We start from the raw sequence: 51,897 nt of genomic DNA, 5'->3' as shown, positions 1-51,897 counted from the left end.
GAGCCGGATTTGAACCGACGACCTTCGGGTTATGAGCCCGACGAGCTACCATACTGCTCCATCCCGCGACTGTATTTGAATCACTTCGTTTATCGTAATAATTTAACAAGTATCGTATGACACTATTAAATTGGTTGCGGGAGCCGGATTTGAACCGACGACCTTCGGGTTATGAGCCCGACGAGCTACCATACTGCTCCATCCCGCGACTGTATTTGAATCACTTCGTTTATCGTAATAATTTAACAAGTATCGTATGACACTATTAAATTGGTTGCGGGAGCCGGATTTGAACCGACGACCTTCGGGTTATGAGCCCGACGAGCTACCATACTGCTCCATCCCGCGACTGTATTTGAATCACTTCGTTTATCGTAATAATTTAACAAGTATCGTATGACACTATTAAATTGGTTGCGGGAGCCGGATTTGAACCGACGACCTTCGGGTTATGAGCCCGACGAGCTACCATACTGCTCCATCCCGCGTCCGATAAACGCTGCTTTGATGAGTCACATTCTCTTGCAAGTTTGTGGTGCTCTTCGAAGCGGGGCGAACTATAACGACTGACTTGTCGCTTTGCAAGTGTATTTTTGAAATGAAAGCCTGTTTGCTGATAAAGCAGTCTGTTTGCCTGTTTAAGTCGCAATAATTGTTATCAAGAGGTAAATAACAGCCCTAAACATCTTAGACTGAGGCAAATGAAGCATGGGCTTCGTCGATAAGTCGTTGGGGATATCGGTTTGAACAGGTATAATGCGCGTCAGAATTTATTGAGTAAAGATGACTAGCTAACCTATGTTTAATTTTTTTGCAGCCTCCCCGAAAGGGTTTGAATATAGCCTTGCCTGTGAACTGAAAGAGTTTGGCGCTTTTGAAGTAAAGGAAAGCGTTGCGGGCGTTTATTTTTCTGCCCCACTGGAACTTGCCTATAGGATCACTTTGTGGACTAGGCTAGCAAGTCGAATTGTTTTGGTTATCTATAAAGGTGCCTGTGACTCAGCAGAGCAATTATATAATGCTGCATACTGTATTGATTGGCCGTCGCATTTTTCGAATAAAAATACCTTTAGTATCGATTTTCACGGTACGGGCGGCTTTATTAACAACACCCAGTTTGGTGCGTTAAAAATTAAAGATGCTGTTGTAGACCGTTTCCGTGATGATGGTGATAATCGTCCAGATGTTGAACGGGTTAATCCTGATTTTAAAATCGATGCACATTTTCGTAATGGTCAAATCACTATAGCAATGAACTTTTCGGGTTCTTCATTGCATCAGCGTGGCTATCGTTCTACAACGGGTGAAGCGCCGTTAAAAGAAAACTTAGCGGCTAATATGTTGGTTCGTTCTGGTTGGCAACAACAGCCTGTTACATTGCTAGATCCATTTTGTGGTAGTGGTACCGTGCTGATTGAAGCTGCATTGATGGCATCAGATATTGCACCAGGATTAAAACGCGAACGATTTGGCTTTGAGTTTTGGCGTAGTCACAATAAAACAATGTGGACGTCTATTTTAGATGAAGCTAAAGCTCGTGCAACGTTAGGCAAAAGCCGTTGTAATATTAAGTTTTATGGTTCAGATATTGATTCTCGCCTAGTTGCATTAGCAAAGCGCAATGCTGAAAATGCCGGTGTTGACGACCTGATTGAGTTTAATGTCAGCAATGTATTAAACATTGAGCCGCCAGCAGCAGAAGGCTTTTTGATCTCCAACCCACCATATGGTGAGCGACTTGGTAGCGTAACTGAGCTATTACAGCTTTATTACCAACTAGGTGACAAACTTAAAAAAGAGTTTGGAGGCTGGAAAGTGGCGATGTTGTGTAGCGATGTCGAGCTTATCTCGTCATTGAAACTCAAAGCCGATAAGCAAATGAAAATGTTTAACGGCGCACTTGAATGTGTGTTTAACCTCTATACCTTGCATGCTAACAGCACTCGCCGCACCGCGCCTGAGTTACCAGAAGGCGTAGATATTGCTGATATTGCTCCAGCATTTGCTAATCGCATTAAAAAGAATGTGAAGCAATTAGAAAAATGGGCGAAGAAAGAGAATATCGACAGTTATCGTCTTTATGATGCTGATTTACCTGAATATAACGTAGCTATCGACAAATATGTTGATTACGTTGTTATTCAAGAGTATTCGGCACCCGCAACGATCCCTGAAGCGGTTACTAAGCGTCGAGTAAGCGATGTATTGCTGTCTTTACCTAATGCGTTAGGGATCAGCCCAGACAGAATCACCCTTAAAACCCGTGAGCGTCAAAAAGGCACACGCCAATATGAAAAGTTGGACGATAAAAAATTAGAAGTTATCACCAAAGAATATGGCGCACGCTTTAAACTGAACTTAACGGGCTATTTAGACACAGGGCTGTTTTTAGATCACCGAGTGACTCGTAAGTTAGTCGGTGAAAAGTCCCGTGATCGTGATGTGTTGAATTTGTTTTCATATACGGGGTCAGCTTCAGTGCATGCAGCACTGGGCGGGGCAAAGTCAGTCACCACGGTTGATATGTCAAATACCTACATCAGCTGGGCCAAAGAAAACTTCGAGTTAAATCGCTTATCTGGTAAGCAATATCAATTTGTGCAGGCAGATTGCTTACAGTGGATAAAAGAAAACAGCGATAAAAAATACCAATTAATTTTTATCGACCCGCCGACATTCTCTAACTCAAAGCGAATGGAAGACAGTTGGGATGTTCAACGCGATCACGTTAACATGCTAGGTGACTTGATTAAGTTATTGGCCGTAAATGGTGAGATCATCTTCTCCAATAACAAACGTAAATTCAAAATGGATATCGAATTACTGACCAAGATGGGTATGAAGGTGGTTAACATAGATGACCAATGCTTACCGCTTGATTATAAACGTAATCCTCATATTCATAATGTGTGGCTAATTACCCATGCAAAATGAGAGTGAATATGTGTTGTATCATACCGATGGCTGCCATTTATGCGAATTAGCATTGGCCTTGGTTGAACAGTCAAACGTGCAATTTAAGCATGTCGATATTTGTGATTCAGCAGAATTAGCTGCGCGATATGGCACATCAATACCGGTTTTTGCTTGTGGTCAGCGCGAGTTATGCTGGCCGTTTGATGCGTCAGCATTGACGCAATTTTTAGGAGAGTAGTGTGAGTCTTGTTCGAATTAGTAATGGCTCATTAGCCTATGGTTACACGCCGTTATTGCAAAATGCCGACTTTACCATTGAACCTGGTGAACGTGTGTGTATCGTAGGTCGTAACGGCGCAGGTAAATCCAGTTTAATGAAAATTCTGTCGGGTGATGTTTTGCTCGATGACGGTGAATTTAACATTTCAAATGATGTTAATGTCAGTCGTTTACAACAAGATCCACCTAAAGCTGAAACAGGCACTGTTTACGCGTATATTGCCGCTGGTCTTCAAGAAATTGGTGAAGCATTAGAAAAGTATCATCAATTGTCTCACGACATTGCCGATGCATCACCTGAAGAAATGGAACGCATGTTGAAACAAATGCAGCCTCTTCAGGACATTCTCGATCATAACAATGGCTGGCAGTTAGATTCTCGCATCATACAAACATGCGAACTACTGAGCCTTGATGCAGATAAACCGCTAACAGAGTTATCAGGTGGTTGGCAGCGTAAAGTCGCACTTGCGCGAGCGTTAGTGAGCGAGCCAGATTTATTATTACTCGATGAGCCTACCAACCATTTAGACATTGATACCATCGAATGGCTTGAACAATTTTTAATGAGCTTTAAAGGCGCAATTGTGTTTGTTAGTCACGACCGTGGCTTTATTCAACGCATGGCGACTCGCATTGTTGATTTAGATCGTGGTGTGGTTACCTCATGGCCTGGAAACTATCAAGCTTACCTTGACGGCAAACAAGAATGGCTCAGAGTTGAAGCCGAGAAAAATGCTCAATTTGACAAAAAATTAGCCGAAGAAGAAACCTGGATTAGGCAAGGCGTTAAAGCTCGACGTACCCGTAATGAAGGGCGAGTTAGAGCCTTGCAAGCGTTACGTCAAGAGCGTATGGCGCGTTTAAATAGACAAGGCAATGCCAAGATGGTCGTTTCAGATGGCCAACGTTCTGGTAAGTTAGTCTTCGATATTCAGAATGTTGATTACAATATTCCTGAGAAAAACTTGGTTAAAAACTTCAGCTCAACCGTTATGCGTGGCGATAGAATTGCCTTAATTGGCCCTAATGGTTGTGGTAAATCAACATTAATTAAGTTGCTAATTGACCAACTAAAACCGCAAGCCGGTGAGATTAAAGTGGGCACTAAGTTAGAAGTGGCTTATTTTGACCAATATCGAGAAGCGCTTGACCCTGAAAAAACCGTCGAAGAAAACGTGGGTGAAGGTAAAAGCACCGTCACGGTAAACGGCCAAGATCGTCATATTTTGAGCTACCTACAAGACTTTTTGTTTTCACCAATGCGCGCCAGAACCCCAGTTAAAGCTTTATCTGGAGGAGAGAAAAACCGATTATTACTCGCTCGACTATTGTTGCGCCCAGCCAACTTAATCATTCTTGATGAACCAACAAACGATCTTGATATTGAGACACTAGAGTTGTTAGAGTCTCTTCTGACCGATTTTGAAGGCACTTTGCTTATTGTTAGCCATGACAGGGCCTTTATCGATAACACAGTTACAAGTAGTTGGTGGTTTGCGGGTAACGGCCATTGGAGCGAGTATGTTGGTGGTTACCAAGATGCCGTTTCTCAAGGGGCTAAATTTTATTCTGAGGAACCTGCAGCCCAAACTGTTGTCGAAACTCCTGCAGTAAAAGAAGTTAAGCCGATAAAGGTTGCTGAAAAGCCAGCAAAAAAACTGTCTTATAAAATGCAACGTGAATTAGACGACCTGCCTGCTCGTATGGAACAATTAGAGCAAGAGATTGAAGTGTTACAAGCAAAAGTGAGTGAAGGCGATTTTTATAATCAGCCGCAAGAGGCGGTAAACACCACGTTGCAATTATTAGCGTCAACTGAACAAGATTTAGAAAGATGTTTTGAGCGTTGGGAAGAGCTTGAGTCATTAAAATAAAGAATAATAAAACAGGAATAGTTTTCATGAAGTTAAAGTTAGACAAAGCCTTATCACTTGTTGCTATAGGTGTATTAAGCGGCATTGGCAGCGTTCAAGCCGCACCCGTATATGAAATTGTTAATCTAGATGAAGCAACTTATGATCTACTGGGGACGATTGACGGCACCCGCAATGGTTATGCGATGGGCGTTGATGCTAATGACCAATTAGTCGGTATTTCTAAAGGTAAAAAGAAACTTGATGTTGATGATGTAGACGATGGCATCATTGATGTTGAAGATGGTATCGCGCCTGAAGAAAAAATCACCTATTCTATCTTTAAGCCCATTGAGGCGAACAACTTTACCTTTACCGCGGCGGGAAATGCTGCGGAGTCTTGGAAACCTGAATTTTTCAGTATTGCAGGTTCTACAGCGCCGGGCTCTACTGATAGTGAAGGCGAAGTCATTGTTAACTCAATTGACACCTTCTTTTATGGTTTAAATAGTAATAATGTCAAAGTGGGATCGTATACCGCCCCAGAAAAACAGTTACCTTATGTAGGTACTTTAGAAGATCAGGATTTCTGGTATTACCGTGACTTTGAGTTACGTGGTGTTGCTGTCAGTACCGCAACTGAGCCCGCAACCGAATTACCTCTCGTTCCACCATACACCACTTTTACTCGCGAAGCTGTTGGTGACAAACCCGCTGCCACAGTTGAACTTGGTGGTTGGTCAGCTGCTGCCGCTGTGAATGAGAATAATATTGCAGTAGGTTATGGTAGTACTGATTTAGTTTCCTTCAGTAAAGATAGAATCAATCAGTGTATCGATGATTTTAATGCTAAACCAGAATTCCCTGTTCCAATAGATGTCTGTGTTCAGGCTTACCAATACCCTGATGTGAATAACAATCGCCGAAATATTCAATATCAAACCCGCGCGCTAGTATGGGATCTGAATAATATCGATACTGCCGGTAATCCATTAGTGACAGAGTTGCCTTTAGGCCTGACGCCTCCGGATAATTCAACCCTGGTTTTTACCGCACAAGGTTTAGGTATAAACAATAACGATGATGTTGTTGGACGTTCTCACGTATACCGTAACGGTGATACTGATAGATTACGCCAAGATGCGGCATATTGGAAAAAAGATACCAATGGTGATTATCAATATAACTGGGTTAATTTTAATGATGACGAAGTCTATTCATCTATGGCTTACGATATCAACGACAGTGGCATTTTAATTGGTAATTACCGTAAGTATATTGGTGGTTATCTACGTGACAAATTCTTTACCCTAGATACCAATACAGCCGGTGAGAAGCCAGTCACTCCAGAAGATTTTACGCCGGGTATTTCAGACTTAAGCAGTAAAGCCAAAGACATTAATAATAAAGGTCAAGTGGTTGGTTATATTGAAGTCACTTATGACAAAGAACAATCTCGCCCCAAAGCGGGTTTCTTATTCAACTACAACGATAAAGAGTTTTTGAATCTTAACGATCGCTTAGTGTGTGAATCTAAAGGCTACGTTTCAACAGGTGAAACGACTTGGGAACGTAAAAAAATCACTATTCAAGATGGTACGGGCGAAAGTTTAACCTACGAATCTGATATTTATGTTGTTGAAGCTAACAGCATTAATGAAGATGGCACTATTGTTGGTACCGCATTTATTCGTAAACCGCGTTATCAGTTTGATATAAATGGCAACCTTATTTTAGATGAGAATACTAAACAGCCATTATTTGAGTTAAGTGGTAATGGCGATCCTGTTACATCCTATTTACCGCGTATGGTAGTGCTAAAACCAACGTCTGGTGAGGCTTGTACCTACACGGATGTTGTAGAAGAAAAGCCCTATGAACGTAAAGGTGCAGCCAGTTTTGCTTGGTTATTTGCTTTACCATTACTGTGGTTAAGAAGACGTTCATTAAAGTAACTTTTACACATTAGTCTTCGTAATTCGTAGACCATAGCATCTAAAAAATCGAGAAATTTTTCTCGATTTTTTTTTATTTATATTCTCAATAGGTTAATTAAAATTCACTTTAATCGATGTTTTTTTGTGTTGATTTAGTCTAAAAAACGAGCTATTTCTATAGTCCGACTTGGCGTAGTCAAGCCAAGTCTGTTTGATTAACAAACGAGGACGCTTGCATGAAAAGACAAAAAAGAGATCGTTTAGATAGAGCTTTTTCAAAAGGATTCCAAGCTGGAGTAGGAGGGCGCTCTAAGGAATTGTGCCCCTACGCTGGATTAGACTCTCGTTCGCAGTGGCTTGGTGGATGGCGCGAAGGTGTTGATGGAAGAATGAGTGGGCTATTTAATAAATGATCTGAATAATTCGCTCCTTAATAAACAAAAATGCCCTCACAAATGAGGGCATTTTTGTTTAAGTAATCTGTTCATTTAAAATGTTGAAGTATCGCTAAATACACCCACTTTTAAATCAGTCGCCGAGTAAATTTGACGGCCATCAACTTCCATTGTAGCGTCCGCAATACCCATTACCAGTTTACGATGGATAGTACGCTTAATGTTAAGTCTGTAGGTCACCTTTTTGGCGTTAGGTAATACTTGGCCAGTAAACTTTACTTCGCCTACGCCTAGTGCGCGACCTTTGCCCTCAGCGCCTTCCCATCCAAGATAGAAACCGACTAATTGCCACATCGCATCCAAACCTAAACAACCAGGCATAACAGGATCAGTAATAAAGTGGCAATCGAAAAACCATAAATCGGGGTTGATATCGAGTTCAGCAACAATTTCACCTTTACCAAATTCACCGCCATCATCATTAATGGTGACAATTCTATCCATCATTAACATGTTGTCGACGGGTAAGCGTGGGCGGTTTGGCCCTAAAAGATTGCCATGCCCGCAGGCGACGAGTTGTTCTTTGGTGAAACTATTTGCTCTTTCCATTTATCTCAATACCACTAGAATGACTTTTGATGGCAACAAGATAGCGAACACGTGTACGCTAAACAACTCCGATCACTATATAATTCTCAACTTTGCTAATAATCTCGCAATAAAGCCCAGTTCTACGTCATCATCTTGACCAGCTAATCGATCAAGACGTTGCTGAACCATGCCATAAAGTGTTTCTGGAGGAAAATCATTATCTTCATTAGCAACGCCTGCAGGTAATGCCATTAATAGTTCAACGGCTTCATCCATATGCTCTATCGCATAAATGTGGAATTTGCCATCCGATACAGCTGTAATGACTTCTGGTTCAAGGTTTAACTGCAGCACATTGGCTTTAGGGATAATCACCCCTTGATCTCCCGTCAAACCTCGACGAGCACAGAGATTAAAGAAACCTTCAATTTTCTCATTTACGCCACCAATGGCTTGCACATTACCGAATTGATCTAATGCACCGGTTAATGCCAAAGATTGCAAAATGGGTTGCTCAGCAATGGCTGACATTAAGCAGCAATATTCCGCAAGTGATGCACTGTCGCCATCAATTTCTTGATAGGATTGTTCAAATACGATATTGGCATTTAAATGAAGTGGGGCGTCACGTCCGAATATACGATACAAGCAAGCTGATAAAATCATCATGCCTTTAGTATGGATGTTACCACCAAGTTCAGACTTTCTTTCAATATCAGCCACTTCACCATCACCGTAATGTACTGATGTGGTAATACGTGCTGGTTCACCGTAAGAATAATCACTAGAGTCAATGACAGTTAAGCCATTAATTTGACCGACCATAGCACCTTCAGTTGGCAAATTAATAAAGTTGTCATCAAAGCTTTGAGCCGAATAGACTTCAGAACTATTATGTCGATATTTCATCTGAGCAAGAGCATTGGCAACGGCATTGCTATTAATACTATTACTGTTAGGCATTAATGATGATATTGGCGATAGCGCCTTTGCTTGAGTGATTAACAATCGCATATCTAGCATGCTTAAACTCAATCTTTGCTGGTGTTCCGCTAATCTGGCACTGTACCAAAGCAAGGGCAAAATACTTGATGGTTCAAGTTCTATCCCTTGCTTGTTAGCCAGCGTAGCTAACCATTGTACATATTGAGACTCAGAATGTTTGGTTAAGTCTAACTCGTAGCTTATCTCGCCAAGCAATGGAAAATGTTGGCTAAAGAATCTATCTTCATTCTTTAAATGGCTATAAGATAAACCCGACCCCACAAGAATAATTTTGCAATTCAGTGGAATGGGTGCCAGTTCTTGATTTATTCGATATTCACCATCAGATAATATCTGTAACAGCAGCTCCCAAAGTCCCTCGCGTTTCCAGATTGAATGCAAACAAATAAATACAAAATGGTTAGATGCTAATGCACCCGCTTTATATTGGCTGCTTTTATCTGTTTTTTGCATTTTCCCCAGTAAGTCATGCCTTTTAATCTGGCCCTGTAAATAACAAAAAAGCGATTGTTGTTTAGCAATGGTGCCGACATTTTCTGGTGGGCGTTGAGGCTGCCATTTGAAGTTAACAGCAGATTCCTCGCCAGATGATTTAGTGGCGACAAGAAACTGATCGGTTGGCGTATCAACTTGAGAGCATAATGCTTCTATAAAATCGGCTCTATCAATGCCGGGGAAGTCAGCTAGAAAGAAGTGCTGTCCAGTAAGTTTGCTCATTAATTTAAAACTATTAACGACCCTGTCTTGCCCTAATAATAAATGGCTAGGATAAAAAGTGCTTGGCACCTCTTTAGGCACATGGAATTGCGGCGCAAGTTTGGCACTGGGGAGTAATGTTGAATTCATAAAGTGATAAATGGACATATAACCAAAAGATAATGACTCAAATAGTAGCATAATGCGCTGCAAAGTCTTTAAATGAATCAAATCCCCTTTGGTCTATTACGCATTAACCGATTATTGTTTGCATAGTGTTTAAGCGTTTTGAATAAAAACACATCGTTACGGTTAAATGCTGAACATTTAGCATTTATTTTTAAATTTATAGTTTACAAGCACCAGAGATACTTATATTATTTGCCGCGTTCGGAGGGATGGCAGAGTGGTCGAATGCACCGGTCTTGAAAACCGGCAACGGTTTACCCCGTTCTAGGGTTCAAATCCCTATCCCTCCGCCATATTAAATATGAAAAAAGCCGTTGATTATCAACGGCTTTTTTTGTTTTTGGCGTTAGAGAGGCTTTCCAAGAGGATTGACTCAGACAATGTACCTATATCGAGCCCCTAATAACGTGTACTACACACGTATCTGTTTAGCCAAATCGCTACGCGATAAAGGCTTTCCTTTTGATATTAAAGTTTCATTGCTTACTAGCGACAGAGCAGAAGCGGTCATCCGCAATATTGATGTCGCTGGCACACTGAAAAAAATCATCAAGTCTATTGACCATAAAACCCGTATTAACGACTTTATTCGCTATGTAGATGAAGTGATTAACAGCCTCAGAGCGCAGTTTGATGCTGATAATGACACAGATAGCATTATTAACGTCACACAGAAGCGTCATAGCATCCCCATCAGAGACACTAAGCTGTCCGAGCATCGTGAAACCACTGCTGTTGCGCAAGCAAAGCCTGTTATTGGGTTAGACGAAGCATTAAGCGCATTTATTATTTCAAAACAAAAATCTGCCATTCGACCGTTGTCTATCAAGCAACTTGAACAACGCATAGGCCATTTTATTGATACCGTATCATCAAAATCCACATCAAAAGCTGAGAGCAAATGCGTGCACGATATAACCAGCGCTGATGCGATGATCTACCGCGATGCTTTACTGACTCAAGGCCGAAGCTACAAAAGCAATAAAGAATACTTAGCAGCCATATTCCAGTTTTTTAAGTGGTGCAAGTTAATGAACTACTGCAGCCATAACCCTTTTGAAAACGTGACAGTAGGGCAAAAGCCCAAAGTTAAAGCCAACCAAGAAAGAGACCGTTGGGATACGAGTGAACTAAAAAGGCTGATACACTCAGCCGAATTTAAAGATTCAACAGCGGACTTTAAGTGGGTTACCCGATTGATGCTTTATGGCGGCCTAAGGCCATCAGAGGCGTGTCAGTTAACGCCCAGTGACATCGTCGTAATCGAAGGTATTCATTGCATTAACGTTGATGACAGCGGCAAAGGGCAACGTATTAAGAATGCCAATGCAAGACGCAGTATTCCTCTACACCAAAGCTTGATAAAGCAGGGCTTTATTGAATTTGTAAAAACACGTAAACAACAACCCCAACTGTTTAATTACAAACCAGTGGGATTAGTGGAAGATTGGTCAAAAACCTACTGTAAGCACCTATCGATATTACAAACTTGCATTGGCATGAAAGCGAGTCAACGACCAACGGCTTATAGTCTACGACACACTTTTATCGATGAATTTAAGCGACTGGATACCAGCGAGCATATTGTGGCGCAGATAGTTGGCCACGCAAACCCAAACATCACCTACGGCCGCTATGGGAAGGATATTCAGGCTAGGGCATTACTCAAATACATTGAGCGACTTGAATATGATATTTGATGGTCGGGTGGAGTTAAATGCGTGAGCTTCGTATAGAGAAGCTAACATGCTTTCATCTCCAAACCTGTTACTTGGGTTACTTTTATAATGATAAAAATTTCTAGGAAATCTGTGGTGATAAAGCTTTGGGTATACCTTAAGAAAGGCATTAACTATGTTAGATGCTTTTTAGGTAATCGTGCACAGCACTATTTAATGTGTCGACAATGCCAGTTTCATGCTCATTAAAGTATTTCCCTGTCACTTTAAATTTGCACCAACGGTACCGGTAGCTCCAAGTTCCTCGAGGGTATAGCTTTAGCTCTGTCACCTTAATGGTATCTTCTAACGCTAACCTTGCCGTTTTTTGGCTTGTGGCTTTATGTTCTAGTTCGGATAAACGGCTCATTAGTTCTGGAAATGACTTTTGAATATCACGAAGTGAATTTTCTAATTCAATTAGCTTTAGTTTTATACGTTTACTCTTCCAGTGAATATAAACAGGACAAAGTCCTAAGACTGAAAAGATCAAAATCCCTGCCAATACAACTTGGCCTAAAGCCATTCCAAACCCACCAGCAGCAATTGAACCAAAACCAAACCAAGCCAGAGTCGCATTCGTCGCAGCTACACCAGACAATGAAGCAATAGCGGTACCAGTAGAGGCAGCACCAAAAGTAGAAACTAAAGACCATGAACCTAGTGAAACTAAAGCGCCACTTCCGCTACTTTTTGCAATGATAGAAGCTATCTGATTATTAACTGTTTTAAGCGCTTTAAATGTTTTAGGTGAGGCGTCATTAAAGCCATCCGTAGACTCATCTTTAGCTTCTTGCTTGATGGAGTAACCTAAGATCTTTTCAGCTTTGTTTAAAGGTATTGATGCAAGCTTAGTCTCTAATCCTATCGCTTCAATTAAGTTATGACGTTTTGCAAGTGCAGTTTCTTGCTGATTCTTATAAATTTGATATTCATTAAGGCATTGATTAAATTTTTCATTATTTTTTTGAAGCTTATGCAAACCAGAGAATTTATGAAAGATTGAAGTTTGTTTAAGTGTATGTGTCATCGAGAGTGTAAAGAGTAAGCAACCAAGCGGCGTAGTTTACTATACCCCCTGAATTTCCGCTGAACAACGCATCATAACCTTGACCTAGCCCCTATATTTTTATGATGGCTTTAGAAAAATAATTAAGACACCCATAATTATTTCATACCAACTACGACTATGACGCCGCAGGCAATATCCTTGTTAAAGGCGATTACGGCAGTCAATATCGTTACGGTAGTGTAGGCAAAGGTGCTGGCGGTAATGCAGGCCCTAACGCGATTAGGCAGTTTATCCGCAATGGCACCCAAAACTTCACCTATGACAATAACGGTAACAGGCTCACGGGTGATGGTGTAACGTTAACCTATAACGACCAAAATAAGCCGTTAACGGTTGACCGCAATAATGTAAAAAGCATATTCAGTTACGATGCCAATGGAAAATAATTAAGACACCCATAATTATTTCATACCAACTACGACTATGACGCCGCAGGCAATATCCTTGTTAAAGGCGATTACGGCAGTCAATATCCTTACGGTAGTGTAGGCAAAGGTGCTGGCGGTAATGCAGGCCCTAACGCGATTAGGCAGTTTATCCGCAATGGCACCCAAAACTTCACCTATGACAATAACGGTAACAGGCTCACGGGTGATGGTGTAACGTTAACCTATAAAAAATATTAAGACACCCATAATTATTTCATACCAACTACGACTATGACGCCGCAGGCAATATCCTTGTTAAAGGCGATTACGGCAGTCAATATCGCTACGGTAGTGTAGGCAAAGGTGCTGGCGGCAACGCAGGCCCTAACGCCATTAGGCTGTTTATCCGCAATGGCACCCAAAACTTCACCTATGACAATAACGGTAACAGGCTGACGGGTGATGGTGTAACGTTAACCGATAACGACCAAAACAAGCCTCATTAGTCAGATCTGCCATGCGTTTTCGCTGTGGTGTTTTTTATTGACCAGAGCTGTTTTGGCTGCCAATAAAGATGTTATCCATATGGGAAATCCTCGTCGCAAATGGTGTAGAATAGAGGGATTGAATAGCCGTCAGTTGCTTTGTTGAACTTTATCGGCAGTTTTAAATTATTAACTGTAAACGAGAATTGAATGTCAAATGCCATCCCCTCAGAACTTAATAACTTTGTACTCGAATGCACCAATGCATTAATTGATAACACACTGCAGCGTTTAGTGTTCGCAAAATATCGTGGAGATGACACCGAGCTTAAACGCGTGGCATTGCGTCCGATCGAGTTAAAAGGGCAGCGACTTGTTTCTTGTTTATATGAATATAGAACCAATCATATTACTAAAAATATTGAGTTGGACGCTCTCAAAAAACTTTGCCAGCAATGGCTTGAAACTGATTTTCAAAGCGCACATCTAATCACGCTTGAGTGGGAGATTCAATTAAGTATCAGTAAAAAAGGTAAAGTGCTCATTAATAAGTATCGCAATAAAAACGCCCCAAAGAACAAGGGGGGTGATGACCTAAGTGCAACAGAAGCGGTATCTCATAACCGCTCTAAAAAGCGTTTTGTTGAGCAGCATCGCCCATATTTACGTGAACTAGGCATTACTGATGCTAATGGCGAGATTATTCCATCAATGTCACGTAAGTGGAAACAAATAAACAAGTTTATTGAAGTGTTATCTCGTGCAATTGACCAAACTGGTTTGGCTAACAATAATGAGGTTCATATTGCTGATTTTGGTTCGGGTAAGGCTTATTTAACTTTTGCTGTTCATGATTATTTTGTCGATAAACTTCAAGTCAAAACCCAGGTGACAGGCGTTGAGCTTCGTCAGGGCTTAGTGGATTTATGCAACCAAACGGCTAGCAAGTTAGCATTAACGGGCATAAAGTTTGAACAAGGCGATGTACAACACTTTAAGGCTCAGGGGATCAACATCATGATCGCTTTACATGCCTGTGATATTGCTACAGATTATGCATTGCATATGGGGATCCGTACTGGCGCAGATATTATTATGTGTTCGCCTTGTTGTCACAAACAAATTCGCCCTCAAATGAAAAGTCCGCAGTTATTAGCCCCACTATTACAACATGGGATCCACATGGGACAAGAAGCTGAAATGGTGACTGACGGCCTGCGTGCATTATTGCTTGAAGCACATGGATACGATACTCAAGTGTTTGAGTTTATTTCCCTTGAACATACAAGCAAGAATAAAATGATTCTGGCTCAAAAACGAAAACACCCCCGTGATAACCGCGCTATTTTGCAACAAATAGCCTCAATTAAAACCTTTTACGGTATTGAACATCAGTGTTTGGAAACCTTGTTAGGCTAGTTCAGCAAAACGTCTGTATTATCGATTATTAAACATGATTTTGTTGATAATTAAACGGTTTTAATTGGTTTATAGATGATTAACGGTGTAATAGATTGTTCAAACTTGCCAATTGGCAGATTTATCGTTAGTTTACTGGGTTTAAATTTAAGTCATGGAAGGAGTAGTGATGGAAAACATTGTCTGGGTTGCCTCATACCCAAAATCGGGTAACACATGGGTGTGAGCATTTATTGAGAATTACATTCAGGATCTGGATAGTGCTGTAGATATCAATACTATGCATCGTATTTCAACCGCGGAATCAGCAGCTCATCGTTATCAACCATACTTACCAGCTGAAAAATCGGCTACTACTGAGTTATCTTTGGAAGAAATATGTCAGATCCGTCCTTAAGTTCAATCTGATATAGCCCAACAAGCTCATGGTGCGACTTTCGTCAAAACACATAATTATCTAGGCGAATATAATGGTTACCCGCTGCATAATTCTTCAGTAACCGATGGTGCTATTTACGTTGTTAGAAACCCGCTAGATGTGGTGATTTCAATGGCTAATTAATTTGGTTACACGATTGATGAGGCCATTGATTATCTGGCGGAAGACATGACAGGTACTCCGAATGAAAGTTATCATGTACCGCAAATTATCACATCATGGTCAATGCATGTTTCAAGCTGGACGAGTGATCCAGAATCAAAAGTAATATTAAGATATGAAGATATTTTGGATGATCCCAAAAAAGCCTTTAGAAAGATCGAGTCTTTTTTAGGGTTAAAGAAGGATCCCAAAAGGCTTAAAAATGCCATTAAGCACTCCTCTTTTTTACAACTCAAATCTCAAGAAGCTAAATCAGGTTTTGTTGAAAAACATGAAAATGCGAATGCTTTTTTCCGTAAAGGTGGTAAACATCAATGGAAAGAGAAATTAACAGATGAACAAGTTCAAAGAGTGATTAGCAGTCATCATGAACTGATGAAGAAGTTTAAGTATTTGCCCTAGCTAAGTTAGCGATTAACATCATTTTGTTAATGTTAGCTAATGTAGATGAGTTAACTTGATTTAATCGCTATTAATCTCAATTATTTCCCGCATGCAACTTGCAACGGTAAGAGTTACTCATTTTGATATAATTTAATTTTTTCATCAAAATCAATAGGTAACTATTATGTTTCTGTTTAATAATTTAATCGTTAAATACAACACTTGGTTACCTTATTTTAGCTAAAAATTGGTTGAGCATGTAAAGTTGTGGCGATCTCTGAGCTACATTTTCCTGCTATAAAGAATGTAACTCGGTTATTTGAATTCAGTTGACCAGGTTATACCTTGGTAAACATTCATTTTAAAAGTCATAAAATTCTGATTGATCACTTATTCTAATCGTATTCAATATGTCTGAATGAACAAATAAGCCTTTGTGACTCGCAAAAAGCTCAGCCTGTGCAATACTTCTATTTAGTCAATGTGGCTCGTTTTACTCATGCCGTTAAATCTTACCTCCTTTCACACTGACCAAAATATTGGTTCCACCAATGGACTGACTGAACCTCTAGAAGGATAACGTTATCATTTCTAAAGGATGGTTAAGATGAATTTACAAATCAAACAGAAGATGCTTTTAAGTGCAGTAATTCCCCTTGTATTGCTTATTTCTATCTGCGCTATTGCGATTAATATGATGGGAAAAATTGAGCAAGGGGTGATTAGCATATACAACGATAGAGTCGTGCCTTTAGAAGATTTGAAAATTATTGGTGACGATTATGCGGTGTATGTTATTGATGCTGTAAACAAGGCTAACGCTGGTGAATTTAGCGCCCAAGAAGCCTCTGATGCGCTTAAGAATGCGAATAAAAATATTAGTATTCGTTGGTCAAAATACATGGCAACAGAATTAACTACCGAAGAAGCTTTGCTTGCTAAGCAGGCAAATATGATGTTTGCTCCAGCAGACAGTCAAATAGAGAGGCTGATCAACAAGCTAGATAGCATGTCTGGGAGCGTAGAAGGTCGATTGAGTGCAGATATTGTTCCTTTATATCAAGTTATCGACCCGATTAGCGGGAAAATATCTGAGCTAGTTGCACTGCAAATTAAAGTTGCTGGTGATGAAAAACAAGCTGTTATAGATTCTGCGAGTGAGTCTGTTAAATTATTTTTATTTTTAGCTTTTTGCGCCATTATTGCAAGTATTGGTTTAAGTGTTTGGGTAAGACGCAGTGTAATGACTCCCATTATTGATATTTTAGGTAAGCTAAAAATAATTAAAAGAGATTCTGATTTAACATTAGTATTTAAGCCATTGAATAATGATGAGTTAGGTCAAATTTCGGATAATTTAACCGGAGTTATTGAGCATTTAAGAAGCATTTTAGTGTCGATTTCTGATGCGGCTATTACGATAAATAGTTCTGCAGAGAATCTTAATAATTTTACTCGCGAAACCAATACAAGAATGCAAAATCAGCAGTGTGAAACTGAGCAAACGGCTGCTGCAATGAATCAGATGACGGCTACAGTAGCTGAAGTGGCGCAAAGTACTACTGCAGCTGCAGATTCTGCTAAAAATGCTGATATCCATGCCGCTAATGGCGACTTAATTGTGCAGCAATCAATACAAAGTATGTCTCTGCTTTCATTGAAAATCCAAGAAACCTCTGAAGTCATCTCGTTATTAGCAAGTGAGAGTTTGAATATTGGAAAAGTGTTAGATGTGATTAAAAGTATTGCTGAGCAAACCAACCTTTTGGCCTTAAATGCAGCAATTGAAGCTGCAAGGGCCGGAGAGCAAGGTCGAGGCTTTGCTGTTGTGGCTGATGAGGTGCGAACTTTGGCTAAGCGAACTCAAGAGTCTACATTACAAATTGAAACGATGATTGATAGTTTGCAACAAGGTGTTAAGAAGGCGGTGGTTTCTATGGAGTCTGGCATGGCCCAAGTTGATGATGCCAACAAAAATACCAATTTAGCAGGTGATGCTTTGAAAGAAATTGTGGCTACTGTTGATAATATTACTGAATTGAATACCCATATTGCGACAGCAGCAGAAGAGCAATCTAGTGTAGCTGAAAGCATTAACCGTAGCATAATTACCATCAGTGATATTTCGAAACATTCAACTATGGCGGCAGGTGAGTTGAGCCTTTCGGTTGATGAGCTCTCTAAGCTAGCTAACGTGATGCGGACTCAAGTTGCTACCTTTAAATTGCAATAATTAAAGTTGGTTTAACTGACTTAAGCACAATAAAAAAGAGCCATTAGTTTTCTAAGGCTCTTTTTTAGATTAACGAGTGATTAGGCTCGCATACATTTCTCTCCGCGAGACAGACCTACCACACCTGAACGTGATACTTCTATCACTTTAGTGACTTCAGCTAGTGCACCAATAAAGGCATCAATCTTTTCACTTGGGCCAGCCATTTGAATGGTATAAAGGCTTGCCGTTACATCAACAATTTGGCCGCGGAAAATATCAGCGGTGCGTTTGATTTCTTCACGCATATCACCTTGCGCTTTCACTTTGACCAGAGCAAGTTCTCTTTCTATGTGTGCAGCCTCAGTGATATTAGCCACTTTTAAAATATCGATGAGTTTGTGAAGCTGTTTCTCAATTTGTTCTAACACCTTTTCGTCTGCGATCACTGTGATATTTAAACGAGAAAGAGTATTGTCCTCTGTAGGGGCAACCGTCAAACTCTCAATGTTATAACCACGTTGTGAAAACAAGCCGACTACGCGAGAAAGTGCACCGGGTTGGTTTTCAAGTAATACTGAAATAATACGACGCATTAGCTTTTCTCCGTTTTGCTTAACCACATTTCATTCATAGCACCACCACGAATTAGCATTGGGTATACGTGTTCTGTTTCATCAACGCTAATATCGACAAATACTAAGCGGTCTTTCATTGCTAATGCTTCTGCTAATTTCGACTCTAATTCTTTTGGATCGCTAATCGTCATGCCCACATGGCCATACGCTTCAGCAATTTTGGCAAAGTTAGGTACCGAATCCATATAAGAGTGTGAGTGACGACCAGAATAAATCATGTCTTGCCACTGTTTCACCATACCTAAGAAGCGGTTGTTTAAGTTGATGATTTTTACCGGAGTATCATATTGAAGTGCGGTAGACAGTTCTTGAATGTTCATCTGAATTGAACCATCACCAGTAACACAGACAACCGTTTCTTCAGGAAATGCCATCTTAACGCCCATAGCCGCAGGCAAACCAAAGCCCATAGTGCCTAAGCCACCTGAGTTTATCCAACGACGAGGTTTATCAAAGGGGTAATATAACGCGGCAAACATTTGATGTTGGCCTACATCTGAAGCAACATAGGCATCGCCATTGGTCAGCTTGTGTAGCGTTTCAATGACCTGTTGCGGCTTAATACGGTCTGTTGTTCTATCAAACTCTAGGCACTTTTGTGCGCGCCACTCGGTAATGTCCTGCCACCAGGCATCTAATGCTGCGGGATCATTTTTTTCATCAGATTCAGCCAGCAATTCCAGCATGGTATCTAAGATATTGTCAGCTGAACCCACAATAGGAATATCGACTCTGACGGTTTTTGAGATGGAAGCAGGATCAATATCTATGTGTAAAATAGTGGCATTAGGACAATATTTTTCAACATTATTGGTGGTGCGATCATCAAAACGCACACCAATACCAAAAATAAGATCGCAATTATGCATGGCATTGTTGGCTTCAAATGTGCCATGCATACCTAACATGCCTAAGCTTTGCTTATGCGTACCAGGAAATGCGCCTAAGCCCATTAATGTACTAATTACCGGAATGTTAAGCTGTTCTGCAAGTGATAAGATTTGTTGATCACATTCAGAAATAATGGCACCGCCGCCGACATAAAGCACAGGCTTTTTAGCGGTTAATAATGCTTGTAAGCCACGACGAATTTGGCCTTTATGCCCAGTGGTCGTAGGGTTGTAAGAACGCATTTTAACGGTTTCTGGATAAACATAATCATGCAGAATGTCTGGACTTAAACAATCTTTAGGTAAGTCGATAACAACAGGACCTGGACGGCCAGTTGATGCAATGAAGAAAGCTTTTTTGACTATTTCAGGTATTTCAGCAGGATTTTTCACTAAAAAGCTGTGTTTAACGACAGGGCGTGAAATACCAATCATATCGCATTCTTGAAAGGCATCATTACCAATCAATGAACTAGGCACTTGACCAGATAATACCACGAGTGGAATAGAGTCCATGTAGGCGGTTGCAATGCCGGTAATCGCATTGGTGGCACCAGGACCCGAGGTAACTAATACCACTCCAACTTTACCTGTGGCACGAGCATAACCATCGGCCATGTGAACAGCTGCTTGCTCATGGCGAACTAAAATGTGTTCAACACCAGCAATTTTATGGAGGGCATCATAGATATCTAAAACAGAACCACCAGGGTAACCAAAAATGTGGCTAACACCTTCATCTATTAAGGAGCGCACAATCATACTTGCGCCAGAAAGCTTTTCCATGAAATGAATCCTCTTAAGTTACCGTTATGGTAAACAGTATCTTGCATACAACGACGGTAATCGTTCTAAAAAATAAGTTTAAATGGTTATCTAAACTTGTTAAGGGCCTAAGTAATGTCTTAGTGCCATTATCCGCTCAGGCGAACGCGATAGATTCATCATATGTAAATCAATATTTACTGCAAGCCTTTTATTTATTTTTTTAAACTATTTGAGAATAATTCATATTTAAACTAAGAAATTGCCATTTCATGTTAATTAAGCGATCAAAGTGCCCACCTTTGGCGTTTTTTTGTTATAAAAAAGCCATTACGGTTATGTAATGGCTTGAATATTCGCAATAAGCGTTTTCTTCTTGACGTTAGTCAGCGATGGAATATGACTTACTCTGATAATTTTGCAATGTTTGACATAGCGCCACAATAACAATCGCAAAAAGCATTAAACTGGCAAATGGCACTGCTGTCCCAGTATAAAAGTAGGCTAATAATGGGCCTGCTGTTGCACCAAAACCAAATCTAAGAGTCCCTATTACTGCAGTAGCTGTGCCAGTTTCTTGCTTAAACTTCATTAATACAATTGCATCGGCATTCACTGACATTATCCCTAACGCTCCCATGAGCGGAATAAGCATCATCACAGTAAAGTGATAACTTAAATCAAATACATTAACTAATACTAAGCCTATTGCCGCTATAGTGGCAAAAAAAGTGCCTGCATGCAGCATACGCTTTGAACCATAACGACTGACGATACGTGAGTTAACTATGTTGGCGAGCATTAGCGCGCCTACGTTTGAGCTAAATAAAATAGCAAACAGTGATTTATCTAAGCCAAAGACTTCCATATAAACGAATGGCGAGGCAGTGAGGTAACAGAAAAATGCAAACGAGGTTAATACCCCACTGGCAATATGCAGCTTTACTCCCTGACGAGAAAATACCGTGTAGTAAGATCTAAAAAACGATTTTTGACTGCGTTGCAATTTGTCGGTGTCACTAGGCATTTTTAGCTTTAATAGGATAAGAACCAGTAACGCCGCGGCATAAAAGCTCAACATGAAAAAGATTAAATGCCAATCACCAAGCTCTAGTATAAAACTGCCAATAGTAGGCGCAATAAGAGGTGCTAACATCATAATTAAACTGACATAAGACATGCCTTTAGCAGTATTTTCGCCGTATATTTCTTTGATATAACCCGGTACAACAACGGTGGCGGCTGCGCCAATAAATGCTTGTAGAAAACGCAGCACCAGAAATTGTTCAATGGTTTGCGTTAGAGCCAGTAATAAGCTGACCAGACTAAAACCAATTAAGCCAATGATCACTAATGGTCTACGGCCGATTTTGTCGGCAATAGGCCCAAAAGTTAGCATGCCCAATGCATACCCAGCTAAGTAAATACTCAGTGATTGCTGCACCATGGTGACATCAGTACCAAACCCTTTAGCCAGTGTCGACATTGCCGGTAAGTACATATCAATCGCTAAAGGGGTGATGGCAACAATAGCGGCTAACATTGGGATCAACATGGCTAAGTGCGGGAATGCACTTTGTTGCGTTGTATTTTGAGAACGAGACACAAAAACCTCAAAGCTTAAAAATCGGATTATCCGTTGAAGGAAATCAAACGAGAAACGGCCAAACATTTTAGCCGTTCAGTCTAACACGCAATTGGGTTTGTTGATTTGGGATTTTGTAATCAAAAGTATCTATTTCTCTAATTGTTACAAGTCATGAACACACGAGTAAACCTTGTTTAAGCCATTGTTGTATGATTGTTTTGAGTCAATCTTGTTGCTGACTGGTTGTTTTGTTGATGTTATCGCTGTCAGTTATTGCCATGACAGTGCACAGAATGTATTGCAAAAATATTACATTTAAGTAGCTGTAATTAACCTGATAAAAACCTATTATATCTTTTTTGCTATGTTGACAAGGAAAGTGCTGTGTTGTCACGTTTGTATGAGTTCATGCCCGGTTTAAATACGCTAGTTAATTATGAGCGAAAATGGTTTGCTGATGATATGAAAGCGGCGTTATCGGTGGCTGCCGTGGCGCTACCTGTTGCGATTGCCTATGCACAGTTAACAGGGGTTAATGCCGCGGTAGGCTTGTACTCATGCGTACTGCCAATGATGGTGTATGCGTTATTTGGCACGTCTAAGCAGTTGATTGTTGGCCCTGATGCGGCAACATGTGCGGTTATCGCAGCAGTCGTTACACCTCTTGCTGCAGGAGACAGTGTCAAGCATTGGCAGTTAGTCATGACAATGACAGCTATGACAGGCTTTTGGTGTTTAATTGCCAGCCGATTTAAGTTAGGGGTATTAGCTGATTTTTTATCCAAACCAATTTTAATGGGGCTGCTAAACGGTGTGGCGATTACCATTATTGTTGGCCAATTTTCAAAAATCTTTGGATTTACCTTTGATGAGCGTTATCTGCTTGAACGATTAGGCGGCGTGCCGACGTATTTATCAAAAACCCACATTCCAACATTGTTGATGGCGATATTAACCGTAGGGGTTTATTTTGGTATGAAGCGCCTTAAACCTAACTGGCCTTCATCAATGTTTGCCATCGCGTTTGGGGCGATATTAGTTTGGTTGTTTAACCTTGAACAATTTGATGTCAAAACCATAGGTGAAGTAGCAGGCGGATTACCTTTATTTCAGGCGCCAGAATTTAACGTGGGTATTATTCGTGAGCTGGTGATGCCCGCGCTTAACTTAGCTGTTGTGAGTTTTGTAAGTATGATGCTAACCGCTCGAAGTTTTGCGGCTAAAAATGGTTATGACATTGATGCCGATAAAGAGTTTAGGGCATTAGGTATTGCCAACATTGCGTCAGCTTTGTCACAAGGTTTTGCGGTCAGTGGCGCAGATTCTCGTACCGCAGTAAATGATGCTAACGGCGGGAAAACCCAATTAGTTTCAATCGTTGCTGCTGCAATTATTGCGGTGATTGCCATTTTCTTAACCGCGCCACTGGAGTTTATTCCAAGCGCGGCATTAGGTGTGGTGTTAGTGATAGCCTCGGTTCACCTATTAGACTTAAAAGCCGTTTGGCAACTCAGACTTAGAGACAGGCAGGCATTTTATTTAGCGTTAACCACGTTATTTGCGGTGTTGTTTATCGGCGTTATCCCTGGTATTACCTTGGCGGTTTTACTAGGATTATTCCAGTTTATTCGCACAGTTATGCGCCCAACTGATCAGATTTTAGGGGTTGATATAAAAGGGGTGATCAGAAGTTTAGATAGCAGTGACAAAGCTAAACCTGTGGCAGGTATTTTCATCTATCGATTCAATTCACCATTAACTTATTTCAACTCAGGTTATTTTAAACGTCGATTGTTAGAGCAATACGCAAGACAAAAAGGCGATATTAAATGCGTTATTATTGATGCTGTACCGTGTTTTACCCATTTAGATTTAAGTGTAATGGCGATGCTTGCTGATTTAGATGGGTTGTTTAAAAAACGCGGTGTGCGGCTTGAGCTTGCTGGTAGAAAGCGTCAATTACTGTCATGGTTTGAACAGACTGGGATGAAGTCTGGCAATGAAGGTATTTATATCCGTTCAGACTTGTACCTAGCGTTAAAAGTTAATCAAAGTAAACAAGCTGCCGACGATGCCTTACTTGAACAAGCGGAAGAAACCGATGCTGGAAAATTAGCGCAAAAACAGCAGGTATTAACGCATAGTCAGATTTAACCACTAAGGGTACCCGTATTGACATGAACGATCTCCTCTTGCTCTTTTTGGCATTAAGAGGGGATTGCTGTTGAGTGAGTGGCAGCAGATCTTAGCCAATACAAATAAGGCTTTATTTTGTAATATGCTTGGATATTAGCCAGATAGACATCTAACTACATTATCTGAATTCTGGTCGATAAATCGATCTTCAGCGGTTATTTTTAATGTTAACTGCGTTGGATTGAGTTGCAATCGGCTAGCTATTGAGGCGTAAATTCCTCTGTTGTCACTACAAGCTTACGACTGAATAAGTAATATATTCAGAGAATATTAATGAATGAGTAAATATCTTAACCAGAGTGCATCTTTATAATAAATCAGCGTTGTCGCTATAAGTTATTGATTTTGATGGGTTAAATTTATGTTGCCATCAGTGCGTTGTTACACTAATATTCGCTAACTGACTGAGCGTCAAACCTCGTCGGGAAGGTTGAGGAATAATTCTATTCCTCCTGTTAATTTAGCAACACAACGCCTCCTCGAAATTCAGATTCAAACCCTCTTTTTGAATCCTAAAGTAAAGAAAAAAGCGTCGTCTCTTTGGATGTAGCATGTATGGTTTCGCAAGTAAGTGAAGCAGTGCTGGATGTGATCGCAGATGCGTTAGTCGATAAAGGATACATTCTTTTATCAGATATCATTCCTGATTATGTCAGCTTAGCCTTGCTAGAAAAAATGCAGGTTAAGCATGATATTGATTTTAAATCTGCGGCTATTGGCCGTGGAATAGATCAACAAATTAATACCGAAATTCGTTCAGACAAAATTAGTTGGCTTGATAAACAAGACCATACGGATAGGGAATACTTATCGATTATGGAACAACTAAAAGATGGTATTAATCGACGCCTATTTATGGGGTTATTTGACTATGAAAGTCATTATGCGGTTTACGAACCTGGTGCGCATTATAAAAAGCATGTAGATGCATTAAAAGGCAGCCAGAATAGAATCTTAACAACGGTATTCTTTTTAAATCCATTGTGGCAACCAGAAGATGGTGGCCAATTAGTGATTTATGACGAGCATGATGTTGCTTTAGAAACGGTGCAGCCTCAAATGGGGACCTTCGCAATATTTTTAAGTGAACGTTTTCCCCATGAAGTATTACCGACATTAAGAACCCGTAACAGTATTGCGGGGTGGTTTAGGGTAAGTCATGCTAATCATGGTTTTTAGTATTCTCTAAATTACCGCTAATTCAACGCCACATCTTTGTGGCGTTTTTTATATTTTCATTAGTGCTAAATTCGATTAAGGTAATGTAAGTTTTGTGATTAATCATGGCTTTTATTTGGATGATTAGACATTTATGCGTTTGCCTCAATTAAAGCGTTTTTATCGCCAACAAAATGCAATCTGTAAAGATCAACAGGCTAGTCATCATATTGAATTTTAATGTAATACACTAAATAGGACTGGGAATGAGTATAAATAAAAAGTGGATTTTAGCGGCTTCATTAGTGTGTTTAAGCCAAGGTGTTAATGCTCAAGACGCTGCAGAAAAAGCCTTTACAGATGAAGTTATCCAGTGCGCTGCATATTATCAAATTGCATCAGAAGCCATTGGCGCGATGAATGCGCCTCAAATGCAAGCCGTTGGCGAGCGTTTAAAAGTGTCTGCAGTCGACGCGGCAACGTTAGCCGAAAAATATCGCCCAGCAGCGCAAGTCACCACCGATATTGCGGCAGAAAAAGATAAGCAAAAAGCCAAGTTAGGTGGGTCGACGAATTTGGGGTCTTTAATGGGACAGTATAAAGATTTATGTAAAACAGTTGTTTATGAACCTCAAAAACGCCTTGATTATTGGGCAATGGTTACCATGTAATTGCTGTCATGTTTTGCATGAAAAGCGCACTTGTCAGTGCGTTTTTTTATGCTTGCAAATAAGCAATGTCGATCCAATTTAATGAATGTTCAATCATAGCTCGCATTTAACCATCAATAAGCTAAATTTTATTGGTAGTTGTTAACCACAACTCGAGTTAAGAGTGCAATCGCTTAATTTGCAATGATCTCTAAGCCATAATGGGAGGCTAAACGGGTTAATATTTGTTGTTTTTTTAGTAAGTTGACCCATTCGGACAGTTGCTGCTTGCTAATGGGGGCGTTGGGGTTCAATAAAATCCCGTGATTATATTCTTGGTCCCATTTTGTTGACACTAATATTTGCGGTGATACTTCAGGATATTGTGATAAATAAAATTTTAAATAAGACCAGGTTACTGGTGCTATCTCTGCTCTGCCGCGTAATATGCTTACAATTGATGCTTCATTCGAGTTCACAAATTGAATGTTGAATCGAGCTTTTAAATATTGTGGGTCAGCTTGCCAATCTGCGAATTTGTAGTGATATCCTTTTACTAAACTGAGTGTTTTACCGTCAAATTTTTGAAAGTAAGCTTGATCAAGTGCGTTATCTTTTAATGAAATAAATAATTCACCATCGTGAATATCTAATGGCACAAACTCATGTTCTATCTTGTCCCACCCCCACACAGGGCTCTCAAACAACATCATGTCAAACCGATTCATTGCATAAGCTTTATAACGATTAGCAATGCTTGTTGCTACGAATTCAAATTGAACTTGCGATTGAATACCGTTGAGGGCGTTAACGAGATCGACAGATAAACCTGTATAACGTCCATCAATGGATTCAGTGATGTAGGGCGAAAAAGGGTATCCTGCTACTTTTACAATAGGCTTATTTGACTGAGCATTGACAGCAAAAGAGATAAAAAAAAGTAAACATAAAAACAGATGCTTCATAAATGTCGATTTCGGTTAATTAGTATTCATGTGTTAAAAATGTAGCATAAAGGTTGCCGCATAAGTACTGTAAATTGCAGCTCAAAATCATTCTGTATTAATAGATGATGTTGATACCCAGAAAATCCTGCTAGATAATATTGTTATTATTGAACTGAATATTCTTGGTGAGAAAAATATGTGGTTTCAAAAGCGCATTCAACTATCCGCTAAAAAACGAGGTTTTCACCTTATTGATAACGAGTTATTGCAACAGCTACCTGAATTGAAAACGCTTGAAGTTGGTTTGGCGCACTTTTTTATTCAGCATACGTCGGCCTCTATAACCTTGAATGAAAATGCAGATCCCACGGTAAGAGGAGATTTTGAACGGCATTTCAATGTCATAGTGCCTGAAAATGCCCCTTATTATCAGCATACCTATGAGGGCCCAGATGATATGCCTGCACACCTAAAGTCGACATTAATAGGTGCCGAATTAACTATACCAATCAGCCATGGTCGTCTTAACATGGGCACTTGGCAGGGGATTTATTTGTGTGAACATCGCGATGATGCCTTCGAACGCACTATTATTGTGACGTTAAATGGCGAGTGATGTCATTCAGTTTCCAGGAAAGCACGCTTTTTATTTCCACTATCTAGACAGTCTTGCTTGTGTGAGTGAAACGATTAGTGATAAATTTGCTATTTAGACAGAGTAAAAACACTATGTGTTTTTTATGTTGATGATTTAGAAATAAAAAAATGCCTACTTATTCAGGATGAATGGCTAATAATAAAGGGTGGTTGAAGTTGATTTCAGTATATTTAGTAGATGATCATGAATTAGTTCGCACTGGGATCCGTCGCCTGTTAGAAGATGAGCGTGGTATTAAAGTCGTTGGTGAAGCTCACGATGGTGAAACCGCGGTACAGTGGTCTCGTCACAATGAAGCTGATGTGATTTTAATGGACATGAACATGCCTGGTATGGGGGGGTTAGAAGCCACCCGTAAGATTTTACGCTATCAACCCGATGCAAAAATCATTGTACTAACCGTACAAACTGAAGACCCATTTCCAACCAAAGTAATGCAAGCTGGTGCTTCAGGCTACTTAACTAAAGGGTCAACTTCACCAGAAGTTATCCGGGCCATTAGTCAGGTTTCACGCGGGCAACGTTACCTCTCTCCTGAAATAGCTCAGCAAATGGCGCTCAGTCAGTTTACTAATAGTGACGAAAACCCCTTTACCAGTTTGTCTGAACGCGAATTGCAAATCATGATGATGATCACCAATGGTGAAAAGGTGAATGATATTTCAGATAAGCTGAATTTAAGCCCGAAAACTGTCAATAGTTACCGTTACCGTTTATTTGCCAAATTAGGTATTAATGGCGATGTGGAGTTAACTCGTTTAGCGATTCGATACAAAATGCTCGACACTGGTTCGTTCTAATTAACATTTGCCTTATAGTCATTGAACTACGGCAATGTTGGTTTAAGTGTATTTTTCACACTGTAATTCATTATGACTGAAACGTTTCAAGCCAAATCATTTCTAAAAACAGTCACTTCATCACCAGGTGTTTATCGTATGTATGATAAACAAGATGAAGTGATTTATGTGGGCAAAGCAAAAGATCTTAAAAAACGTTTAACGTCCTATTTTCGTTCAAACTTGCCTAATGTAAAAACTCAAGCGCTGGTCAGCAATATTCATCATATCGATGTTACCGTCACCCACAGTGAAACCGATGCGCTTATCCTTGAAAATGACTATATCAAGCAATACATGCCTAAATACAATGTATTGCTGCGTGATGATAAGTCATATCCCTACATATTATTAAGTCAACACCAGCATCCTCGATTAGCATATCATCGCGGCACTAAACGTGAAAAAGGCCATTATTTTGGCCCTTATCCCAATGGCGGTGCTGTGCGTGAAAGTTTGAATTTGATGCAAAAATTATTTCCGATTCGACAATGCGATGATGTGTATTATAAATCTCGCTCTCGCCCTTGTTTACAATATCAATTATCACGCTGCAGCGCTCCCTGTGTTGGGATAGTGTCTGATGAGGATTATCAAGAACAAGTTAAATTAGCCACGCTATTTTTAAGGGGTAAAGATCAACAGGTTATTACTACCTTAGTGGATAAAATGGAGCAAGCAGCCATTAATATGGCCTATGAACAGGCAGCACAATATCGCGATCAAATTAGTGCATTACGTAAAGTTAGCGAGCAACAAGAAGTGTCTAACGCAAAAGGCGATATGGATGTGATAGGTGTTCACTTTGCCTCTGGTATCGCCTGTTTTCATTTGTTGTTTATTCGTGATGGCAAAATTTTTGGTAGTCGTAGTTATTACCCAAGCGTGCCGGTGGCAACTGAGCTTGATGAAGTCTTATCATCATTTTTGGGCCAGTTTTATTTAAATGAAGATGTACAGCGCACCATTCCTAAAGAAGTTATTCTGAGCCACGACTTTGAGGGAATGGACATTACGGCTGCGTCGATAGAGCAAGCGCTGCAAAAAAAGTTTTCCATCAAAACTCAAGTGCGTGGTGAACGGGCCAGCTTTTTACGTTTAGCCTTAACAAATGCTACCAATGCGGTTGTCACTAAGCTGTCGCACAAAAATACTATTGAGCAACGTTTTAGTTTGTTAGAAGAAGCACTCGAGTTATCTTTTTCGATTAAACGTATGGAGTGTTTTGATATTAGTCATACCATGGGAGAAAGCACGGTTGCTTCTTGTGTGGTCTTTAATCGTGAAGGTCCACATAAAGCGGACTATCGTCGTTACAATATTACTGATATCACTGGCGGAGATGACTATGCCGCAATGGAGCAGGCGATAAATCGTCGATTTGATAAGATTGATGACAGCGGCAAAGTGCCAGATATTGTGTTTATTGATGGTGGATTAGGCCAGTTACGCATTGCCCAGAGCATTGTTGATGAAAAGTGTGCCCATTTAATGAAGCCGCCGCTGCTTGTCGGAGTGACAAAAGGTGAAGGACGTAAAGCAGGTCTTGAAACGTTTGTGATTGGCGGCTCAGAAGAAATCATTGATATCGCCAGTGACTCACCAGCATTTCACTTAATTCTGCATATTCGAGACGAGTCCCATCGTTTTGCTATTACTGGTCATCGTAATAAACGTCAAAAAACACGCAATACCTCAACTTTAGAATCTATTGCTGGTGTTGGGCCTAAAAGACGTAAAGCTTTGTTGCAACATTTAGGTGGACTGCAGGAAGTTAAGAATGCCAGTGTTACAGAATTGGCAAAAGTACCCGGAATTAGCTTAGAAATGGCACAAACGATCCATGACTCATTGCGAGGGGGCTAAAATTAAGGCAAGATTGGCGCTGCTTTTGAATAATTGGTCTATTTATGCCGTTTAATTTACCTATCGCATTAACACTATTTCGTTTAGTGCTTCTGCCAGTATTTATATTTTTCTTTTATCTTCCTTACACTTGGGCACCTTTTGCTGCTGCATTTGTATTTTGGTTAGCCGCAGTAACAGATGCATTAGATGGTTACGCTGCAAGAAAGCTTGGCCAATTAACTCGTTTTGGCGCATTTTTAGATCCGGTAGCAGACAAAGTGATGGTGTCTACTGCGTTGGTTTTACTGGTTCAGCAGAATGATAATATTTATTTAACCTTAGCCGCACTCTTTATGATTGGTCGCGAAATTGTGATTTCTGCATTGCGAGAATGGATGGCTGAAATAGGCAAACGCGGTGTGGTTGCCGTGTCGTGGATTGGCAAATATAAAACCGCCGCTCAAATGGTTGCTATTGTCGGCTTAATTTGGCAACCCACGCCATTCTTAACCAATGTGGCTTATGTATTGTTCTATGTGGCAGCTTTGCTGACTTTTTGGTCGATGATAAGTTACATTTCAGCGGCTTGGAAAGATTTAACCGCGGAATAGCACATAAATACTTCAATAAGATTATTAAGTGCGCAAACGATAAGTTTTAATAAAAACAGCAATTGACACGGGGGATGAAATCGGTAAAATGCACCCCCGTAGACAAGAGACTAACAGCCAGACAGCCTTGATGCTTAAAGCGAGTTAATCAGATTTACGCGACATTAGCTCAGTTGGTAGAGCGATACCTTGCCAAGGTATAGGTCATCGGTTCGAACCCGATATGTCGCTCCAAATCCTTATTTACATTGTGGCGCGATGGCAGAATGGCTATGCTGCGGATTGCAAATCCGTCGACCTCGGTTCGACTCCGGGTCGCGCCTCCACTAAATTGCGTTTAATGGCTTTGATGTTAAAGCGGTTAAAACAACACTTTGCCCGAGTGGTGGAATCGGTAGACACAAGGGATTTAAAATCCCTCGCTGAATAAGCGTGCCAGTTCAAGTCTGGCCTCGGGTACCATTATTAGACTCACATTGGTATTTATATCGAAACTGAGTAATGGATAAACAAGCCTCGACATTGCGTCGGGGCTTTTTTATACCTGCAATATTCTTATGCCTGATGTCGACTCTTTGAAAACGCACAATCACTGGCGCACTAAAAAAATAAGCGTGCCACTTTTTGTCTACAAGAGTAAGTCTGGCCTCGGGTACCATTATTATACTCACATTGATATTTATATCGAAACTGAGTAATGGATAAACAAGCCTCGACATTGCGTCGGGGCTTTTTTATGTCTGAAATATTCTTATGCCTGATGTCGACTCTTTGAAAACGCAGAATCGCTGGCGCACTAAAAAAATAAGCGTGCCACTTTTTGTCTACAAGAGTAAGTCTGGCCTCGGGTACCATTATTAGGCTCACATTGATATTTATATCGAAATTGAGTGATGGATAAACAAGCCTCGACATTGCGTCGGGGCTTTTTTATGTCTGCAATATTCTTATGCCTGATGTCGACTCTTTGAAAACGCAGAATCGCTGGCGCTTGATAAATCAGGCGAGAAATTCATTATTAGTACAGGTTATTTTTATAAAAAAAGCCTCAACAATCTGTTGAGGCTTTTAGTTTGCAACAAAAAACTATAGCGCTAATAACTGCGGATAAAACTCATTATCTAATTGGGCTATTTGGGTTTGCTCGGTTAGCACGTCAGCCAAAATATTATGGCTAGTTAATGGATTGGCGAGTACGACTCTAAACACGGTTGTGTGCTGTCTTTGATACCTTGCAGGACGAATACGAGTGCGTGATACGAATGATTTACCTTGCTCGCGCTGATGCTTTTGAATGAATTGCGTTAAACCGTCTAAAAGCTCATTAATTTTGGCAACCATTACAAAGTTGTTGTCAGCAATCGCTTCTGTCAGCTTTAACTGTACGGACTGAGGGACATACCGATATGTCAGTAAGCACAGTTCTGGCTGAGTGACTAATTCAAACTCTGAATGCTGTTCAATGAGCTGAGCAAAATAACGCGCTTTTTCTAAGCTGTTATTAATCAAAATTTCATAACCTTCACGACCAATTATTTGCAGGCAAGCGTGTACAAGCATCGCCATGCCAGGACGTGAACCTTCGAGGGTTTGACTGCCTAAATCTTTTGAGCCGACACGTAAAATATATTCCGCATGGTGCGCTATGGTGTGGGCTAACTCTGGATCTTTAAACAACACCATGCCAGCGCCCATAGGCACATACATTTGCTTATGGGCGTCGATAGTCACCGAGTCGGCTAATTCAATCCCCTTAAGTAAATGACGGTACTTATTTGATAATAAACTCGCTCCGCCCCAAGCGGCATCAACATGAAAATGGCAATCCAGTTCGGCGGCCAGTGCAGCTAATTCACACAGCGGGTCAACACTACCGGTTTCTGTTGTACCTGCTACGCCAACAATTGCCATCACTTTTATATTTTGTTGTTGCAGCGCTAACGCGGCATCACGCATGGCATTCACATCGACTTTATTGTTTTCATCAGTTGGAATACTCACTATATTATCTCGACCAATGCTGAGTAAATCCGCGGCTTTCCCTAACGAGTAGTGACCTCGTTCAGACACTAAAATGGCTAAATCATCATAGCCATAATGACGTAGGGCTTTAAGCATGCCTTCACGCCCAACGCCTTTAAAGTCGCCATCGGCTTGCAGTACACGGTTACGAGCTATCCATAACGCAGTGATGTTTGCAACAGTCCCACCCGAACAAAAAGCCCCTAACGAGTGATTAGCACTGTGCATCCATTGCTGATAGAAATGTTCATTTTGGCCATAGGTTAAATGATGCATCATGCCTAAAACTTGGCGCTCTAGCGGGGTAAAGGCTTTTGATGTTTCTATTTTGACTAAATTTTGATTGAGGCCAACCATCATTTTTGACAACGGCAACACAAAGTAGGGCAGTGCTGATGTCATATGGCCTATAAAGCTTGGCGCTGATGTATGCACTGAGTGAGCCACTAAATTTTGCATGATCTCATCTGTGTAATCAGAGACAAAACGCGGTGCTGCAGGAATTTCAAATGCTTTAAAATCTGTTTCGATTTCAGATAATGGTTTTTCTAATGCGGCAATACTGTTACCTAAAAAACCCGCTAGATCTTGCGAAAGCTTTTGTTCAATGATGCTTAAAGTGGAGTTGGCATCTTCCGGCACGGTAAAAATGCGCAGTAAGCTTTGCTCAGATGCATCTGCTTGACGGGGTGTATTTGAGGTCATTTAGGCTTGCCGTAATAATAAAAAAAGCGCCTCAATGAGTATAAGTGCTTGATGAAATCTCGACTTATACCCATTGACGAAATAAGGGGCTAACTTTACTTTATGGCTTAGTTTGCTTCAAGTTTTTATCGTCAATGCTGGCGAGTTAACTTGGGCGTGAGCGTGACATATTTACGTTAATTAATGCTGCGATATTTGCAGAGGTATTGGTTAAATTGATTGCAGCATCAGCCAACACCTGTTCTAAGGTTGCAATACCAGGAATAATAGGAAATATTGCAGTCATCCCTTGCTTGAGCATCGCATTAGCATTATCACCCAAGCAGCCTGCAATCCCGATTACAGGGACACGGTATTGCTGCGCCGTTTGCAACACGCCCATAGGCGTTTTACCAAAGACGGTTTGACCATCAATTCGGCCTTCGCCAGTAATGACCAGTGCCGCGCCTTTACATGCGTCAGCTAATCCAACCGCATTTGCCACTAGGGCAACCCCAGGGCTGAGTCGCCCTTTCAAAAACGCGACTATAGCAAACCCCATTCCACCTGCGGCGCCAGTTCCCGGCATGTTGTCAATTTGGTTATTGTTCCATTGCGGATAAGCCCGCTGTGCAAAGTGCTTCAGCGCGTCATCAAGTTGTGTGACCATCTGTGCAGTCGCGCCTTTTTGCGGACCAAAAATGGCCGACGCGCCTTTGGCACCGCACAAAGGATTATCGACATCGCAAGCAATATCAAATTGACACTCTTTAAGGTGAGGGTGACATTGAGAATCATCTATTTTCGCTAAATCTATTAACCCCGCGCCACCATCATCAATGGCGATACCTGCATGATTAACCAAAGAAAAACCGAGGGCTTTTAGCATACCTGCGCCGGCATCATTGGTGGCGCTGCCCCCTAATCCTATAATGATGTGCCTGATCCCTCGGTTTAATGCATCTTTAATTAGCTCACCTGTACCATAAGAGCTGGTAATGAGTGGATTGCGCTCATTGCGGGCAACTAAATGCAAACCCGATGCAGCAGCCATTTCGATAACGGCTGTCTTAGGCGTATTGTGTGTTGCCCCTAAAATGCCATAAAAGGCGGGCACGATATTGCCTAAAGGCCCCTGAACATTTAAATGAATGATCTCCCCCGCAGTAGCATCGACCATGGCCTGAACCGTACCTTCACCGCCATCGGCCATGGGAACTTTGTGATACTCGGCATCAGGGAACACCTGTTTAAAGCCTTGCTCAATAGCTTCAGCAACTTCCATTGCCGATAAACTTTCTTTAAAGGAGTCGGGGGCGATAACAATTTTCATATGGGCTCTCTATGCTGTTTTACAATAACACTAGGCTAAGAAGATAAACGACAACCATCGCCGTAACGCCTTGAATTAAGGTCGCCATGGTTTGTGCTCTATATGCCTGTTTAACACTCATTCGGCTAAATTGAGTCACTACCCAGAAGAAGCTGTCATTGGCATGGGAGACAGTCATCGCGCCAGCGCCAATAGCCATCACGGTTAATACTCGTCCCATTTCACTTGCTAAGCCTATATCGCCAAGCAATGGCGCGACTAATGCCGATGTGGCAACTAATGCAACCGTTGATGAACCTTGAGCGGACTTTAGCGCCGCCGCGACAATAAACGGCATGAAAATACCAATGCCTAATGCCGATAAACTGCTGCCCAAATAGGTACCAATCTCAGTCGCTTTAAGTACGGCACCAAATGCACCACCTGCGCCGGTAATGAGTAGAATAGGTGCGGCAACCACTAAGCCTTGGCCGATACGGTCACTGAATTCTTTGACTTTTTCATCTGATTTTAACAGTGGTAATGCTAAGGCTAATCCAATCATCAGCGCGTTAACTGGTTGACCTAAAAACATTAAGATGTCGAATAGAGTCTCTTCTCCAACGGGTTTTGACGGGAAGTTGGCAATTGATCCGAAACAAATCAACAAAATGGGAATAAAAATAGGTGCAAAGGCCTTTATTGGGCTAGGCAGTGTGCCATAACTTTGTTTTAGCTGTTCGTAATCTTGCTGCTTAAGCGTATTGAGTTCTTCGGCACCTTCGCCTTCTGGTTGCTCGTTAGCAAAACGATTTGCCCATAGCATTCCAGCAAACGCCGCTATAGCCGCGACAAATACACCCACAGCGATCACTAATCCAAGCTGTGACTCTAAGCCTAAATTTCCTGCAGCAGCAATGGGACCTGGCGTCGGGGGAACAAAGGTGTGCGTCGCATAAAGACCTGAAGCAAGTGCCACACTCATGGACACGCTCGACACTTTCATTCGATTGGCCATCGATTGTTTTAGTGAATTAAGGATCACAAAACCTGAGTCGCAAAAAACGGGAATAGAAACAATGTAACCAATAATAGACATAGTTAGCGTTGGAAAACGTTGGCCGAGCACTTTAATTACCACATCAGCCATCGTAATAGCCGCGCCACTTTTTTCAAGAATAATACCAATAATGGTGCCTAGTACGATGACCAGTCCAATGTAACCTAATATCCCACCAAATCCTGCGGTGATGGTTTTCGCTATGTCACCACTGGGTAACCCATAAGCAAATGCCGCAATAAATGAGGCGAGAATTAAAGTAAGAAAAGGATGGAGTTTAAATTTAGAGGTCGCAATAACAATAAATGCGATGACTCCGATTAGGATCAATATCATGCTCATAGTGTAGGCTCTTGGTTTTTTTAGTGTCGCTATTGAGGGTGGATTATTATTGTTTAAATATAAGCAGAATACTTTGTGCCTAAGTACAAGATAATTGACTAAATATCATCATTGAATTGTGCAAGTGCACAATTATTGTGTTTTTGAACCTTGATTATCCCGATGAGTGAATTAATTGTCCTAGATACAAGCTAAGTAAGCCCTGAAATTGATGCAATTCAATGCCAGTGATTTGGGTTATTTTGTCTAATCGATATCTTAATGTATTGCGATGAATAAACAGACTTTCAGCGCAGGATTTTTGATTGCCGAGGTGGGTGATATAGGCGGCTAAAGTTTTTTGTAATTGCTGGTTTTTGTCAACTTTCACCAGTTTCAAATAGGGCGCAACTAAAGAGTCTCCGAGCCAGTGGTGGCGAAAATCGGCCATTAAAATCGGGATGCTGTAATTTTCATAAAGGTATTTTGATTTATTGGGATGAATTTTTTTTCCGATAGCAAGGGTTTCTTGGGCGGTACAATAAGAGTGCGCAATGCTTAACTCATCGGTAAAGTAATGACCTAATGCAATGGTAAAATTCAGCTGCATATTGGCGGGTATACGCTGCATTAATTTATCAATACGTTGGTTCTCTAGCTCAGGGTTCCATTGTTTTCCATCCAGAAAAGCAGGTTTTAAAATGACTAATTGCGTTAATGATGTCATCGCAACTAAATTGTCCCTATCTGGATTTTGCAGCAGGTACATGATTTGTTTTAAGGTTTCACTGTGTTGATGTTGTTGCTGATTGGGAGCGATCTCAATAATCGCTACCACTCGCGGCTTATCAAGATTGATATCAAGTTGTAATGCCCATTGCTTCAGGTTTGGAAGACTGGTGGTATCTGCTTTTATCAGCTGTAAGATAAATTCTTCTTTTTGGCGGTTTTGCCATTGCAGTTGTTGTTGCAATGTTGCTTGCTCGACAATCATTTCAGCGGTCATTTTCAGTAACTCACCGAATTGCTTGATACTTTCAGGTTGGCCTGTAATGCCGATAACCCCAATAATTTCACCGTGATAATGCAGTGGTAAATTTAAGCCGGGTTTAACACCATGCAGACTCGAGGCAACATCATGGTTAATGGCCACATCTCTATTTTGGCTTATCGCCAGTAATGCGCCTTCATGTACCGTATCAATGCGGTACTTATCACCAGAACCTAAAATGACGCCCTGTGCGTTCATCACATTGATATTATGCCCAATGATCTTCATGGTGCGGTTAACAATTTTCTGCGCTAGGGCATGATTAAGTTGGAACATAAGAATGCGGTTTGATTGATAGGTTAGATACGCAGTTTATGAGCATTTGCACAAATTGTATATGTTGATGATGTCAAGCGCTTAGTTTGGGTTTAGTGTTGGCCGCGTCAGCCATTGAATATGTTTAAAGACACAAAACATCGAATTTTGATCAAATTAATCGACATACTTTGCCCCTAAGGTTGTAGATTTATGCTAGTATTACACGCTATTTTTTGTGCTTTTTTAATTAATACTACTTATTAAACTTATCGATAAATTTAATAAAACTACTAGTTTGAACAAGTGCACCTCGCTGTTTTTATGGGAGACATTATGTCTATTAAGACAAGTATCAACCCGCCAGTATTTTTCTCTTCAGTTATTCTTATCGCTTCCATGGTTTTGTTATGTGCCATAGTGCCGACAGAAGCTAGCCAATTCTTCAAATCAGTTCAGCACTGGTTAGAAGTGAAAGCGGGCTGGATGTATATATTAGGCGTTGCAATTTTTTTAGTGTTTATCATTTTTGTGATGATGAGCCGCTTTGGCGACATCAAATTGGGGCCTGAACATGCAGTGCCCGATTATAGTTATAAAAGTTGGATAGCCATGCTGTTTTCAGCCGGTATGGGGATTGGACTGATGTTTTTTGGCGTGGCAGAGCCGGTAATGCATTATTTGGCTCCACCGGATGCAACACCAGAATCAATCCAAGCGGCGAAAGATGCGTTAAAAATTACCTTTTTCCACTGGGGGATTCATGCCTGGGCCATTTATGCCGTAGTGGCATTATCATTGGCATATTTTTCTTATCGACATAAGTTACCGTTATTACCGCGTTCAGCGTTATATCCGCTGATCGGTGAGAAAATTTATGGGCCGATTGGCCATGCGGTAGATACGTTTGCAGTATTGGGCACTATGTTTGGTGTGGCAACCTCATTAGGTTTTGGTGTGCTGCAGATCAATTCAGGGCTGAGTTATCTGATCGATGGCCTGCCTAACAACACCACAGTGCAGGTGGTGTTAATTGTGATTATTACCGCTATTGCCACCTTATCGGTTTTTTCAGGTTTAGATAAAGGCGTAAAGCGCTTAAGCGAATTAAACCTCGGCTTGGCATTTTTATTGATGTTATCGGTGCTATTACTTGGGCCGACGGTGATGTTACTGCAATCCTTTGTGCAAAATACCGGTGGATATTTAAGTGATATCGTCGGTAAAACCTTTAATCTTTATGCTTATGAGCAAAAGGATGATTGGATTGGTGGCTGGACCTTGCTTTACTGGGGCTGGTGGATTTCATGGTCACCATTTGTGGGTACCTTTATTGCACGCGTCAGTCGTGGTAGAACGATCCGTGAATTCTTAATCGGGGTATTGTTTGTTCCCTCTGCTATCACTTTTTTATGGATGACGGTATTTGGTAATACGGCAATCGATGCAATCGCGAATCATGGCGCGACTTATTTATCAGAAGCGGTATCGAGTGATGTCTCGGTTGCCTTATTTAAGTTCTTTGAGCACATGCCATTCTCGACCGTGTTGTCGATCATCGCAGTATGTTTGGTGGTGACATTCTTTGTAACTTCATCTGATTCAGGCTCATTGGTTATTGATAACCTCACTTCAGGTGGCGATAACAATGCCCCAGTGTGGCAGCGGATATTTTGGGCGGTATTGCAAGGCGTTGTGGCATCGGTATTATTGGTAGCAGGTGGATTACAGGCACTGCAAACCGCAGCAATAGCCAGTGCGATGCCATTTTTACTTGTGATGTTATTAATGTGCGCCGGCCTGTATAAAGCGTTAAAAGATGACTGGCTGAAAATCAACAGTGTGCAATCACACAATACCAGCGTGCAATATGTTAAAGCCAATATGACCTGGCAAGATAGGCTTGATGTTTTGGTGTCGATGCCTACCCGAGAAGACGCACAAACCTTTATTGATACCATAGCGCAGCCAGCATTAAGAGAGGTGCGGGCGACGCTAATCAAAAAAGGCCAGTTAGCCGATATCATCTTTAAAGATGAACGAGTGCGTTTGGTTATTGGCCCAGACGATCCTTTGTCTTTTGTGTATGGTCTTCGCTTACGTGCGTTTACCGTGACAGGAACAACCGAAGAAAATATCGACTCGGAACAGGCTTATTATCGCGTTGAAGTGTTTTTAGAACACGGCGGTCAACAGTATGATGTGATGGGCTATACCCAAGATCAAATCACCGCGGATATTGTGACCCAATATGAACGCTATCTTCATTATTTGCATTTATCCCATGCGGAACTTGTCGATTAATAGACGATAAATAATGCGCTTTTGTGCATTAGCAAAACAAATTCATTGCCCCAAGCGATAAGCCTTATTATCCTTGGGGTAATTTTTTGGTGGTGAGGTTAAGGCAAACATGGCTGGCGAGAGCAAATTAGATAAAGTATTGGCGGAAGCAAGAGAGTACAAAGCCAAGCGTGAAACGGGATATCGTGAACAGGCGCTCAAGCTTTACCCTTGGGTTTGTGGCCGCTGTACTCGCGAGTTCACCCATAAAAATTTGAGTGAATTAACAGTGCATCACCGAGATCATAATCATGATAATAACCCATCTGATGGCACTAACTGGGAGCTATTGTGTTTATATTGTCATGATAATGAGCATTCGCGTTTTGAAGAGCTTATTCGTTACGGTAGCACGACAGAAACTAAACAAGATGCAGCAACATATAACCCGTTTGCTGATCTGAAAGCGATGATGAAAAAATAGTATTAATTTGTTGCTTTTGCACACTTCAACACAAGTGATTCGTCCGGTTGAAGTGTGTTTACTTACTTTGATTCTTGGTGCAAAATCGGAGGCGGTTCAGGTGAACATCAGGCCTAAAGCGAGTTACTTCCAGCCTTGAATCCACCGCAGGGGATCGGTTAATTCTTGCCAGTTTATTGGTATAACCCGTTTTGACATCACCGCTTCTATCTCGCAGTTCAACACAACACCTTGCTCATCAAACTCAATATCCGTGACCAAAAAATGTTTTTCTTTATTTGTCGGTTTCACAGCTGTCCACTTACTGTTGAGTAACTTAGCCGGATTAATTTTGTTCATCGAGACACCTGATTATTAAACGTGATAACACATGTTTAAATAAGTCTTTTTTCAGCTTCAAGCCATTTAGCTCTAGACAATGTCTGGTTATTTTCGCTATCCGAAAATTGCACTTTTCGGGCTTCAAGCTGATCCAAAATATGTTTTTTTTGCTCGTCACTGGCAGATGACCAAACGACAATCTCATCAATATGACGATAGCAGCCCATGCAATAATCATCTTCATTTAGGCCACATCGGGCAACACAAGGGGAGTGCATTTGCATTTACCTATTTGTGATACGTTTAACTTCGGGTTATTGGCTCAATATTATCATGTTTAAAATTGAGCTGTTACAATTACGCATATTCAATTGAAAGTGTTTTATTTGATCATGGCTGAAAAAAAACGAGTGACGACGCCCAGTACACCTTTAAGTCAATATAATGCGTTAACGCAAACTGGTGATTCAGAACCGCACTCTCAGTCTCATCACCATAACCATAACCAAGCCGCCTATGCGCAGCGTTTGTCGCAATTATCAAATTTACTCACCGCGACTCAAGACTTATGGCAAGTTGTAGCCTTTGATTGTCAGCAACTACCCTGGCAGCAACGCTTCCCTTTATTGGCTGATACAGTGGCTAACATAGCCGATGAAAATATCGATGCACTCGATAATGCCCCGGACACTTTGTTAGCGCTATTACTGCCATCACTTGAGCAAGACATGCAGGCGTCACCTCAAGCTAACATTACTGATTTGTTACCTCTGCTTGGCGCTAAGATGAACCAAAGTCTTGCTACGCAAGCCGACGTATCTTTAGATGATGCTGGATTAAGTCATTTTAGCGCCCACATAAAAGGGCGTAAGTGGCAACAAATTACCGCGTTTACAGCGCAGGTATTTAGCCATGATGATAGCCAGCTACCCATACTTGAGTGGTGCGCAGGCAAAGGGCACTTAGGCAGATTGATTGCCAAAACCCAAGATCGTAAAGTGACAAGTTTAGAGTGGCAGCAAGTGCTGTGTCAGCAAGGTCAAACTTTTGCTGATAAATGGCAGCTGGCCCAAAAATTTGTGTGTGCAGATGCCTTTGCCGATTTAGCCCAAGACCACAACGCTTTGCCAATTAAGCAGCCTCAACATGCTGTAGCCTTGCATGCCTGTGGTGATTTGCATGTTCGATTAATACGTATAGCCAGTGAGGTGGGAACAGAAAAACTATCCATTTCACCCTGTTGTTATCATTTGATCCAAAGTCATGAATATCAACCCCTTTCAGCGAGCGCTAAAGCGGCGCGTTTTCAGTTGTCACGCCATGATCTACAACTACCATTACAACAAAGCGTGATAGCTAACGATAGGCAAAATGCCCTACGTAAACAAGAAGTCATGTGGCGCTTAGGCTTTGATAGTTTGCAGCGGGTGATACGTCAGTGCGACGAATACTTACCCGTACCGACCATAAAGCAAAGCCAATTAAGTGGTAGCTTTGAAGATTTTTGCCGATGGGCTGCGACGCAAAAGCAGCTAGTGTTGCCTGATAATGTGATTTATGACGATTATCTTCAGCAAGGAAAAATACGACAAAAGCTGACCCAACGAATTGATCTAGTCAGGCACCTATTTAGACAAGCAATTGAGCAATGGTTATTACTCGACAGAGTTTGCTACTTAATTGAACATCACTATCACGTAAAGTTGACTGATTTTTGCGCAAGTGAAATCACCCCAAGAAATGCCTTAATCCATGCCGAGAAAATACATTTGGTTTAAATTTTACTATTAAGCTTTTGTTTAGACTGTTTTATTTTAGAAAAATCTGATTGATTCAGTTATCTAGTGAAAACAAAACGCACAACAATCGAATAATTAAATACGAAAACCCGCCGAGTTTTAACGGTTTTTTATTGCAGTTTTAAGCCATTCTTGTTCAAATGTCGGGCTAATAGTGAATTACAATAATCAAACCGCCAAACAGCGATGTCAATGTAACGACATTTAGGTCAAAATGATCCTTTGATTTGGATAATAAATCCAAGTTTGAGTGGTATTGAGTAAAAGTGAACAAATGGTTTAATGAAATACTCTCGTGTGTTTATCAATAGCCTAGCTTATGAGCTAGCACCTCAAGTTGTCTCAAGTCTAGATCTAGAATCTCGTCTTGCGCCTTTATATAAAAAGTTTCGTATTCCTATGGGGCAACTTGCTGCCTTAACGGGGATCACTGAGCGTCGTTGGTGGCCAAAAGGATATCGTTTATCAGACGGTGCTATTGCTGCGGCGACCAAAGCGATGAACGAAACAGGCATTAACGTAAGTGACTTAGGTGCTGTGGTTTACACAGGTGTGTGTCGAGACCAACACGAACCTGCAACCGCGTGTCGAATAGCCGCTGAACTTGGGGTATCAAAAGATACCGCGATTTACGATATCAGTAATGCTTGTCTTGGTGTGTTATCGGGTATTTTAGACATCGCTAATCGTATCGAGCTTGGTCAAATTAAAGCCGGCATGGTGGTGTCATGTGAATCCGCTCGCGATATTGTTGAAGCAACTATTGATCACATGTTAGCTGAACCGACAATGCAAAATTTTGCTCAGTCATTGGCAACCTTAACCGGTGGTTCAGGTGCTATCGCAGTAATTTTAACCGATGGCAGCTTATCGCTTAAAAACACTCGCCAACATCAACTTCTTGGCGCAAGCCATTTATCGGCACCCGAGCATCACAACCTATGTGAATGGGGCTTACAAGAAGCCGGTCATATGCTGTACCGTGAATTTATGCGAACCGATGCCGTGACTTTATTAAAAGAAGGCGTTGATTTAGCCAAGCACACCTGGGACCATTTTTTAGCCCAGCGTGATTGGGTAGTGGAACAAGTTGATAAAGTCATTTGTCATCAGGTTGGCGCGTCAAACCGTAAACAGGTGCTTAGCGCGTTAAATATTCCACAAGAAAAAGAATATCCGACCTACCAAACCCTTGGCAATATGGGCACAGTATCGTTACCCGTAACGGCGGCTATTGCCCACGATGTTGGCTTTTTACGTCAAGGCGATCAGGTCAGCTTTTTAGGAATAGGCAGTGGTTTGAACTGCATGATGTTAGGGCTTAAGTGGTAACACTCCCTTACTAATTGAACAAAAAATAACACATATTCAATAGGACACATCATGACGTCGCACACACAACAGTTACAGTCATTACTGCCATTTGAAAGCCATTTTTTAGATAGAAATGGCCATCAGTTACACTATATTAATGAAGGCCAGGGCGAACCTGTTGTTATGGTTCATGGTAACCCAAGCTGGTGCTATTACTTTCGCAATTTAGTCAGTGCGCTTAGTGTTAACCATCAGTGTATTGTGCCTGATCATATTGGTTGTGGTATATCCGACAAACCCAACGATCCCGATTATGATTACACCCTAAACAATCGTATTGATGATTTAGAAGCCCTATTAGACAATTTAGGCATTACTGAGAACATCACCTTAGTATGTCATGATTGGGGCGGGATGATCGGGACAGGATTTGCTGCACGTCACCCTGAGCGCATTAAGCGCCTAGTGTATTTGAATACCGCAGCGTTTCATTTACCTAAGTCTAAACCGTTTCCTTGGGCCTTATGGATTTGCCGTGAAACCTTGTTAGGCACCTTATTAGTGCGTGGTTTAAATGCATTTTCTTCAGCGGCGTCTTACGTGGGTGTTAAGCGTAAACCCATGGATAAAGCCGTGCGTGAAGCCTATGTTGCGCCATTTAATTCGTGGAAAAATCGTATTTCTACAATCCGTTTTGTGCAGGATATCCCATTAAAGCCAGGTGACCGTAACTTTGATTTAGTCACCGACATTGGTGATAGCCTAGCTAAGTTTGCGGATGTGCCCACCTTGATTTGTTTTGGTTTACAAGATTTTGTGTTTGATAAACATTTTTTAGCAGAGTGGCGAGTGCGTATGCCCCATGCGGAAGTTCATGAGTTTGCAGACTGTGGACATTATATTTTAGAAGATGCCAGTGACGATGTGATTGGGCTGATTCAAGGTTTTATCAAGCAAAACTAAAGGCTCTTCGGAGCCTTTTTTATTAAAGACTGAGGCGTTTTGCCATTTATTACGGCAAATTGATTTAATTGGCATTATTTTTATTCCACTTTGATTAAGTAACTTAGCTATTTATGACTCATTCAACACTTTTACCTGATCCCACTGCTGATCAGCACATGCAAACCCACGCAGTAACTGAATATGCTAATTTGTGTCAGCATCTCGTGAATGCTGCTCTGCATAGCCCTGATTTATTAGCAGTTGCAGTACAACAGGCTAAAGATAACGGACAATATCAGTATCAAGAGCTAACCTTTGCCGAACTCGATAAGCAATCTGATGAGTTGGCTTATAAACTGAATGCCGCAGGTATTAAGCAAGGTATGAAAGCGGTATTAATGGTGACGCCTAGTATCGCTTTTTTTAATCTCACTTTTGCGCTGTTTAAAGCCGGAATCATTCCCATTTTAGTTGATCCAGGCATGGGAGTTAGCAATTTAAAACAATGCTTTATTGAAGCCAAACCCGATGCCTTTATCGGCATCCCCAAAGCTCACATTGCCAGGCGATTGCTTGGCTGGGGCAAGGGTTCTGTTAAGTATTGCATTAATGTCGGCGGTAATCGTATTCAACGCTGGCTGGCGGGGTGCCTTAGTATTGAGTCGTTAAAACAAATTAATGGTACCCAGTACAATCGTTACCCTATGGTGAAATTAGCCGAAGACCAAATGGCCGCCATACTGTTTACCAGCGGCAGTACCGGCACGCCCAAAGGCGTGGTATACAGCCATAAAATGTTTGAAGCGCAAATCAGTGCTTTAAAATACGATTACGGCATTAATGTTGGCGAGCGCGATCTAGCGACTTTTCCGCTGTTTTCGTTATTTGGCCCCGCCTTAGGCATGGCGTCAATTGTGCCAGATATGGATGCCAGCAAACCTATTACCGCGGAGCCTAAACACTTATTTGCCGCAATCTCGCAGTATCAATGCAGTAATATGTTTGTTAACCCTGCACTACTTGAGCGATTAGGGCAGGCGGGAGAGCAAACTCAACATAAGCTGACTTCAGTAAAGCGGGTAATTTCAGCCGGCGCGCCAGCAACCATTTCATCGATTAAACTTTTCAGTAAAATGCTTGAGCCTAACGTCGAAGTGCTTAACTCCTATGGCGCTACCGAGTCGTTACCCATCAGTAAAATTGCCAGTAGCGCATTATTCACCACCACAGATAAAACCGATCAAGGCGCAGGCATTTGTGTTGGGCAGGCCATTGAGGGGGTTGAAATAGCGATAATTGATATCGTTGAGCAACCTATCGCGCACTGGACAGACGATTTAAGCTTACCTGTAAACCATATTGGTGAAATTGTGGTTAAAGGTGCGATGGTCAGCCAAGCTTACTATCAACGCGATAGCGCCACCGCCGGAGCAAAAATACCAGATGGCACGCAAATGCGCCACCGTATGGGCGATGTTGGTTATCTAGATGAGAATAACCACCTGTGGATGTGTGGCCGCAAAGCCCACTGTGTGGATGCAAATGTAAAAGGGCAATTTGAAAAACGTTATTTTTCAATACCCTGTGAACGAGTCTTTAATACCCATGAGCAAGTGAAACGTTCAGCATTAGTGCCAGTGACGATTGATGGCAACGTACTGCCTTTAGTGTGTATCGAACTGCATAAAGGGGTGGTGTGCTCTACCTCAAAAGTGCTTTATCAGGCCTTACTCGAACTTGCTAATGCCCATCCACATACCCAGGGGATAAGCCGCTTTTTAATTCATCCAGAATTTCCGGTTGATGTGCGTCATAATGCTAAAATATTTCGTGAAAAATTAGCCGTTTGGGCTCAAAAGCAATGGAAAGAATAATGGCTGAACAACACACTATGCTGAGTGATTATCCTATTGAAGAACAAGTTGCACTCAATCAACTTAACCAAAAGGTGACTAAGGCTTTTGTTACTGGGGCAGGAGGGTTTTTAGGGTTTGCCATTTGCAAACGACTAATTGCAGCGGGTATTGCCGTAGTCGGCTTTGCAAGAAGTGACTACCCCCAATTAACTCAAATGGGCGTGCAGGTTATTCAAGGTGATATTGCTAACGCTGAGCAAGTCACAGCGGCGATGCAGGGTTGTGATTTGGTTTTTCATGTCGCCTCTAAGGCCGGAGTGTGGGGCAGTAAGCAAAGCTATTTCTCACCTAACGTTGACGGCGCAAATAACATTATTAAGGCTTGTCAGCGTTTAAATATTCAATATTTAATTTATACCAGCACCCCAAGTGTGACGTTTGCTGGCCAAGACGAAAATGGTATCAATGAGCAAGCGCCCTATGCTGGTCAGTATTTGAATTATTATGGCGAGTCAAAAGCGATTGCTGAAAAAAGCATGCTTGCGGCGAACAGCCCAAGTTTAAAAACCACCGCCTTAAGGCCACATCTTATTTGGGGGCCGAATGATCCTCATTTGGTGCCTCGGGTGATTGAGCGAGCCAAAGCAGGGCGATTAAAATTGGTAGGTAAGCAGGATAAGTTAGTCGATACCATTTATGTGGATAATGCGGCCTATGCCCATATTCTTGCGGCGGTTGATTTAACCTCTGTGGCTAAATCTGCAGGTAAAGCATATTTTTTAAGCAATGACCAACCTATTACCATGGCACAAATGCTCAATAAAATATTAGCCTGTGTCGATTTACCGCCGGTAACCAAACGTGTGCCAGCAAGATTAGCTTATGGGGTTGGAGCACTGCTTGAGTCGGTTTATTTGGCATTAAATAAAGCCGAAGAACCCATCATGACAAAGTTTGTGGCTAAGCAGTTATCAACCAGCCACTATTTTGATATTAGTGCCGCGAAACAAGACTTAGGTTATCAGCCATTGGTATCAATCGATGAAGGCATGTTACGCCTAAAGCAATCTTTATAATCGGTAAAACATCCATACTTTAGTGTAATTTACCCAAGCAGGTTTTAAGTTATGATGGCGCAGTTAACATCAGCGTAAGTGTAAAAACTGTGTCAGCGCAAAAAACTGGGTCAGCACAGTCAGCGCAAAAGTCAGTATCAGCTTGTTATTGGGTGATAGCGCGAAATTTTTACCAAAGTGATATAAATCAATAATATTAACAGCAAGTTAAACAATGCTGAGGCTATTTGGGATATTGGCTTGGTACTCATGCTTGTGCTCAAAGCTAAAACTAGCGCTCAAAGCTAAAACCAAAGCTAAAACGAGTGCTCAAAACTATAGGGAAATAGTGTAATGAATATTAAGGCAATGGCAGTAACCAGTTTTAGTACACTCAAGCATTGCAGTGTGATGTTATTGCTAACGAGTGTAGCAATAGTGCAAACAGGCCATGCAATTCCATTAAATGCGCAACTTGAAGCGGCTTATGCCAAGCAAGAACGCCTCCAATCTAATCCGTTAATTGGTACATGGCAGCTAGTCTCAGGTCAATATCTTGATGAAAAGCAGCAATGGGTTGATTACCAACATCTTAATTTACGTTCAATCAAAATCATTTCAGATAGTCATTTTAGCTTCACCACCATTAAAGATGTGCAAGGCAGTAAACAATTTTGGGCCGCTGGTACTGGTACTTATCAATTTAGCGACAAATATTATATTGAAACCCCAGAGCTTAATTCATTTGGGGTAGCAGAAGGCGCGGCGTTTAAATTTGAATACACCCTCAAGCAAGACAAGCTATTCACTAAACGGATTGAAAACGGTGTGTTGAAAGAGCAGGAAGTGTGGCAGCGTATTTAAGTCAAAATGCGTGATGTGGATTTATTAAAGGTGGGCGGAATGGTTAATTTATATAAACTGAGTCTATTAAATCCACCCGAGCAGAAATCGTTACATAAGCGCAACAAATACAATTACTTAAATTTGTCACGTTAAACTGATCGACTTGCCAATATTTTTACGATTTCAGCTTCCACTTTAGGTAACACTTGCTCTAGTTGCTGTAACGCTTGAACTACTTGTGCCTGTTGCCCCTGTTTGGCAACTTGCTCAATATACTGGCATATCTCGCCTACTTTATTCACACCCAACGTCATGGCAGACGATTTTAGTTTATGCGCTAAGTCTTTCATCATGGCCAAGTCAAACGCCTCTTTATGCATTTGCGCCATGGCATTTAATTGCGGCAAGCTCAATTGCATAAAATCATCTAAAGAGTCGCAGTAGTCCTCAATGTCCCCCGCAAAAATATTGTCAATGACCGCATCATCTAGCAAAGTATCTACAGTAATGTCGTTGAGTTCGGTTAATGTTGACGGAGTGGCTTGATTTGAGGCAACTTGATCTGCGTGCCTTATTTTCAACCATTTATAAACCATGCTTTGCAGCTTACCCAACTCAACTGGCTTTGCTAAATAATCATCCATCCCCGCAGCCAAGCACTTCTCCGCTTCGCCTAATAAAGCATTTGCCGTGATCGCGACAACAGGCACGGGTTTATCATCGCGACGCTGTTTAATTTTTAAAATTCGCGCCAGCTCGTAACCATCGCGGTTAGGCATGTGGCAATCCGTCAGCACCAAGCCAAATTGATGCTGGTCATACAAAGCCTCCGCCTCTATCCCATCTTCAGCAATCACACAAGTAAAGCCAATTTTGCGTAATTGTTTTTTAATTACTTGCTGGTTAGTCTGATTGTCTTCCGCCACTAAAATCAACTGACCCGCAGCCTCAGCATCGGCCACCGACAACTCGGTGGTGATAATATCAAAACTGGTATCTTGGAAAGTATCCACTGGGCTTTCTTTACCGATAGCGACATTAAGACCATGAATTAACGTGCTTTGTTTCAGGGGCTGCACGCAAATAGAGAACGCTTGATCTGAGATAATACCCGCGCCGCGAGAGGTTTTTGATAGCACTAAATAGCGTAAACGCAAAGCTAATGAGGCGGGAACGTATTTTTCAACGCGGCGAATACTGTCTTCATAATCGTCTGTGACCACCAAATAAAACTGACTGTTACTGGCGCTTAAATGCGCAGCCATATCACTGTAAACACTGTCGATAAGTACGGCTTGCGTCGCCTGTAAATATTCGGGCACATAACGCGCCAGCCAAGCATCTTTCAAAAAGCTAAACACACAAACATCGTTAAAATCATAACGTAATGCTGCGCTCTGCCCATGGGCTGCAAAACTTAATAACACATGGAACGTCGAGCCCTCTCCCAGCTCACTTTCAACTTGGATGTCACCGCGCATTAACTGCACCAAATTATGGCAAATAGCCAAGCCCAAGCCGGTGCCGCCAAAACGACGAGTGGTGGACGATTCGGCCTGAGTAAAGGGCTGGAATAAGTTCTCAATGTCTTGCGGCTTAATACCTATACCATTGTCTTTAATCGAGATATCAACATTGACGCGGCTCTCATCATAGGTTGGCCGCAGCTTAGCAGTAATATTCACCCGACCCTTGCGATCGGGGCCACTGGAAAATTTAACCGCATTACCCAGTAAGTTGAAGAGCACTTGGCGTAGCCGCACTGGATCACCCATCATGGTGCGTGGAATATGAGGGTCGGTGTACAGTTGTAATGTCACTTTTTTCGCTTCCGCGCCCGGCACTAGCGTATCAACAACGCCATCGAGTACATCGGCGAGGCAAAATTCGATTTCTTCTAGTTCAAGCTTACCGGCTTCTACTTTCGAGAAATCTAAAATGTCATTAATGATATTGAGCAGCGAAAAAGAGGAATCACGAATGGTGACGCCCATGTCTTGCTGCTCACGGCTCATCTGCGTGGTCATTAATAAATCGATCATCCCGATAATGCCATTCATCGGTGTGCGGATCTCATGACTCATGGTAGCTAAGAAGTTCGCTTTGGCTTTTGACGCCGCTTCTGCGTTATCACGTGCATTAACTAATTCTTCTTCTACTCGATCGCGCTCGATAATATTTTGTTTAAACACTTCCAAAGACTTCGCCATGTCGCCCACTTCATCACGGCGATCTTGATAGGTGATCTCGACCGTCGTGTTGCCTTTTGCCAGTTCGCGCATGGTGTGATTAAGGGTGGCAATCGGGCGACTAATGGTGCGATAGGAAAAATAAATAATGGTAAAACAGCACATTAAAACCAAAAATAAGGAAACGGTTAAAAAATATTGATTCGATGCCGTAAGATCTTTTAGGCCAATAAGGGAGGCTCTTGCCTGTGAATCAGCCTCAATCGCTAAGTTATCCAGTATGGTTTCCAAACGTGAAAACACCTGATGCTCAAGCACGTCCGTGGCTTTGATAGCGCTTTGTTTTTGGCTAGAATCATAACGACTAAAAATCTCAAAGCCGCCATCGCGCAACACCAGATAAAGCGCTTTTAACTTAGCAAGGTCTTCTATTTCTCTCGGTTTTTGCTCCAACGGCTGTAGCTTATTGAAAAAGTACTCAAAATTTTGGCTGCTCGATATAAAGCCAGCCTTAGCATTGAGGTTGCCATCGACATAATCATCCAAACTGCCGAGCATATCCCCCGCTTCATCTCGAATTTCTAGGTAATATTGCACGCCGGGTAAATCATCGTTAAGCACTTCGAGATAGCTTTCTAATTCACCCGATCCCGCATCGGCTAACTCACTTTCTTTTAATTGCTCAAGCAAGGCCTCCAGCTCGACGCCAGTAAATTTCACTAGCCCCTGCAAACGTTGCCGCGCCCACGCCTCTTGTTCAGGTTGATAAACATTTAACACTTCGGCGCGGGCTCGCGCATGATATTCACCAAACAAAGATTCAATTTCAGCAATGCGCGGATTAACCGATTCACCCAGCTTCACTTCAACCTGATTGGCAGCAATAAGTTGCCCAAAATAACTACGAAAGGCACGTCGATTTTCTTCAAAATCATCGCGCTCTTCCGGCTCGCCTAAGGTATATTCCAAAATATTGGCGTTCATATCCCCTAATTCATCAAGCATATTGACCGAGGAGAGCGCGATAGGGATATCCGTGCTGCTAACGGAGGTGGTGTCCGCCTGCACTCGCGTATTGAGAAAGTAACTCGAGCCCGCTTGGACGATCACTAACAAACTGATGGCAAACATCCCCATTGCCACCTTGCCGCCAATCGTATTGAGAGAAAAAAAGCTGTTGCTACGCAGT

At 41.5% G+C, this 51,897-nt stretch carries 39 protein-coding genes and 7 tRNA genes (1 of these 46 cut by a window edge); 28 read left to right on the top strand and 18 right to left on the bottom strand.

Going from position 1 to position 51,897, the window contains the following annotated elements:
- Positions 1 to 131 precede the first annotated feature (131 nt).
- The 3 genes from ORI98_RS05720 to ORI98_RS05710 form a co-directional block, all read right to left on the bottom strand.
- Positions 132 to 208: transfer RNA gene (locus ORI98_RS05720), tRNA-Met, on the bottom strand.
- A gap of 63 nt (positions 209 to 271) precedes the next feature.
- Positions 272 to 348, bottom strand: a tRNA-Met gene (locus ORI98_RS05715).
- A gap of 63 nt (positions 349 to 411) precedes the next feature.
- Positions 412 to 488: transfer RNA gene (locus ORI98_RS05710), tRNA-Met, on the bottom strand.
- Between the two features lie 310 nt (positions 489 to 798).
- Between ORI98_RS05710 and rlmKL the strand changes: the two genes are divergently transcribed.
- The 5 genes from rlmKL (at position 799) to rmf (ending at position 7,401) form a co-directional block, all read left to right on the top strand.
- The gene (rlmKL, locus tag ORI98_RS05705) at positions 799 to 2,934 is read left to right on the top strand and encodes a bifunctional 23S rRNA (guanine(2069)-N(7))-methyltransferase RlmK/23S rRNA (guanine(2445)-N(2))-methyltransferase RlmL (protein WP_306134582.1); all 2,136 of its coding nucleotides are present in this window, start codon (positions 799 to 801) and stop codon (positions 2,932 to 2,934) included.
- Positions 2,924 to 3,154, top strand: coding sequence for a glutaredoxin family protein (locus tag ORI98_RS05700; RefSeq protein WP_306134581.1), 231 nt, complete (start codon positions 2,924 to 2,926; stop codon positions 3,152 to 3,154). The genes rlmKL and ORI98_RS05700 overlap by 11 nt, the downstream gene beginning before the upstream one ends.
- 1 nt (position 3,155) lies before the next feature.
- On the top strand, positions 3,156 to 5,072 hold the full coding sequence (locus ORI98_RS05695) for an ABC transporter ATP-binding protein (RefSeq protein WP_306134580.1): 1,917 nt from the start codon (positions 3,156 to 3,158) through the stop codon (positions 5,070 to 5,072).
- Between the two features lie 26 nt (positions 5,073 to 5,098).
- Positions 5,099 to 7,006, top strand: coding sequence for a DUF3466 family protein (locus ORI98_RS05690; RefSeq protein WP_306134579.1), 1,908 nt, complete (start codon positions 5,099 to 5,101; stop codon positions 7,004 to 7,006).
- Between the two features lie 218 nt (positions 7,007 to 7,224).
- The gene (rmf, locus tag ORI98_RS05685) at positions 7,225 to 7,401 is read left to right on the top strand and encodes a ribosome modulation factor (protein WP_188843511.1); all 177 of its coding nucleotides are present in this window, start codon (positions 7,225 to 7,227) and stop codon (positions 7,399 to 7,401) included.
- A gap of 75 nt (positions 7,402 to 7,476) precedes the next feature.
- On the opposite strand, the gene fabA is transcribed toward rmf, so the two are convergent.
- Positions 7,477 to 7,992: a bifunctional 3-hydroxydecanoyl-ACP dehydratase/trans-2-decenoyl-ACP isomerase gene (gene fabA / locus ORI98_RS05680; protein WP_261299465.1), complete on the bottom strand. Its 516-nt coding sequence runs from the start codon at positions 7,990 to 7,992 to the stop codon at positions 7,477 to 7,479.
- Positions 7,993 to 8,067: 75 nt separating this feature from the next.
- A complete protein-coding gene (locus ORI98_RS05675; protein WP_306134685.1) occupies positions 8,068 to 9,825 on the bottom strand; it encodes a S16 family serine protease in 1,758 nt (585 codons plus the stop codon).
- 242 nt (positions 9,826 to 10,067) lie between these two features.
- Between ORI98_RS05675 and ORI98_RS05670 the strand changes: the two genes are divergently transcribed.
- Both ORI98_RS05670 and ORI98_RS05665 read left to right on the top strand, forming a co-directional pair.
- Positions 10,068 to 10,157 (top strand) — tRNA-Ser (locus ORI98_RS05670).
- An 87-nt stretch (positions 10,158 to 10,244) separates the two neighbouring features.
- Entirely contained in the window at positions 10,245 to 11,564 is a 1,320-nt protein-coding gene (locus tag ORI98_RS05665) for a tyrosine-type recombinase/integrase (RefSeq protein ID WP_306134578.1), read from the top strand.
- Between the two features lie 157 nt (positions 11,565 to 11,721).
- Here the strand turns inward: ORI98_RS05665 and ORI98_RS05660 are convergent, their stop codons facing one another.
- Together ORI98_RS05660 and ORI98_RS05655 are read right to left on the bottom strand one after the other, a co-directional pair.
- Positions 11,722 to 12,612 carry a hypothetical protein gene (locus ORI98_RS05660; protein WP_306134577.1) on the bottom strand — a complete coding sequence of 297 codons (891 nt, stop codon included), beginning with the start codon at positions 12,610 to 12,612 and terminating at the stop codon, positions 11,722 to 11,724.
- Positions 12,613 to 13,291: 679 nt separating this feature from the next.
- The gene (locus ORI98_RS05655; RefSeq protein WP_306134576.1) at positions 13,292 to 13,444 is read right to left on the bottom strand and encodes a hypothetical protein; all 153 of its coding nucleotides are present in this window, start codon (positions 13,442 to 13,444) and stop codon (positions 13,292 to 13,294) included.
- Positions 13,445 to 13,717: 273 nt separating this feature from the next.
- Here ORI98_RS05655 and ORI98_RS05650 point away from each other — a divergent pair, with 273 nt between their 5' ends.
- The 3 genes from ORI98_RS05650 (at position 13,718) to ORI98_RS05640 (ending at position 18,144) form a co-directional block, all read left to right on the top strand.
- Positions 13,718 to 14,926, top strand: a complete 1,209-nt coding sequence (locus ORI98_RS05650) for an SAM-dependent methyltransferase (protein WP_306134575.1) — start codon at positions 13,718 to 13,720, stop codon at positions 14,924 to 14,926.
- Positions 14,927 to 15,533: 607 nt separating this feature from the next.
- Entirely contained in the window at positions 15,534 to 15,929 is a 396-nt protein-coding gene (locus tag ORI98_RS05645) for a sulfotransferase domain-containing protein (RefSeq protein ID WP_306134574.1), read from the top strand.
- 589 nt (positions 15,930 to 16,518) lie between these two features.
- Positions 16,519 to 18,144, top strand: coding sequence for a methyl-accepting chemotaxis protein (locus ORI98_RS05640; RefSeq protein WP_261299460.1), 1,626 nt, complete (start codon positions 16,519 to 16,521; stop codon positions 18,142 to 18,144).
- Positions 18,145 to 18,224: 80 nt separating this feature from the next.
- Here ORI98_RS05640 and ilvN read toward each other — a convergent pair whose 3' ends face one another.
- From ilvN to ORI98_RS05625, 3 genes are all read right to left on the bottom strand, one after another.
- Entirely contained in the window at positions 18,225 to 18,719 is a 495-nt protein-coding gene (gene ilvN / locus ORI98_RS05635; protein ID WP_261299459.1) for an acetolactate synthase small subunit, read from the bottom strand.
- Positions 18,719 to 20,437: an acetolactate synthase 3 large subunit gene (locus ORI98_RS05630; protein ID WP_306134573.1), complete on the bottom strand. Its 1,719-nt coding sequence runs from the start codon at positions 20,435 to 20,437 to the stop codon at positions 18,719 to 18,721. The genes ilvN and ORI98_RS05630 overlap by 1 nt, the downstream gene beginning before the upstream one ends.
- Positions 20,438 to 20,798: 361 nt before the next feature.
- Entirely contained in the window at positions 20,799 to 21,959 is a 1,161-nt protein-coding gene (locus ORI98_RS05625) for a multidrug effflux MFS transporter (protein ID WP_306134684.1), read from the bottom strand.
- Between the two features lie 429 nt (positions 21,960 to 22,388).
- Between ORI98_RS05625 and ORI98_RS05620 the strand changes: the two genes are divergently transcribed.
- From ORI98_RS05620 to ORI98_RS05610, 3 genes are all read left to right on the top strand, one after another.
- Positions 22,389 to 24,158, top strand: a complete 1,770-nt coding sequence (locus tag ORI98_RS05620) for a SulP family inorganic anion transporter (protein ID WP_261299457.1) — start codon at positions 22,389 to 22,391, stop codon at positions 24,156 to 24,158.
- A 597-nt stretch (positions 24,159 to 24,755) separates the two neighbouring features.
- On the top strand, positions 24,756 to 25,379 hold the full coding sequence (locus tag ORI98_RS05615) for a 2OG-Fe(II) oxygenase (RefSeq protein WP_306134572.1): 624 nt from the start codon (positions 24,756 to 24,758) through the stop codon (positions 25,377 to 25,379).
- A 245-nt stretch (positions 25,380 to 25,624) separates the two neighbouring features.
- Positions 25,625 to 26,029: a hypothetical protein gene (locus ORI98_RS05610; RefSeq protein WP_280925463.1), complete on the top strand. Its 405-nt coding sequence runs from the start codon at positions 25,625 to 25,627 to the stop codon at positions 26,027 to 26,029.
- Positions 26,030 to 26,202: 173 nt separating this feature from the next.
- On the opposite strand, the gene ORI98_RS05605 is transcribed toward ORI98_RS05610, so the two are convergent.
- Entirely contained in the window at positions 26,203 to 26,973 is a 771-nt protein-coding gene (locus tag ORI98_RS05605) for an ABC transporter substrate-binding protein (RefSeq protein WP_261299455.1), read from the bottom strand.
- 178 nt (positions 26,974 to 27,151) lie between these two features.
- Here ORI98_RS05605 and ORI98_RS05600 point away from each other — a divergent pair, with 178 nt between their 5' ends.
- The 7 genes from ORI98_RS05600 (at position 27,152) to ORI98_RS05570 (ending at position 31,373) form a co-directional block, all read left to right on the top strand.
- On the top strand, positions 27,152 to 27,571 hold the full coding sequence (locus tag ORI98_RS05600; protein WP_306134571.1) for a secondary thiamine-phosphate synthase enzyme YjbQ: 420 nt from the start codon (positions 27,152 to 27,154) through the stop codon (positions 27,569 to 27,571).
- Positions 27,572 to 27,768: 197 nt separating this feature from the next.
- Complete coding sequence (gene uvrY, locus ORI98_RS05595) at positions 27,769 to 28,413, top strand: UvrY/SirA/GacA family response regulator transcription factor (RefSeq protein ID WP_261299480.1); 645 nt, start codon at positions 27,769 to 27,771, stop codon at positions 28,411 to 28,413.
- A 72-nt stretch (positions 28,414 to 28,485) separates the two neighbouring features.
- The gene (uvrC, locus tag ORI98_RS05590) at positions 28,486 to 30,318 is read left to right on the top strand and encodes an excinuclease ABC subunit UvrC (RefSeq protein ID WP_306134570.1); all 1,833 of its coding nucleotides are present in this window, start codon (positions 28,486 to 28,488) and stop codon (positions 30,316 to 30,318) included.
- 44 nt (positions 30,319 to 30,362) lie between these two features.
- Entirely contained in the window at positions 30,363 to 30,911 is a 549-nt protein-coding gene (gene pgsA / locus ORI98_RS05585) for a CDP-diacylglycerol--glycerol-3-phosphate 3-phosphatidyltransferase (RefSeq protein WP_261299452.1), read from the top strand.
- Between the two features lie 158 nt (positions 30,912 to 31,069).
- A tRNA-Gly gene (locus ORI98_RS05580) sits at positions 31,070 to 31,145 on the top strand.
- An 18-nt stretch (positions 31,146 to 31,163) separates the two neighbouring features.
- Positions 31,164 to 31,237, top strand: a tRNA-Cys gene (locus ORI98_RS05575).
- Between the two features lie 50 nt (positions 31,238 to 31,287).
- A tRNA-Leu gene (locus ORI98_RS05570) sits at positions 31,288 to 31,373 on the top strand.
- A 624-nt stretch (positions 31,374 to 31,997) separates the two neighbouring features.
- Here the strand turns inward: ORI98_RS05570 and panP are convergent.
- From panP to ORI98_RS05550, 4 genes are all read right to left on the bottom strand, one after another.
- The gene (gene panP / locus ORI98_RS05565) at positions 31,998 to 33,638 is read right to left on the bottom strand and encodes a pyridoxal-dependent aspartate 1-decarboxylase PanP (RefSeq protein ID WP_306134569.1); all 1,641 of its coding nucleotides are present in this window, start codon (positions 33,636 to 33,638) and stop codon (positions 31,998 to 32,000) included.
- A gap of 145 nt (positions 33,639 to 33,783) precedes the next feature.
- Positions 33,784 to 34,950, bottom strand: a complete 1,167-nt coding sequence (locus ORI98_RS05560; RefSeq protein WP_306134568.1) for a glycerate kinase — start codon at positions 34,948 to 34,950, stop codon at positions 33,784 to 33,786.
- Between the two features lie 19 nt (positions 34,951 to 34,969).
- On the bottom strand, positions 34,970 to 36,331 hold the full coding sequence (locus ORI98_RS05555; protein ID WP_306134567.1) for a GntP family permease: 1,362 nt from the start codon (positions 36,329 to 36,331) through the stop codon (positions 34,970 to 34,972).
- A gap of 154 nt (positions 36,332 to 36,485) precedes the next feature.
- Entirely contained in the window at positions 36,486 to 37,637 is a 1,152-nt protein-coding gene (locus ORI98_RS05550; protein ID WP_306134566.1) for a sugar diacid recognition domain-containing protein, read from the bottom strand.
- 315 nt (positions 37,638 to 37,952) lie between these two features.
- Here ORI98_RS05550 and ORI98_RS05545 point away from each other — a divergent pair, with 315 nt between their 5' ends.
- Together ORI98_RS05545 and ORI98_RS05540 are read left to right on the top strand one after the other, a co-directional pair.
- Positions 37,953 to 39,920 (top strand): BCCT family transporter, encoded by a 1,968-nt coding sequence (locus ORI98_RS05545; protein WP_306134565.1) that lies wholly within the window; start codon positions 37,953 to 37,955, stop codon positions 39,918 to 39,920.
- Between the two features lie 109 nt (positions 39,921 to 40,029).
- Complete coding sequence (locus ORI98_RS05540) at positions 40,030 to 40,383, top strand: YajD family HNH nuclease (protein ID WP_188843541.1); 354 nt, start codon at positions 40,030 to 40,032, stop codon at positions 40,381 to 40,383.
- Positions 40,384 to 40,506: 123 nt separating this feature from the next.
- Here the strand turns inward: ORI98_RS05540 and ORI98_RS05535 are convergent, their stop codons facing one another.
- A complete protein-coding gene (locus ORI98_RS05535) occupies positions 40,507 to 40,722 on the bottom strand; it encodes a TIGR02450 family Trp-rich protein (protein WP_306134564.1) in 216 nt (71 codons plus the stop codon).
- A gap of 35 nt (positions 40,723 to 40,757) precedes the next feature.
- On the bottom strand, positions 40,758 to 40,982 hold the full coding sequence (locus tag ORI98_RS05530; protein ID WP_306134563.1) for a DUF1289 domain-containing protein: 225 nt from the start codon (positions 40,980 to 40,982) through the stop codon (positions 40,758 to 40,760).
- Between the two features lie 114 nt (positions 40,983 to 41,096).
- Here ORI98_RS05530 and ORI98_RS05525 point away from each other — a divergent pair, with 114 nt between their 5' ends.
- The 6 genes from ORI98_RS05525 to ORI98_RS05500 all read left to right on the top strand — a co-directional run bounded on the left by ORI98_RS05525 (position 41,097) and on the right by ORI98_RS05500 (position 48,537).
- Positions 41,097 to 42,482 (top strand): methyltransferase, encoded by a 1,386-nt coding sequence (locus tag ORI98_RS05525; protein ID WP_306134561.1) that lies wholly within the window; start codon positions 41,097 to 41,099, stop codon positions 42,480 to 42,482.
- Between the two features lie 303 nt (positions 42,483 to 42,785).
- Positions 42,786 to 43,835 carry a 3-oxoacyl-ACP synthase III gene (locus ORI98_RS05520; protein WP_261299443.1) on the top strand — a complete coding sequence of 350 codons (1,050 nt, stop codon included), beginning with the start codon at positions 42,786 to 42,788 and terminating at the stop codon, positions 43,833 to 43,835.
- Between the two features lie 51 nt (positions 43,836 to 43,886).
- Positions 43,887 to 44,780, top strand: a complete 894-nt coding sequence (locus ORI98_RS05515; RefSeq protein WP_261299442.1) for an alpha/beta fold hydrolase — start codon at positions 43,887 to 43,889, stop codon at positions 44,778 to 44,780.
- Positions 44,781 to 44,938: 158 nt separating this feature from the next.
- The gene (gene oleC, locus ORI98_RS05510; protein WP_306134683.1) at positions 44,939 to 46,636 is read left to right on the top strand and encodes an olefin beta-lactone synthetase; all 1,698 of its coding nucleotides are present in this window, start codon (positions 44,939 to 44,941) and stop codon (positions 46,634 to 46,636) included.
- Positions 46,636 to 47,694, top strand: coding sequence for a 2-alkyl-3-oxoalkanoate reductase (oleD, locus tag ORI98_RS05505; protein WP_306134560.1), 1,059 nt, complete (start codon positions 46,636 to 46,638; stop codon positions 47,692 to 47,694). The genes oleC and oleD overlap by 1 nt, the downstream gene beginning before the upstream one ends.
- Positions 47,695 to 48,027: 333 nt before the next feature.
- Positions 48,028 to 48,537 carry a hypothetical protein gene (locus ORI98_RS05500; RefSeq protein WP_306134559.1) on the top strand — a complete coding sequence of 170 codons (510 nt, stop codon included), beginning with the start codon at positions 48,028 to 48,030 and terminating at the stop codon, positions 48,535 to 48,537.
- A 131-nt stretch (positions 48,538 to 48,668) separates the two neighbouring features.
- Here the strand turns inward: ORI98_RS05500 and ORI98_RS05495 are convergent, their stop codons facing one another.
- Positions 48,669 to 51,897, bottom strand: partial view of an ATP-binding protein gene (locus ORI98_RS05495; RefSeq protein WP_306134558.1) — the 3' portion only. It continues 5 nt past the right edge of the window; only the last 3,229 of its 3,234 coding nucleotides appear in the window; the start codon falls outside the window, past its right edge; its stop codon occupies positions 48,669 to 48,671.

It is taken from the genome of Shewanella sp. ULN5, assembly GCF_030731885.1.
GTDB classification, from domain to species: Bacteria; Pseudomonadota; Gammaproteobacteria; order Enterobacterales; family Shewanellaceae; genus Shewanella; species Shewanella holmiensis.
This window is presented reverse-complemented; position numbering and strand designations above follow the sequence as displayed.

Bases quoted from the DNA above. Each gene is read 5' to 3' on its own strand.
- rlmKL (WP_306134582.1), top strand. From the start codon at position 799: ATGTTTAATTTTTTTGCAGCCTCCCCGAAAGGGTTTGAATATAGCCTT.
- ORI98_RS05700 (WP_306134581.1), top strand. From the start codon at position 2,924: ATGCAAAATGAGAGTGAATATGTGTTGTATCATACCGATGGCTGCCAT.
- ORI98_RS05690 (WP_306134579.1), top strand. From the start codon at position 5,099: ATGAAGTTAAAGTTAGACAAAGCCTTATCACTTGTTGCTATAGGTGTA.
- rmf (WP_188843511.1), top strand. From the start codon at position 7,225: ATGAAAAGACAAAAAAGAGATCGTTTAGATAGAGCTTTTTCAAAAGGA.
- fabA (WP_261299465.1), bottom strand. From the start codon at position 7,992: ATGGAAAGAGCAAATAGTTTCACCAAAGAACAACTCGTCGCCTGCGGG.
- ORI98_RS05675 (WP_306134685.1), bottom strand. From the start codon at position 9,825: ATGAATTCAACATTACTCCCCAGTGCCAAACTTGCGCCGCAATTCCAT.
- ORI98_RS05665 (WP_306134578.1), top strand. From the start codon at position 10,245: ATGTACCTATATCGAGCCCCTAATAACGTGTACTACACACGTATCTGT.
- ORI98_RS05660 (WP_306134577.1), bottom strand. From the start codon at position 12,612: ATGACACATACACTTAAACAAACTTCAATCTTTCATAAATTCTCTGGT.
- ORI98_RS05650 (WP_306134575.1), top strand. From the start codon at position 13,718: ATGTCAAATGCCATCCCCTCAGAACTTAATAACTTTGTACTCGAATGC.
- ORI98_RS05645 (WP_306134574.1), top strand. From the start codon at position 15,534: ATGACAGGTACTCCGAATGAAAGTTATCATGTACCGCAAATTATCACA.
- ORI98_RS05640 (WP_261299460.1), top strand. From the start codon at position 16,519: ATGAATTTACAAATCAAACAGAAGATGCTTTTAAGTGCAGTAATTCCC.
- ilvN (WP_261299459.1), bottom strand. From the start codon at position 18,719: ATGCGTCGTATTATTTCAGTATTACTTGAAAACCAACCCGGTGCACTT.
- ORI98_RS05630 (WP_306134573.1), bottom strand. From the start codon at position 20,437: ATGGAAAAGCTTTCTGGCGCAAGTATGATTGTGCGCTCCTTAATAGAT.
- ORI98_RS05625 (WP_306134684.1), bottom strand. From the start codon at position 21,959: ATGTTAGCCGCTATTGTTGCCATCACCCCTTTAGCGATTGATATGTAC.
- ORI98_RS05615 (WP_306134572.1), top strand. From the start codon at position 24,756: ATGGTTTCGCAAGTAAGTGAAGCAGTGCTGGATGTGATCGCAGATGCG.
- ORI98_RS05610 (WP_280925463.1), top strand. From the start codon at position 25,625: ATGAGTATAAATAAAAAGTGGATTTTAGCGGCTTCATTAGTGTGTTTA.
- ORI98_RS05605 (WP_261299455.1), bottom strand. From the start codon at position 26,973: ATGAAGCATCTGTTTTTATGTTTACTTTTTTTTATCTCTTTTGCTGTC.
- ORI98_RS05600 (WP_306134571.1), top strand. From the start codon at position 27,152: ATGTGGTTTCAAAAGCGCATTCAACTATCCGCTAAAAAACGAGGTTTT.
- uvrC (WP_306134570.1), top strand. From the start codon at position 28,486: ATGACTGAAACGTTTCAAGCCAAATCATTTCTAAAAACAGTCACTTCA.
- pgsA (WP_261299452.1), top strand. From the start codon at position 30,363: ATGCCGTTTAATTTACCTATCGCATTAACACTATTTCGTTTAGTGCTT.
- panP (WP_306134569.1), bottom strand. From the start codon at position 33,638: ATGACCTCAAATACACCCCGTCAAGCAGATGCATCTGAGCAAAGCTTA.
- ORI98_RS05560 (WP_306134568.1), bottom strand. From the start codon at position 34,950: ATGAAAATTGTTATCGCCCCCGACTCCTTTAAAGAAAGTTTATCGGCA.
- ORI98_RS05555 (WP_306134567.1), bottom strand. From the start codon at position 36,331: ATGAGCATGATATTGATCCTAATCGGAGTCATCGCATTTATTGTTATT.
- ORI98_RS05550 (WP_306134566.1), bottom strand. From the start codon at position 37,637: ATGTTCCAACTTAATCATGCCCTAGCGCAGAAAATTGTTAACCGCACC.
- ORI98_RS05545 (WP_306134565.1), top strand. From the start codon at position 37,953: ATGTCTATTAAGACAAGTATCAACCCGCCAGTATTTTTCTCTTCAGTT.
- ORI98_RS05540 (WP_188843541.1), top strand. From the start codon at position 40,030: ATGGCTGGCGAGAGCAAATTAGATAAAGTATTGGCGGAAGCAAGAGAG.
- ORI98_RS05535 (WP_306134564.1), bottom strand. From the start codon at position 40,722: ATGAACAAAATTAATCCGGCTAAGTTACTCAACAGTAAGTGGACAGCT.
- ORI98_RS05530 (WP_306134563.1), bottom strand. From the start codon at position 40,982: ATGCACTCCCCTTGTGTTGCCCGATGTGGCCTAAATGAAGATGATTAT.
- ORI98_RS05525 (WP_306134561.1), top strand. From the start codon at position 41,097: ATGGCTGAAAAAAAACGAGTGACGACGCCCAGTACACCTTTAAGTCAA.
- ORI98_RS05520 (WP_261299443.1), top strand. From the start codon at position 42,786: ATGAAATACTCTCGTGTGTTTATCAATAGCCTAGCTTATGAGCTAGCA.
- ORI98_RS05515 (WP_261299442.1), top strand. From the start codon at position 43,887: ATGACGTCGCACACACAACAGTTACAGTCATTACTGCCATTTGAAAGC.
- oleC (WP_306134683.1), top strand. From the start codon at position 44,939: ATGCAAACCCACGCAGTAACTGAATATGCTAATTTGTGTCAGCATCTC.
- oleD (WP_306134560.1), top strand. From the start codon at position 46,636: ATGGCTGAACAACACACTATGCTGAGTGATTATCCTATTGAAGAACAA.
- ORI98_RS05500 (WP_306134559.1), top strand. From the start codon at position 48,028: ATGAATATTAAGGCAATGGCAGTAACCAGTTTTAGTACACTCAAGCAT.